Raw genomic sequence first — 57,671 nt, forward strand, 5'->3', positions numbered from 1 at the left:
GCAGTTTGTGAAGTAGTTGATTTTCCTGGCGATGGTAATGAGTTAAAATTTCAAATTGAATTTGACCAAACACATTTACCATTAATCATAAAACAGCTTACACAAATTGAAAGTAAATACACATCGAAAACATAAAATACACAGCTGCTAACAACGGTTTGTCACAATAGCTTATACTCTACTCCGGCTGAAAATCCGCTGGATTTTCAACTCGTAGTTTTCATAAGAACATTTTTCGTAAATTAGCCGCTACTGCGCCAAGCCGCGGAACGTTAGCAAACATATATAACCCGAACTATAAAAATGAGTTTAGTAGAATTTGCATTTAAAATTTATCAAGACATAACTGGAAGCGATAAGTCGTTTTTAAAGAAATTCTATATTTACATTTTAATTATATTTGGTTTGTATGTTGCGGACAATATAATTGGTTTTTCATATTATCAAAGCGTTAGCAGTAAAATAGAGAAAACCAAAGAAATAAATTCTATATTAAAAGATAGTGCAGTTTTATCTAAAAGTGAAATAACTAAACTAAAACTTTTAAGAAGCGATATAATAAATCGCAAAACAATTAAAGATAACGTTTATTCTTTTTTCTCAAACATATCTTTTATTAGTAGTAAAAATCCAATTACTACAAAACCTATTGAAACTAATCCCATAATTGAAAGAAATCCTGATTTACATTTTTATACTTCATCTGCTTCTATTTTATTAATTATGATTATTTTCTTTTTTGCAGGTTTAATAGATAGACAATCTCCTTTACCGCAAAAAATAATAACTATAATTGTTGTTGAACTAATATTATACCCATTTGCTTTTTTATTTTCTAAAGTATTATATTTAATACCAGTTATAAATGAAAAACCGACAATAAACTATGTGTTAAATGTAGTTTTATCATTTTTAATTCCTTATTTACTATACTACATACCAACTAAATTGAATAAAAAATATAAATATTAATACGTTTGCTAACAGCGGTTTAGCAATAGTGCAAATATTTGAGTTACTACGTTTCGCTATCATAAATAAATTTATATTAAATTTGTCTTTACGATGTTTGCACCATCGCTAAGCCACAAAACGTTAGCTGTGATTTTATGACGACAGTGCAAGAAATAAGAAATAAGGTAAAAATGTTCCGACCAACAAGTCAGGATTTAATTCTCTTTGATCCCAATCTGAACGACAATTCAACTCGACTTTTAAAATTCAAAGATGACCAAGATAACAGATATAAAATTTTTGTATTTACGGACACTGTTAAGTTGGAAACACCTTTGACAACTTCTTTGCTTTTCTCCATAAACTATCCTGACAAAGTATGCTTAGCAAAAAAACTGTTGTTTGAAGAAAGTGGAATTGGGAAAATATATACGGACAACTCACAAAACGAACAGATTCAACTTTGCATAAAACTTCTAATGGACAACCTTAAATCATTAAACTTCGAAATAAATGAAGGTTTAACAGTTTATAGAAATTCAATACAACTTACATTGAAGCAAGACAGACAAATGCTAGCAGAAATTGAAGGTTTAAAAAAAATAAAATCAATAGTTGAGTACAATTTTCCCGATGAAACTGGAAAAATTCATTTCTCTGATTTACCAACAGACTTAAGACATATGCTAAAGAAATTTGAGAGTTTAGCTATTTCAGACGACTTTGAAAGAGAAGAGAAAATTCTAACCTTAACAGAAAAGCAACGCATAGATTTCATTGAATCAATTCAGCCAAAGCTTGAAAATATAAATGTATTCCTAGACACTTTTAGTGAAATACAATTATCCGAAGGAGCAATACGACTTCAAAATTTAGCAAAACTATTCATTGAATTGACAAATCAACACCAAAATAAAAACCACAGCTAACAGCAGTTTGGCGCAATAGCTAATTTATTTTCCAATCTAAATTTTTCTTCCCGAAAATGTTTATCTTTAACCGAAAATAATACGTTCGCTGGCGCCGCTACTGTCGCCAAGCTGCGAAACGTTAGCTACAATTACAGAAAAACTGTGCGAATTCAAACCGTAACATCAGAAATGATAAATATATTAGGTATTTTTTTAGTCGTAACAATCATAATTTTTTCATTAATCACATTCATAATTAATAAGAATGATAATGAGATTCAAAATAATAAAATATACAAAATCAGTATATCAAGACATTTCGTAAGATTATGCATGCCGATAAATTGGTTTTTGATTTCTATTTTATTCTTTCCATTAGGCAGTTTAGCAATCGTAATGTTTACTTCGAAGAATTATCTCGTCGGATTTATAGGAATCGTTATCACAACATCTTCAATAATTCTATTTTATTTCTCAATTTTGGCTTTCATGTTACACAAACAATATTCTAAAATAGAAAAAAACAGAGCTATGACTTTTGATAAAGAAAAAAGATCAATAACTATTTTAAATACAAAAAACTCAAATCAAATAATCCTTACCGAAAATAATATTAAAGGTATTCAAATCAATTTATATACTGGAAACCAACGAAAACCTATATCAGAATATGAATATATCAAGTATTTCACAAATGAAAATGATGAAATTATTATAACCAGTTTACAAACAAACATATCGAACTTAGATAGTTTCTTTAAAGGAGTAAAAAGAAATTCAATTTATAGAAAAATAAACTGGATAAAATAGTAACTGTAGCTAACAGCGGTTTTAAGAAATGGCGGGGACAGTGTGTAATTGGAGGAGTTCGTGAAAGCACTTCAGTGCTTTTTTTATCAATTATCTTAAAACCTTTTCGGTATATTTGTATTGGGCAGTGACAAATTTTAGCCACTTCTTAAAGCCTCAAAACGTTATAAGCAAGCCACCCAAAATTGTGGAAATCAATGACCTTAATTTAAATTCTAACTCTAGAACCTATGGGATTTAGCTCACAAAGTTTCAATCATTATTTGATAGCAAAAAAAGCGTTTGAACAATATTCAGAACCAAATGATGCTTTAATTACAATTATGTTTTCCACTATGTTTATTGAAGCTGTATTAAATGATACTATTTGCGGTGAAAATCTAACACACGAATTACTTGTAAAAAATAATATAGATTCAAAAGAATTAGACAGATATAAATTCGACTTTGATATTTATCAAGACCAAATTGCATTTTATTACAAAATAGAAGTCCTTTTCGAGAAAAACGGAAAACAAAATTTCACTAATGATATTGAATATATAGAGTTAAAACATTTGGTTTCGTTAAGAAATTCCATTGCACATTTAAAACCCATTATTAAAGATGAAAATGGATTTCCAAAAAACAAAATTTCAAAATCCGCTCTTAATTATCTGAAACAGAAAAAAATGGTTAACGATCCATATGGTATTGGCGTTGACTGGATTGATCGAATATCAAATAAACAAGTTTCTGAATGGGCGTTAACTGTTACAAAGCAAACTATAGAATATTTATATAATTCTACTTGTTACCCACCATTAGGAATTCCACAACTAGATTTTTACTGCTTAAAGTTGTCCATTGGAAAATATAAAAATATTTGAATTTAATTCAATAACTAAACCTAAGGCCTGCTTATAACAGCGGTTTTGTGAAATGGCGGGGTAAGTGTATAATTGGAGGAGCCAGTGCTTGCACTTCTCTCCTATTTTTCAACTTTTTTCTTTCAAACTTTTCAGTATATTTGTAAGCATCAGTAATAAAATTCCGCCACTTCACAAAGCCGGCTGGACGTTGTGCGTAATGTTACCGACGAATCGAAACAAAAAAATGATAAAGAATATTTTAGAAAATTTAAAGACTGATAAAACTCAAAGAATTGTTTATTCATTTGGATTATTATTATTATTATGGTTATTTGTTTGGAGTGATAATTTTCAATTTATAAATGGTGAAACTTTTGTTATTTACCTTATTCAAATTTTATTACCATTATTTTTTATAACAATACAAATATTTTATAACAATAAAGTTATTTGGAAAATACTCTTTATATATTCAATAATCTATAGTTTATGGATAATAAATAATGTTTTTTCGGATATATCACGTGAAATGAATAGAGATTATGCTCCATATCCAAATTTGTTCGTAGGACAAATTAGAATTTGGATAATTTTAGGCTCAATAATTTTAATTGTGAATTGGATAATTTGGAAAATAAAACCAATAAAAAATACTTTATAAAAATGACAATTAAAAGACTTACAAATAATTGGCTTGAAAAGTATCGCTCTATGTGGGAGAAACAAAGTTTTGAAATAATTATTCATAATTGGTCTGAAGACAGAACTGAAAATAGCATTGAAATTGAAATCCATAAAGGAAATTTAATGTCATCAATCACAATTTGGGAATCTGGAGCTTGTGATTTTTTACAAATCTATAAAGACAAAGATATTAATAGTGATAATAAATACTTTAAAAATGTAATATTAAAAACTGAAAACCAATTGAATTGGGAACTTGATAATTTCTTCTGTAATTATGAAAGTTTAGGAGGAAGTTCAATTGACCCAGTTCATCATTCAGAAAAGTTTATTATATAAAACACTACGCACAACAGCGGTTTAAAAATATGGCTGGTTTCGGGAATTTTTGAAATGGCTCAGTTGTTTAATTTAAAGTTTTGGTTATATTTGTGAAGGCTTGGTGTTGCATTTTCGCCACATTTTCAAGCCGCAGAACGTTACCTGTAATTTTAAAAAAAAATGAGAAGAAAAATTGAATTTACGAAAGAAACAATTTTACCTAATTTAGTTTTCATATTTAGTGTAATTAACATTATAAACAACATATCTAATTTAAATATTTCAATAGTTTTATCCCTAATTGGAATTTGTGGTACAATTCTTTTTTATAATCAAAATAACATTTCTAGTAAATTAATATACATTTGGTTAATTGCTCAAGTAATTATTATTGAACCAATATTTAATTTAAATCAATTAGGTTTTACTTTATCTTTTAGCTTAGGTTTTGGAGATTATAATCTAAGTATCAATTTTCTTCCATTATTGTTTTTAGGCTTGATTAAAGTAATTGAATCGGCAAACTTAATTGGAAAACAAATCAATTTAATGGAATTTAGAGAAAATACAATTTCAGAATTCCTACCAATTAGAGGAATAATTACTCAACGTTTAGATTTTAATGAAAATAAAAATTGGCTACTTATTGATTTAGAAAACCAACTTGAATTTGAGGGAAAAAAAATTGACAAAGTTTTAATAAAAAATAAAGATGCAGAAAAATCAATCAAACTCAAAAAGAAAAATCAGATTGCTCATTTGAGATTAGTTACTGACGAATCTAAACTTTTGTCGAGTGAACTAAGTGAATTTCCATTTATTGACTGGATTCGTTGTGAATAAAAAAACTACAGGTAACAGGCGTTTGGCAAGATTGCGAATTTTGTAGTAAATTCACATTTACATTTCGCAAGAAATTTTATCTTTAACAGAAAATAATCGGTTCCTAAGCTCGCAACCTCGCCAAGCGCCGGAACGTTAACTGCAAGCTTAAAAAATGAAAATTCCAGAAACTTCAAACGACTTCAAAAATGAATTCTATTCTTCAATTGACTTAATTGAAAAAATTGGAGATTTAAGAATAAGACAACTGACTGAAAAACTGAACAAAGTGTCGGAAGAAATTATTGTTATTGGAATAATTGATATTTTTGAAAATACTGAAAGACCAACATCCCAATATACTGACCAAAAATTCGCTGGGAAAATATTAACCAAACTAAAACCTAAAACTGATATTAATTTAAGCGATATTCTAAAATCCACTCTTGGAAATTGGAATAAAAGCGTTGAAGAGTTTCCTTTTTGGCTAAAAGAAAATTACGGAATTGATTTACTCAAAAGCAAACTAACCGAATTTGAAACTCAAAATTTAACCGAAATAGAACGAGACAAACTGAATACAATGAAATGGTGGCTGAAAATATGAAATAGAATAAAAGCCAGCAGTTAACAGCGGTTTGCTTCAATGGCTACTTCTGGATTTTCCTACGGAAAATCCGCTGCTGAATGGAATGTTTTGTTATATTTGTGATGGCTCTGAAAGCAAGCTTCATAACGTTTGGCGTTATATCGACAAGAGCTGATGTTATCATTACATTTATGAGTAACGATAGATATAAACATTCTGATTTAATGGAAATTCCATTTCACGCGTTAACCTACAAATAAAAACTATTTCTTTTTATTCCCTGATAATTAATTTTACACGAAATGAACCAATTTTTCACTTTACTTTGCTTGCTACTTACAACTTCTTTTTATGCTCAAATTAATGAAGGACAAGATTTTTGTGATCCTAATAAAAATGGTGATTTTTTTCCTTTGTCAATAGAGAAAAAAAAGATTCTTTGGGCTGACTATTCCTACTTTGAAACGCAAAATGGAACCAAACAAATTAAAGGAAAAATCTACATTGAATTTTTACAGAATTGGGGAGATAAAACAGATAAACTCTATCTAAGAGAGGAAAATGGTACTATTTATCAATATGAGGAATGTTGTACTATTGAAACCATCCGATATGATATAAATTTCAAAAAAGGACATTCTTGGAAAACTGCTGATGGTAAAAGTACCTATGAAATTATCTCATATAACGGCAAATTAAAAACTCCGTTTTGCGAATATAAAAATCTTTTGGTGATTAAGGCGGAGTTAGATTTTGGTACCTATCATTTTTATTATTTACAAGGACATGGGTATGTAGGAGCGACAACCTCTAAAAACAAACTTATTTCTTGTGTAACACCAGCTTGGTAAGTATTAATTACAGTTGTTTCGATTACCTCAAAAGGTTACAAAAAAAGCCAGAACTTACATTCTGGCTTTTCTGTTTATTAAACTAATTTCTTATTCTAACACAAACGAAACGGATACGTTTGAAATAATCTCAATTTCTCCAATTGCTAAGGTTTCTTGTGGCATTGCACTTCCATCAGCCATTGCCATAGTTTTCATTTCGGCATACACTGGTCGTGGGTAATTAGTAAATGAGTTGTCTGAAATTACTAACGCCTTCCCTACTTTTTGCCCTGCTAAAACCGAAACGTAATCTTCTGCTTTTTGCTTAGCATCTAACATGGCTTTTTTACGCGCTTGACTTTCGTATTCTTTAATTTTAGACGATTTGAATTCTACACCTTGTATCGAATTGATGCCGCTATCTACCAAATCCATCATTAACTTATCGTATTTAGATAAATCTTTTAAATGAATTGAAATGGTTTGATTGGCTACGTAATTGTATTTTTTAGTGTTATAATCATAGTTCTTGTATAAATTCACACGTTGCGTTTGATAATCAGCCGTAGGAATACCACGTTGTTTGATTAACTTTAGTACTTTATCTACGATTTCATCGTTTTTCTTTTTTACTTCGGCTGCTTCTTTTCCAGTGTTTTCTACAGCTACTGTAATTATAGCTTCGTCTGGTGTAACCTTAATTTTTCCTTCTCCTGAAACGCTAATTTGCGGAACTGTTTTTACTTCTTGTGCTTGTACCATACCTGCTGAGAATAATAGTATCATTACTAAATTTTTCATAATCTTAATATTTTAATTATTTATAGTTTTTCAAGTATTGTGCCAAAAAAACAAAATCTTAAAATTTTATAATTTATTCATCTTTTGTAAGAAAAATAAAACTACAATTGGAACTAATAAAGCTCCAACAGTTATTGGCTCAGTTGTAATGAGTTGGGGATATTTTATCAATGTAAAAACATAACCGCCAATTGCACCTCCAAAATGGGCTACGTGACCAATATTATCTCTTTTTGCTTTCATTCCGTAAATAGAGAACAGCAAATAAGCAAATCCGAAGATATAGCCAGGAATAATTCCATACATATATAAATTAGGCTCTAATAAAATAGCACTAAAAATAACTCCTGTAACGGCTCCAGAAGCACCAACTGCTCGGTACGAATACTCGTTTTTATGAAAGTAGAATGTAAGTAAATTGCCTGCAATTAAACTTCCCATATAAATGTACAAAAAATAAAGCGCATTTGTATTATTGATTACATGAGGTGCAAAAAAATACAAGGTAAACATATTGAAAAACAAATGTTGAAAATCGACATGCAAAAAACCAGAACTTAACATACGAATTTGTTCGCCCGATTTAATACTTCCGATATGAAACTCGTACTTTCTAAAAAATGAACTATCATTCATAGCTTTGTAACTAATAAGAACGTTTAGTGCAATTAGAATCAATAAAATAATATTCATGAAATTGTATTTTTTGTAAATTTAGGAATACTTTGGCAAATTTACTTCCAAGTAAAAAAGTATATTTGTAAAAAATTTCGCGAATGCAATTATTAGTTTACATACTTATCTATCCGATATTGTGGATAATATCTATTCTACCTTTCCCTGTTTTTTACTTATTTTCCGATTTTGTTTGCTTTTTAACGTATAACATTATTGGCTACAGAAAAAAAGTAGTACGAGCTAACATTCAATTAGCCTTACCTCATTTATCTGATAAAGAACGACTTACTATTGAAAAGAAATTTTATAGCCATATGTGTGATATGTTTTTAGAAATGATAAAAACCATCACTATTTCGCAAAAAGAAATTGAAAAACGATTTACTTTTAGCAATATGGAGGTGTATTATGAATTGGAAAAAAAGAATAAAAGTATTGCTTTAATGTGCGCGCATTATGCGAGTTACGAATGGGTTGTTTCCATGAATTATCACATCAATTGTAAAGGATTTGGAATTTATAAAAAATTAGCGAATCCGTATTTTGATAAATTAGTAAAACGAATCCGTTCTAAATTTAAAGCCGAATTAATTACTACTAAAGAAACCATTCCAACCATTGCTGAAAATCATAAAAATCAGCTATTAAGCTTATATGGATTTGCAAGTGATCAATCGCCTAAAGCTGTGTCTGCCTACCATTGGGCGCCTTTTATGGGACATGTCGTACCCGTTCATACAGGAGCCGAAATGCTAGCTAAACGTTTTGATATGAATGTGATTTTTCTAAGAACTAAAAAAATAAAAAGAGGCTATTATCAAGCAAGCTTTGAAGTACTTTCAGATGATGTAAAATCGGTTCCTAATTATGAAATTACTGATAAATTCTTGAAGTTAGTAGAAGAACAAATCTATGAAGCTCCAGAATTTTATTTGTGGACGCATAAAAGATGGAAACACTCAAAAGAAAAAGCTCAGTAATAACTGAGCTTTTTCTTTTTATAAATTGAACCAATTATGAACCATTTCTTTGATTTCGCCTTTGGCACTTTTATGAACAAATTCATTGGTTTTCGGATTGTACTCGTAATCCGTTCCCCATTCTTTGTGATTAGCTGCTAGAGCTTTGATGTTTTCGCAAACAAATTCAATCTCTTCTGTTGTAGTCGTTGGGTGAATTGACATACGAATCCATCCTGGTTTTTGTATTAAATCGCCTGAAGAAATTTTACAAACTAAATCGTGCGAAGTTTCTTGATCTACGTGTAATAAAAAGTGTCCGTAAGTTCCAGCACAACTGCATCCACCACGCGTTTGGATTCCGAATTTATCGTTTAGTAATTTCACTCCTAAATTGTAGTGTAAATCATCAATATAAAAAGAAATAACTCCTAACCTATCTTGGTGTTGGTTCGCCAAAATATGTAAATTATCAATATTTCCAAGAGTTTCAAAAATATAATCTACTAACTCGTGTTCTCTATCTAAAATATTCTGAACGCCCATTTTTTCTTTCAACTGAATCGCCAAAGCGGTTTTCATTACTTGCAAGAAACCTGGAGTTCCACCATCTTCTCTATCTTCGATATTATCGATGTATTTGTGCTCGCCCCAAGGGTTTGTCCAACTTACGGTTCCACCACCAGGACAATCTGGAACGTTATTTTTATATAAATCTTTATTAAAAATCAAAACTCCTGAAGTTCCTGGACCACCTAAAAATTTATGAGGCGAAAAGAAAATCGCATCTAAATAACTTTCTGCATCTTCTGGATGCATATTGATATTCACATACGGACCTGAACAAGCGAAATCTACAAAGCAAACACCGTTGTTTTGGTGCATTAACTTTGCCACTTCATGATACGGAGTTCTAATTCCGGTAACGTTTGAACACGACGTAATTGATGCAATTTTAAAACTTCTATCTTTATATTTTTCTAGTAAATTCTTTAATTCATTAATGCATAATAATCCGTTTTCATCGGCTGGAATTACTACAACATCTGCAATGGTTTCTAACCAAGACGTTTGATTCGAATGATGTTCCATGTGCGAAATAAAAACGATTGGTTTCAACTCGTTTGGAATAGCCGTAAACTCTTTTAAATTTTCTGGAATACGAAGTCCTAAAATACGTTGGAATTTATTCACTACACCTGTCATTCCAGTTCCATCGGTAATTAAAATATCCGAATCAGATGCGTTTACATGATGTTTGATAATGTGACGCGCTTCATGATACGCCATTGTCATTGCTGTTCCCGTAACTGAAGTTTCAGTATGCGTATTGGCTACAAAAGGACCAAAATCATTCATTAATTTCTCTTCAATTGGGCGATATAATCTTCCGCTGGCTGTCCAATCGGTGTAAATGATTTTCTTTTCCCCAAAAGGCGATTGAAAACTTTGATTGATTCCAATTATATCTTTTCTGAATTGCTCAAAATAGCATTCTAATTGGGTTTTAGTAGTTGTAGTCGACATTGCGTTGTATTTTATTTATTCTTTCGTTTGTCTTTCGTATAAAACCGTTTCTACCGTTTCAAAATCGGTTGGTTTTCCTTCTGAAACAAAGTATTTTATTAAAACTTGCCCCCATAAATCACCACATGAAAATTCGGCAATAATCCATCTGTGATTTAAAACTTTAGAGGTATTAATTAAAAATGGATTCCCATCAATTGGTTCATAAGGAACAAGCGGATTTCCATTTTTATTTGCATTCAAACTAATTAGATCTTCTTTTACTTTAATAGCAACTTTTTGATAATCTAAGTTATTAGAAAAGAAATACTCTTGTGCATCTTCATCACTTTCCAAAGCAAAATAATTCGCATTTGCTAAAGTAGCGACAGAATCTCTCGAAGTTTTTAAATTCGCTTTTACTTTTAGTACTTCTTTGTCTTTTGCGTCTAATATTTTAGTAGAATTCACATATTGAAAAACATTAAACAATAACGAGAAAATCAAAGCATACAAAATTACGTTCTTCATAAGTATTAAATATTAATTTCTAAATTATCATAAGCTACAAACACATTTTCTGGCAATTTCTTTTGAATTTCTTCATGAAAACCAAACAAATGGCTGATGTGCGTTAAATAAGTTGTTTTTGGACGCACCAAAGATATGAAATGTAAAACTTCTTCTAAATTAAAATGTGTGTTATGTGGTTCTTCTCTTAAACAATTTACTACCAATACTTCACATCCTTTTATTTTTTTAATTTCGGAAGCTTCCATTGTTTTTACATCAGTCAAATACACAAAATCTTGAATTCGGTAACCAAAAACTTGTAACGAACCATGATAAGCATTCACCGGAATAACAACTTCATTATTTACGGTAAATGGCTGGTCATTAATCACTTCATTTTCAGAAACTGAAGGCGCTCCTGGATATTTATTTTCGGTTTGAAAAATATAATCAAATCGTCGTTCTAAATTTTTTAATACGCGTTCATGCGCATAAATGGCAATTGCACCCTGTTTAAAAAAGAACGGACGAATATCGTCTAAACCGGCAGTATGATCGGCATGTTCGTGTGTAAATAACAATCCATCAATTTTAGGACATTTCGAATTTAGCATTTGTTGTCTAAAATCGGGACCACAATCGATAACAATAGAAGCGTCTTCGGTTTCAATCCAAACCGAGACACGTAATCTGTTGTCTTTTTTATCCGTACTCAAGCAAACCGAATGATGACTTCCAATTACTGGAATTCCTTGAGATGTTCCTGTTCCTAAAAAATAAATTTTCAAAGCCTTATCTTTTGCACAAAAATAACAATAATTATGGTAGTTTTTATAAAATGATTAACTTTGCCATTGGAGACTATTTTTTTCCAAGTACCCCAAAATTTATTTTAATGAAAAGCATGGTTACAGATATTAAAGTTCGTGGAGACAGAGAGATAGAGCAAATCCCTTCCATAAAAGATAAAGCATTAAGAATCAATCTTAATGAAAACATCTATGGAACGTTTGCTGAGATTGGAGCAGGACAAGAAACGGTACGTAACTTTTTCAGAGCTGGCGCCTCGTCTGGAACGATTGCAAAAGCAATGTCGGCATACGATAAAGACTTTAGTGACGCCATTTATGGTGTTGAAGAAGATGGTCGTTATGTTACTGAAAGTCGCTTGAAAAAGATGTTGTCGCATGAAATTAATTTGGTAGAACAACGTTTAAGTAGAGATAAACATCCAAATAAATTGTTTTTTAGTTATGCCAATACTGTAGCAACAATTGATTTTGCTAAACAATTTAAAGGACATGGTTGGGTTGGAATCGTTTATCAAGTAGAACCAGATGAAGATTATAATGAAATTATTCTTCACATCCGTTTTAAAGAAAATGATGCCAAATTACAGCAAGAAACACTTGGAACCTTAGGTGTTAACTTAATTTATGGTGCCTTTTACAAATACAACGATCCTAAAAAACTACTTCGCTATTTATACGACCATTTAGATAAAGACCAATTAGAAATTGATACTATTAATTTCTCTGGACCTCGTTTTGCTAATGTAGACAATCGTTTGATGAGTTTACAATTGGTTAAAAACGGCATGACTGATGCCGTAATGTTTGGTCCTGATGGAAAAAACATTCTTCCTGCTGCGGTTTTATACAAGAAAAATATCTTAGCATTAAGAGGAAGTTTTAGACCGGTTACTAAAGTAAATATGGACATGTATGAAGAATCATACAACATGTTCATTAAAGAAAATAAAGTAGCAGAAGAAAATACGTTTGTGGTTTTTGAGATTACGCTTTCGAATTTAAAAGCAGAAGGTGAAATTGACGAACGCGATTTCCTTGACCGTGCGGAATTGCTTTGTAAACTTGGTAAAAATGTAATGATTTCGAACTTCCAAGAGTATTTCAAAGTAGTTGAATATTTCTCTAACTATTCTAAAGCTCGTATGGGATTAGCTATGGGAGTTAACAACTTAATTGAAATCTTCGATGAGAAATATTACCGCCATTTATCGGGTGGAATTTTAGAAGCGTTTGGAAAATTATTCTATCGCGACTTAAAAGTGTATTTATACCCAATGAAAGATGAAAACGGAAACGTAATCACTTCAGAAAACTTAAAAGTACACCCAAGAATGAAAGAATTGTACAAATTCTTCAAATTCAATGGAAAAGTAATCGATATCAAAGATTATGAAGAAAAAAACCTAGATATTTTCTCAAGAAAAATTCTTAAAATGATTTGCAAAGGCGAAACAGGTTGGGAAGAAATGCTTCCAGAAGGAACCGCAGAAATCATTAAGAAAGAAAAACTTTTCTCTTATGCTTGTGAAGTCGACTTTAAAGAAGTAGAGAAAATTAACTAATATCGAAAATCACTCCCAAAAAGAGTGATTTTTCGTTTTACGCTATTATTTTTGCAAAAACAAATCCTATGAACATCCGCCTTTTAACTATTGGGAAAACCGACAATAAATCGTTACAAACCTTGATTGAAGATTACACCAAGCGTTTGTCGTTTTACGTAAAATTTGATTTGGAAATTATTCCCGATATCAAAAACGTAAAGAACTTATCGGAAGCCCAACAAAAAGAAAAAGAAGGCGAATTGATTTTGTCTAAAATCACACCAACTGACCATTTAATTTTATTAGACGAAAACGGAAAAACATTCAGTAGTGTTGGTTTCTCCGACTTTTTACAAAAGAAAATGAATGCCGGAATTAAAACCTTAGTATTCGTCATTGGTGGCCCATACGGATTTAGTGAAACCGTTTACCAAAAAGCACAAGGCAAAGTTTCCTTATCTGAAATGACGTTTTCTCACCAAATGGTGCGCTTATTTGTAATCGAACAAATTTATAGAGGGTTTACGATTTTGAGAAATGAACCGTATCATCATCAATGATAAGTTAAAAGGATAAAGGAAAAGGGTAAAAGGAATTAGTCTTGCCAAGAAAAATATTCTTCCGAGTTCGATATAACTTCTCTTATCGAAATAGTATCAACAATTCTCCAATGTGCTGTATATGTTCCCGCTCCATCGGAAAAGAAACCATATAAAACATATTGATTTCCTTCTTTAATTATTTTAAATTGATGTATTGATAATTCGCCACTGAAATTTGGGTTAAACATTGATGATACATCCAAAATAATCTTATTTTTTCCTATTTCTAGAATCAAATTAGTTAATTGATTTTTAGGCTTATCTACAGGAATATCTGAGCCATACCAAAAAGCATTATCAATTGCACAAATGTATTGAACACCAAAATTGTTATTACAAATTTTTATTTGATGTTCCTTTTTGTTAAAAGTTTTTATTGTCCAATGTAACTTGATGTTATTCTCAAACACAATTATACCTGAATTTTCTTGAGCATTTATTCTCAAACTTGATAATAAAACGAGAAGAAAAACATATCTCATAAAACCAATTTTATTATTTTAAAAACCTACAACTTACACCCGCATTCAGGCAATTTCTTTTCATCATAGACGAACTCAAAAGAAGACAATTGGATTTCGTTATTAGTTGCTTTCCAAGCCAATATTTTATTTTGAATGTATTGGTCATACGTTAATCGATTATCAAAATTCAAATGCAACATGGTAATTTTTCCATCGCTTGTAAAATCGGCAAATTCTTTGATGAAATCGATAAATTCTTCACGAGAAATATCATTTCCGTCAACGGTAATTTTGTTGTCTTTATTGAAATTCACTGTGAAATTGTGGAAGTTTCTATAATGTTCGGCGTGTTTTTTAATAAAAAACTTAGAAAAGTGCTTGCTATACTTGAACTCTACGTCCGTAAAAGGAAAAAAAGCTAAATTCTTAGCCACACTATCCGAATAGGTAAAAACGTTCATTGTTCCCGCTTTTGAGTGCGAACTGCGTTTCTTTTTGTCTTGTAATTCCATTATTTCTGGAATGACTAATTTCAACGGTAAACGTTTGTCTATATTGAAAACCCAATTAGTTGAAGAAATCGAGTTCTTGCGATTCACTTCCACAATTGTGTCTAATTTTTCTTTATCATCTTTATTTTCTTCGGTTTTAAAGAACATGTAAATAGGTGAATGATCTGTCATTTCTTTCATAACCGAAACATTTTCTTGTGGCAACAAAACTTCTTCGTTATTACAAGAAAACAAGCCCATCAAGGCAACAATAGCAACTAATTTCTTCATTATTTATTTTAATTTACTGACTAATTTTATACACTCCACTGCTTCTTTTACGTCATGCACTCGGAGAATTTTAGCTCCTTTTTGTAAAGCAATCGTATTCAAAACCGAAGTTCCGTTCAAAGCTTCTTGTGGTGTTTTTTCTAATACTTTATAAATCATCGATTTTCTTGAAATTCCGGCTAATAATGGCAATTCTAACATCGAAAACAACTCCATTTTATGCAATACTTCGTAATTCTGTTCCAATGTTTTGGCAAAACCAAATCCAGGATCAATGATAATATCCGAAATTCCGAAACTTCTCGCCATTTGAATGCGCTCCGAAAAATAGAAAATCATTTCTTTTACAATGTCGTTGTAATCGGTTAGACTTTGCATCGTTTGAGGATTTCCACGCATATGCATCATGATATACGGTACTTTTAAATCGGCAACGGTTTCCAACATTTTATCATCTAACAAACCTGCTGAAATATCATTCACTATTGCTACTCCATTTTCTACTGAAGCTCTCGCAACATTAGCTCTAAAAGTATCAACCGATAAAATAATCGTAGGAAATGTTTGAACCAATTCTTTAATAATGTGAACCAAACGCTTTATTTCTTCTTCTTCCGAAACAAATTCGGCACTTGGTTTACTCGAATACGCACCAATATCAATAAAATCAGCACCTTCCGACAGCATTTTATCTACTTGATGAATAATCGAATTGATTTCTTTGTGCTTACCACCATCATAAAAGGAATTGGGCGTCACATTCAAAATCCCCATTACTTTTGGAGTTGACAAATCGATTAAATTTCCGTTACAATTAATTGTCATTTAAAGTAGTTTTTCAAATTACAGTTTACGAAATCGTTTTCTTATAAAAACATGAAATTCTTTGTTAAGAATCGGTATTCTTTGTTCTTATTTTTTTACTTTTGAAAAATTTCACACAAATATACACCAAATAATGTCGAATACTTCTCAACAATATGATAAAGTTATAGCGGTTTGTCGCGATTTATTTTCCAAAAAAGCGCACGATTACGGTACTGCATGGCGTATTTTACGTTTGCCATCCTTAACTGATCAAATTTTCATTAAAGCACAAAGAATTCGAAGTTTACAAGAAAACGAAGTTCGTAAAGTGGACGAAGGCGAAGCATCAGAATTCATTGGAATCATCAATTATTGTGCGATGGCTTTGATTCAAATGGAAAAAGGAGTTGCCAATCAACCTGACATATCAGCTGATGAAGCAGTGAAATTGTACGATGAAAAAATCGCAGAAACGAAAGCCTTAATGGAAAACAAAAACCATGATTACGGCGAGGCTTGGCGCGATATGCGAATCAGTTCTTTAACCGATTTAATCATTCAAAAATTACTTCGTGTAAAGCAAATCGAAGACAACAAAGGAAAAACTTTAGTTTCGGAAGGAATTGATGCTAATTACCAAGACATGATCAACTATTCTGTTTTTGCTTTGATTTTAATGGAAAATAAATAACAAGTCGTTAACAGCTTACCTTTTTAGTAAGTTGTATTTTTATAAAAATTATAAAAACATATGAAGAAAGAAAACCTAAGTTGGATTTTACGCCTTATTATTTCTGCCTTATTTATTGTTTCGGCTGTTGCCAAATTATATCCTTCGCCTTATTTTGCAATTTCTACTTTTGAAGTAAAACAATTGTATCCATTAGGTTTTTCAGAAGGTTTTGCGCCTTACTTTTCAAGAATTTTAATTGGAATTGAATTTGCATTGGGAATTTGCATCTTGTTGAAAGATTACTTGAAGAAAATCACTATTCCAGCTACGATTTTATTGTTGGCTGTATTTACGATACACTTGAGTTACACGACTTTTGTGAGTGGAAATGCGGGAAACTGTGGTTGTTTCGGAGAATTAATTCCAATGACGCCAGTTGAGGCGATTATCAAAAATATCATTGCCATTGGATTATTAGTTTGGTTATTCAAATTACTTCCTGCTGATGGAAAATCGAACTTTTGGTTGTTGAAATCGGTTGGATTGGGTTGTGTTTTAGCGCTTTTTATGTTGGCACCTATTCGTCCAGTTGCAGAAGGTATTGAAGAACCAACTTCCGAAATTCAAGAAAATATAGGAGTTATTGTAGATTCAACTTCTTTATTAACCAATGAAGAACCTGCAGCAGCAATTACAATAGATACCGTTAAAAAAGTGGAAGAAAAGAAAACCGAAGACGCTCCTAAAAAAGTAAAATCAGGTTATGAAAAATACTTTCCTGGTATTGATACCGATAAAAAAATTCTATGCTACTTTGTTCCAGGTTGCGACCATTGTATGGATACCGCAAAAGAATTGAACGAAATGCGTAAAAAAGACAAGAACTTTCCTCCTATTTACGTAATTTTCATGAATGAAGAACCAGAGAAAATCCCAACATTCTTTGAATTTGCAGGAACAAAATTCCCATATAAAATGATTGATGTAATTCCGTTTTGGACCGAATTAGGTTCAGGAAGAGATACGCCTGGAGTAAAATATCTTTGGAATGGAAACGAATTCAAATACTACGACGGCATCAACGAAAATAAATTCAATGGAACTGAATTTAAAAAACTAATTAAAAAACCCTATTCAGAATTAAAAAAATAAACTATGAAAAACTTAATCCTTGCAGCAGCATTACTAATTAGCACTTTAGGATGTGCTCAAAAAGAAGAAACAACCTTTAAAAATGAAGGTTTAGAAAACGTAATGGTTACAAAAGAAAACCAACCAATTACGTTTGCTGAGATTTTAAAAAAATATGAAGGAAAAACGATTGTAATCGACGTTTGGGCTTCTTGGTGCTCAGATTGTATTAAAGGAATGCCAAAAGTAAAAGCTTTACAAGAAAAATATCCTGACGCTACTTACCTATTCATATCTATGGATAAAACGTACGAAGCTTGGTTAAAAGGAATTGAAAAATATGAAGTAAAAGGAGAGCATTATTTAACATCAGATGGAATGAAAGGTGTTTTTGGAAAATCAATTAATTTAGATTGGATTCCACGCTATATGATAGTTGACAAAAACGGAAAAATTGTTTTATATAAAGCAATTGAAGCTGATGATGCCAAATTACTTAAAACACTTGAAGGTTTAAGTAAAATCTAAAATTCAAAAAATAAATTCATGAGAAAAAATATCGTTGCCGGAAACTGGAAAATGCATAAAAACCAACAGGAAACTATTGCATTAATCGAAGAAATTATCGCTAAAAAGCCAAATACTTCAACTGAAATTATTGTAGCTCCTACCTTTGTAAACTTAGCTAAAGCAGTTGAAATTACGAATGGAAAAGGAATTACCGTAACAGCTCAAAACATGCACCAAGCAGAAGGTGGCGCTTTTACAGGTGAGATTGCAGCTGGAATGTTGACCGATATTGGTGTAAGCACAGTAATTTTAGGACACAGCGAAAGACGTGCGTATTTTCATGAAACAGATGCTTTGTTAGCTAGTAAAGTAGATACGGCTTTAAAACATGAAATGCGAGTTATTTTTTGTTTTGGTGAAGAGTTGAAAGACCGTCAAAATGACAATCATTTTAATGTGGTGGAATACCAATTACGTGATGGGTTGTTTCATTTAGAAAAGAAAGATTGGGCAAATATTGTATTAGCTTACGAACCCGTTTGGGCGATTGGAACAGGCGAAACTGCTTCTCCAGAACAAGCACAAGAAATGCACAAATTCATCAGAACTTTAGTAGAAAAAGTATACGGATTTGATATTGCAGACAACTTAACCATTTTATACGGAGGAAGTGTTAAACCAGATAATGCCAAAGAAATCTTCTCAAAACCTGATGTAGATGGCGGTTTAATTGGTGGTGCCGCTTTAAAAGCAGATGACTTTTTAGCTATTGTGAATGGGTTTTAGCTGAAAAAGGATAAAAATGAAAACTACAACTGAAAATTTAACTGAAAAAGAATTAAAAAAACTTAGATTAATAATTTTTGTTTTAAGTTGTATTCTTTTTATTATTTCACTTACACAAACAGCTTACATAACAGAACCTGCTGATTCAATAGCTTCACATGCTTTTATTGCTTTTCTTACTGGTTGGTTGAATTTTATGGGACCAGGAATTTCATGGTTTGCAAATCCTTTATTAATTATTTCTTGGATTTTATTGTTAAATAATAAAATCAAGTTCTCATTAATTTCAAGTTTTATATCTGTTTTATTTTGTTTATCATTTTTATTATTTAACAAAATAGCTTTAGACGAAGCGGTAAATTATGGTGAAATTTTAGGGTATGGAACTGGTTATTGGTTTTGGCTTACAAGCTGCATCATAGCATTAATAGGTTCAATACTGATAAATTATAAAGAAAAGAATATAAATTTAGATAATTAATTTCAAATTATTAAAACTCTGAACTCATAAAAAAACTCCGATTTTCATCGGAGTTTTTGTTTTTATTGATTCATCGAAATTAGAAATTCTTCGTTGTTTCGTGTTTTCTTAAATCGATCGTGAATAAAGTCCATAGCTTCTACTGGGTTCATATCGGCTAAATATTTACGCATGATCCACATTCTGTGAATCGTATTTTCGTCTAACAACAAGTCATCACGACGTGTACTTGAAGAAACCAAGTCAATCGCAGGGAAAATACGTTTGTTAGAAATTCTTCTATCCAACTGTAATTCCATGTTACCAGTTCCTTTGAATTCCTCAAAGATAACTTCGTCCATTTTAGAACCTGTTTCAGTTAATGCAGTTGCAATGATACTTAACGAACCACCATTTTCTACATTACGAGCCGCTCCAAAGAAACGTTTTGGTTTTTGTAACGCGTTTGCATCAACTCCACCACTCAATACTTTTCCAGAAGCTGGTTGTACTGTGTTATAAGCTCTTGCTAAACGTGTAATCGAGTCTAATAAAATTACAACATCGTGACCACATTCAACCAAACGTTTTGCTTTTTCTAATACGATATTAGCAATCTTAACGTGTTCTTGTGGCTCTCTATCAAAAGTTGAAGCAATAACTTCACCACGAACGCTACGTTGCATATCGGTTACCTCTTCAGGACGTTCGTCGATAAGTAAAACAATTAGATACACTTCAGGATGATTCGCTGCAATAGCATTCGCAACATCTTTCAATAACATGGTTTTACCAGTTTTTGGTTGTGCTACAATCATACCACGTTGTCCTTTTCCAATAGGTGAAAACAAATCAATAATACGCGTTGAAACCGTACTATTGCGTTCTGCCAAGTTGAATTTTTCTGTTGGGAAAACTGGAGTTAAGTGTTCGAATGAAATTCTATCACGTACGACTTGAGGGTCGTGACCGTTGATTTTTAATACTTTTACTAATGGAAAATACTTTTCTCCTTCTTTCGGAGGACGTACTACTCCTTTTACAGTATCACCCGTTTTTAATCCGAACAAACGAATTTGTGACGTTGACAAATAAATATCATCTGGAGACGCTAAGTAGTTGTAATCTGACGAACGTAAAAATCCGTAACCATCAGGCATCATTTCTAAAACTCCTTCACTTTCAATAATTCCGTCGAACTCAAAATCAGGTTCTCTAAAATTTGGTTTTTTGTTTTGATGCGGATTTTTGTTGGTATTTCCGTTGTTCCCGTTGTTTCCATTATTTCCTTCGGTAGGATTACTTTTTTTGTAATCAGGATGGTTGGGATTATTTTGATTTGCCTTGAAATTAGGGTTTTTAGGCAAATTTTTATCGTTTTGTGGCGTTTCAGTAGCAGTAGCTTCTGTTGTTGGCTTTTCAGCTGTAGGAGTTGCTTCGTTGGCAACTACTTTGTTTGGTAAAGGTTTTTTGTTTTTAAAATCTTTACGAGGTAACTTGTCATTTGGTTTTGGCGAAACTGCTTTGGTTTCAGTAGCTTTTATTTCTTCAACTACTTTTTCTTCTACTATCGGAACAATTTCTTCTGGTAAGTCTTTCAAAGGTTTCGAAAACAAATCTTTTTTGATTTTTGGCGCTTGAATACCTTCTTTTTTAGGAAGCATTCGCGCTCTTTTTTCTTTAGGTTGGTCTGCGGCTACTTCTTTAGGTAATTCAGATTTAATTACTTCTGGTTTAGCTGCTTGTAGGTCTAAAATCTGATATACCAAATCATCTTTTTTAAGTGAACGGTATTTATTGATTTTAGCCACTTTTGCAATCTCTTGCAAATCAGAGAGTTTCATCTCCTTTAATACTTCAATATCAAACATGGATATAAGTTGAATAAAATTGTTGATTGAGTTAAAACAAAAAAAAGATAGATTTTTTTTTGAGGCGTAAGGTGTCGTAGAATGAAGTACTTACGACTAATACTATGCAATAATACGAATAAATTTGGATATAACAATAGTTTTAATTGAAAAGAAATACTATTTTTGCTTTACAAAAGTAGAGAACAATGTTACAAAGAATTCAAACGGTTTATATGGCAATCAGCGCAATAGCTATGGGTGCTTTGCCTTTTGTATTTTCCTTATGGACGACAACAGATAAAAAAGAGGTGTTTTTTACATCTTCATTATTATACATTGTGTTTTTTGTAGTATCGGCTTTATTGGCGGTTTTTAGTATTATCAATTTTAAAAAGAGACAACATCAATTTGTGTTAAACAGATTGAACATGATATTTAACTTTATTTTACTAGGATTTTTTGTGTATCGCTCGCTAAATTTATCCGGAGAAACCATGGTTTCAGAGAAGGGTATTGGGATGTTTCTTCCTGCAATTTCTATCGTTTTATTAGTCTTGGCCAACAAGGCAATAAAAAAGGACGAAGAGCTCGTAAAATCTGTTGATCGATTACGATAAACCTATCATCTTAGTTTATTAGTGCGAAGAAAAAATCCGAAGCGAAAGTTTCGGATTTTTTTGTTTATTCAAACTGAAAACTGCGACTGAATACTACTTCTTACCCAACTCAATCACCTCTAAACTCTGGATTTTATCGCCATCAATTTCAAAGCGCAACATCGTTCGTACTTGGTGAAAACCATATTTTCCACATGCGCCTGGGTTCATGTGTAGTAAATTCAACTTCTTATCAAATTGTACTTTTAAAATGTGAGAATGACCGCAAATAAATAATTTCGGAGGATTTTTTGTGATTTCTGCTCGTATTGCTGGGTTGTATTTATCAGGATAACCGCCAATATGCGTAATCCAAACCTCCACTCCTTCACAGAAAAAACGATTGTTTAATGGAAATTCCATTCGCGCTTTGTCATCATCGATATTGCCATAAACGCCTCGAAGTGGTTTTAGTTTTTTTATGGCATCAGTAACTGCTAAATCGCCAATATCGCCAGCATGCCAAACTTCATCGGCTTGGTTGACATATTTCAAAATGGCATCATCAATGTGACTGTGCGTATCGGATAACAAAAGAATTTTCTTCATAAGACAAAATTAAGTTTTTATTATCACAATTTGAAAGTAACTTTACTTTTGAATTTTGTAAATTTGCAAGCTATTTAAGAAAACGGAACACCCTATTTTGAGATATTTCATAGAATTTGCCTACAACGGAAAAAACTTCCACGGATTTCAGAGTCAGCCTGACGCCGCTTCGGTACAGGAAACTTTGGAGAAGGCGCTTTCTACCCTTTTCAGAGAAACTATCGCTATAGTAGGTGCCGGAAGAACCGATTCAGGCGTACATGCTAAGCAAATGTATGCGCATTTTGAAACCGAATTGGAATTGGATTCCGACTATTGGTCACACAAATTAAATTCGTTTTTACCACCATCAATTGTGGTGTATCGAATTTTTAAAGTGGCGGAAGATGCTCATGCGCGTTTTGATGCCACTTCCAGAACTTACGAATACTACATGCACACTTTTAAAGATGCGTTTATTACCGATGGAAGTTGGTATCATTCTCATCAATTAGATTTGGACAAAATGAATGAAGCGTGTAAAATTTTGTTTGAATACATCGATTTTGAGTGTTTTTCTAAAGTACATACCGATGTGAATACCTTTAATTGTAAAATTTCGGAAGCACATTGGAAACAATCGGGAAATCAACTTATCTTTACCATCACAGCCGATCGATTTTTGCGCAATATGGTAAGAGCGATTGTGGGAACTATGGTAAACATCGGTTTAGGGAAAATTGAAGTGTCCGATTTACGCACTATCATCGAAAGCAAAAACAGAGGAAAAGCCGGATTTTCAGTTCCAGCACATGGTTTATATTTAGTAAATGTTAGCTATCCTTATATTGAGGAAAGAAAATAGATTTTAGAAAATAGAACACAGAATATAGAAAATAGATAAATGAAGCTCATCAAATCCAATTCACTAAAAAAAGTATTGCACTATGCGAAGCCTTACCAAAAAAGGTTCAATTGGGTAATCGTTTGGGCTATCTTACTTTCTATTTTTGCTGCAGCTCGACCGTATTTATTGAAACAAACGGTAGACGAGTACATCAAACCCGAAGACAAACACGGATTACTTTTATACGTAGTTATAATGGCTACGGTACTTTTATTAGAAGTATTAGCGCAGTTTTACTTTACCTATTGGGCGAATTGGCTCGGACAAGACATTATTAAAGACATTCGCGAAAAATTATTCCATCATATTACTTCGTTTAAAATGAAGTATTTTGATAATGAACCTGTTGGAAAATTAGTCACGCGTTCGGTTTCGGATATCGAATCGATTGCTAGTATTTTCAGTCAAGGATTGTTTATGATTGTAAGTGATGTACTGAAAATGATAGTGATTTTAGGTATCATGTTTTTCATGAACTGGAAATTATCATTAATCGTATTAGCCGCAATGCCTGTTTTGATTTATGCTACCGATGTTTTCCAAAAGAAAATGAAAGTCGCTTTTAACGAAGTTAGAAACGAAATTGCGAATCTAAATACTTTCGTTCAGGAGCGTTTAACTGGAATGAAAATCGTGCAATTGTTTAACAGAGAAGCGATTGAATTAGAGAAGTTCAAAGAAATCAATCAGAAACACAATGTGGCTTGGTTGAAAAACATTCTTTACAACTCCATCTTCTTCCCTATTGCGGATATTGTTTCTTCCTTGACTTTAGGAGCAATTGTGTATTACGCCGGAGTTTCCATTATGAATGGAGATACGTTGACTACTGTTGGAGACTTGTTCGCTTACACCATGTTAATCAACATGTTATTTAATCCATTGCGTCAAATTGCGGATAAATTCAACGTGATGCAAATGGGAATTATCGCGGCGGATAGAGTATTCGAAATTTTAGAGAAAGACGAAAACGTTCAAGATAAAGGAACAGTTGAAGCGACTCATTTTAAAGGGTTTATTCAGTTGAAAGACGTTCGTTTTAGCTACATCAAAGATGAAGAAGTTTTAAAAGGCATTAATTTAGAAGTCCAACCTGGTGAAACTATCGCTATTGTGGGAAGTACAGGTGCTGGAAAATCGACCATCATTAATTTATTGAATCGTTTTTACGAAATCAATTCGGGTGAAATTACTATTGACAATCACAACATTAACGAATATACATTAGAAAGTCTTCGCAAGCAAATTGCTATTGTGTTACAAGATGTTTTCTTGTTTGCCGATACCATTTATCACAACATTACCCTTCATAACGAAGCCATTACAAGGGAAGATGTTATCTCTGCGGCTAAGAAAATTGGCGTACACGATTTCATTATGAGTTTACCTGAAGGCTACGATTACAATGTAAAAGAACGCGGCGTGATGCTATCTTCTGGTCAGCGCCAGTTGATTGCCTTTTTGAGAGCGTATGTAAGCAATCCAAGTATTTTGATTTTGGATGAAGCCACCTCATCAATCGACACGCATTCTGAGGAATTAATTCAAAAAGCTACGGAAACCATTACTAAGGATAGAACTTCTATAGTTATTGCACATCGCTTGGCAACTATTGTTAATGCAAGTAAAATTATTGTAATGGACAAAGGTCAAATTGTGGAGCAAGGCACACATCAAGAATTGTTGACAAAAGCAAATGGTTACTACAAAAAACTATATGATTCTCAATTTGCCGTGGAAGTAGAATAGTCATAGTGTTCAGTTTTCAGTGGTTAGTGTTCAGTTTTAGAACGCGGTTAACACAGATTGAACGGATTTTTTACAGACTTTTCTCTGCGTTTCTTTGCGTAAAACTTTGCGAACTTTGCGTTTAAACTTTTAAAATAATTCCTTAAATTCGCAACTTATAAATAAAACTGAAATACTTTTAAAAATGAAATACGATATCATAGTTTTAGGAAGTGGTCCTGGTGGTTATGTAACTGCTATTAGAGCATCACAATTAGGCTTCAAAGTAGCCGTTATCGAAAAAGAAAATTTGGGTGGAATTTGCTTGAATTGGGGTTGTATCCCAACGAAAGCATTATTAAAATCGGCTCAAGTTTTTGATTACCTAAAACATGCTTCAGATTACGGATTAACCGTTAAGGAATTTGACAAAGATTTTTCTGCTGTTGTAAAACGTTCTCGTGATGTAGCAGAAGGAATGAGCAAAGGTGTTCAATTCTTAATGAAGAAAAATAAAATCGACGTTATTGATGGTTTTGGAAAAGTAAAACCAGGTAAAAAAGTAGACGTTACTGCTGCCGACGGAAAAGTAACTGAATATACTGCTGATCATATCATCATCGCAACAGGAGCACGTTCTCGCGAATTACCAAACTTACCTCAAGATGGTAAAAAAGTAATCGGTTACCGCCAAGCGATGACGTTAGCTGAGCAACCAAAGAAAATGATTGTTGTGGGTTCTGGTGCGATTGGAGTTGAGTTTGCTCATTTCTATAACGCAATGGGAACAGAAGTTACAATTGTAGAATTCATGCCAAACGTAGTTCCAGTGGAAGACGAAGACATCTCAAAACAATTTGAGCGTTCGTTAAAAAAAGCAGGAATCAACGTAATGACAAATTCTTCTGTAGAAAGAATTGATACTTCTGGAAACGGAGTGAAAGCATTCGTTAAAACAGCAAAAGGAGAAGAAGTTTTAGAAGCCGATATTTTATTATCAGCAGTTGGAATTAAAACCAACATCGAAAACATCGGATTAGAAGAAACAGGTATTGCTACCGATAGAGATAAAATCTTAGTTAACGCATATTACCAAACTAACGTTCCAGGTTACTACGCTATTGGTGATGTAACGCCAGGACAAGCTTTAGCACACGTTGCTTCTGCTGAAGGTATTTTATGTGTTGAAAAAATTGCAGGTTTACACGTAGAAGCGTTAGACTATGGAAACATTCCAGGTTGTACGTATGCTACTCCAGAAATTGCTTCTGTGGGTATGACGGAAAAACAAGCGAAAGAAAAAGGATACGAAATCAAAGTAGGTAAATTCCCATTCTCAGCTTCAGGAAAAGCAAAAGCTGCTGGAACTCCAGACGGATTTGTAAAAGTAATTTTTGATGCTAAATACGGTGAATGGTTAGGTTGCCACATGATTGGTGCTGGTGTTACCGATATGATTGCAGAAGCAGTTGTAGCCCGTAAATTAGAAACTACAGGACACGAAATCTTAAAAGCAGTTCACCCTCACCCTACTATGAGTGAAGCGGTTATGGAAGCTGTAGCTGAGGCTTACGGTGAAGTGATTCACTTATAAGTAAAAAGTACAAAGATAAAAGTACAAAGTATATAGAAATCCGATTTGTGAAAGCAGGTCGGATTTTTTTGTTTTAGTTTTTGAAAACTTGGAAATGGGTTGTAGGAAAAATTGATTATTTTTGAGAAACTTAAATGTATTGCACCAATCTTGCCAAATAGACAAGATTTGTGTTTAAAACATGCGAGTATATACTAGTTAGCGGTCAGCGTCAGAACAATTCTATAAAAGAGAAACAAATGAATGAAATCAAAATTCCATTGAGTAAAACAAAACTAATTTTTGCATTTATTGGCTCCGTAATCTTCATTCTGCTTGGAAGAGAATTTATTTTAAAACCAGACAAATATGTTTCGCCTATAATGAGAAGTCCTGAATTAATTGCTATAGTCGGATATGCTTCCGTAATCTTTTTTGGCCTTTGTTTAATTTACATTTTCTACAAAGCATTTGACAAAAAGCCTGGATTAATAGTTAATAGAAATGGAATAACAGACAATTCAAATTTTGCAAGTGCAGGATTAATTGAATGGTCTGAGATAATTGGAATTAGAACTCAACAAGTAATGTCAACTAAATTTATTTTAATTGATGTTTCAAATCCAGAAAAGTTTATTCAAAAGAGTTCAAAGTTTAAAGCTTCTATTATGAAAGCCAACTTGAAAATGTACGGAACTCCATTATCAATAACTTCAAACAGCTTGAGATATAACTTTGAGGAAATGGAAAGGTTACTGAAAACAGAATTTGATAAATATAGTAGCACGCCGAACCGCTAACAGCGGTTTGGCTCAATAGCTACAAATCAATAAAATCACGTTCGATTTTCCGCTGGAAAATCATATATTAGCAAGAAATAATCGTTCCACGCAGCCGCTACTGCGCCAAGCGCCGGAACGTTAACATAAACCTGATAACACTGAAATTAAAGAATTACAAAATGACACAACAAATTTTATTTCTTATCGTAGTTTTAATTGGAGCCTATTATGCTCGTAAATACGGAAATAAAGCAAAACGTGACATTGAAAAGTACAATCAGAATAAAGAACAAGATAATATTAAAAAAAACGATAGCTCAGATTTCTAATCCGTGTCCATAAAGTAAAAAACCATCCCATCTTAAACCTCAAGTCGGATGGTTTTTTAATTGGATATATGTAACAAATACATTTTGTTGTGTAACACTATCGGTATAAATTAGGTTCACCTTTGTTTCATAAATAATTCATATAATGAAACAAAAAAACTTTCTAGTAACTATTGCGATAGTTTTAGCTACTTTAATCTCTGGTTGCGCAGAGGATGATTTTCAAGAAACGGCGGGCGTATGCCCATTAGTCATTGATACAAATCCTGATAACGCAGCTACAAATGTTCCTCTTAATCAAGTAATCACGGTTACTTTTAATGAGGAAATGAACCCTTCGACAATCAATTCTTCTTCGTTTATTGTAACTGGCGCTTCAACTATTGCAGGTACTTTAACGTATTCTAGTGTAACGGCTACTTTTACTCCTTCTGTAAATTTAACTCCAAACACAACGTATGTAGTAAGAATTACTACTGCTGTAAAAGACTTAAGAGGAAATGCTTTGCAAGAAGATTACTTGTTTTCATTTAGTACTGGAGCTACTTTACAACCTCTTGTCCTTACAACAAGTCCAACACCTAATGAAACAGGAGTGGTATTAAACAAAGTAGTTAGCGCTACCTTTAATATGCCAATGGATCCAGCTACTATTAATACGTCTACATTTACATTGAAACAAGGTACTACTACCATTATTGGTGTTGTAACGTATTCAGGTAATACAGCCTTATTTACTCCAAATACCAACTTAACTGCTAATGCTGTTTATACTGCAACCATTACTACCGGAGCAAAAAACATGGCTGGCGTTGCTTTAGCATCAAATTACGTTTGGAATTTTACTACAGGAGCTATTGTAGCACCAAGAGTAATTCTAACAGATCCTTTTAATACTGAAACTGGTGTGTTATTAAATAAAATTGTAACAGCAACATTTGATATGGCAATGGATCCTTTAACGATTACTACTTCTACTTTTACCTTAAAACAAGGAACGGATGTAATTTTAGGTTCTGTTAGTTATAGCGGAAACATGGCGTCTTTTACTCCAAACAATCCACTTTTAGCCAATGCAGTATTTACAGCTACTATTACAACAGGTGCGAAAAATGTTGCTGGTGTAGCTATTGCTACTAATTATGTTTGGACATTTACTACTATAAATAGTTCAAATGCGCCCGATTTAGGTTCAGCTTCTCCTTTTGGGGCTTTTGGTGGAAACGCCGGAATAACCAATCAAGGAATAAATACTGTTATCAACGGAAGTATTGCCACTACTGCTGCATCTACTTTAATTACAGGTTTTCATGATGCAACAGCCATTTACACGGAAACACCTTTAAATGTAGGAAATGTAACCGGTGCTATTTTTACAGCGCCACCAATGCCAGGAACAGCTACTTCGTTTGCAATTGCACAACAAGCTTTAGCAGATGCAAATGCAGCTTACTTAAGCATTTCACCAGCGTCTATGCCAGGTGGAATTGATCCTGGAGCAGGAGAACTTGGCGGATTAACGTTAGCGCCTGGTATCTATAAATCAAATAGTGGTACTTTCAATATTTCAAATGGTAACCTAACGCTAGATGCACAAGGTGACCCAAATGCCGTATGGATTTTTCAAACCGCTTCTGGATTAACAGTTGGTATTGCAGGTCCTACCGGAGCTAAAAGTGTTGTCTTAATTAACGGTGCTTTACCTAAAAATGTATTTTGGTACGTAGGAAGTACTGCAACCATAAACGGTGCTGGTGGTGGAACAATGGTTGGAACTATTATTGCCAATTCAGGAGTAACATTTTCAACTGCAGGTAATGCTGTTCAAACGGTTTTAAATGGTAGAGCGTTATCATTAGTTTCATCTGTAACAATGGTAAATACTACCATTAATGTTCCTCAATAATTAAAACTTAAATTATGAAAATAAATTATACAACAGCTATTGAATCTCCTAACGTGAGATTCATGTCACAGCTTCAATTACAAACTTTGTTTGTAGTTACCCTAGTACTTTTAGGTTTTACGAAAGTAAATGCACAAATAGAAGAATACACAAAACCTTCTTGGATGTTTGGTGTAGCAGCAGGCGCAAATTTTAATTTTTATGGTGGCTCTACTTTCATGTTAAATGAAGGTTTTACGCCGCCAACTGCTTTTCACGACGGAAAAGGTATAGGTCTATTTATAGCTCCTAACATTGAATATCATAAACCAGGCACAAGATTGGGATTCATTTTTCAAGCGGGTTATGATAGCCGTCAAGGAAAATTTGACCAAGTAACAACTCCTTGTAATTGTCCTGCCGATTTAAAAACAAAACTAAGCTACATTACCATTGAGCCAAGTTTACGATTAGCTCCTTTTCGATCTAATTTCTACTTATATGGTGGGCCAAGATTTGCTTTCGTTCAAGACAAATCGTTTACTTACGAACAAGGAACAAATCCAGATTTTCCACTTCAAGTGCCAAATCCAGATGTAAAAGGTGATTTTAGCGATGTAAATAAAACCATTATTTCTATGCAAGTAGGAATGGGTTATGATATTCCATTAAATTCAACAACTAGTAAAACACAATTTGTTTTATCTCCGTTTGTTGCTTATCATCCTTACTTTGGACAAAATCCTAGAGATGTTGAAACTTGGAATGTAAGTACTATTAGAGCTGGAGCCGTTTTGAAATTTGGTCAAGGCCATTTAGTTGAAGCAGCAGCTGTAGATGGAAAAGTGGTATTTTCGGCCATCCCTCCTACTAATGTGGAATATGTAAAAGTGGTAAGAGAAGTATTCCCTATCCGTAATTATGTGTTTTTTAATGAAGGTTCAACCGAAATTCCAAACCGCTATGTTTTATTAAACAAAAGTCAGGTGAAAGATTTCAAAGAAGATCAAGTACAATTCAATACACCTAAAAACATGTCGGGTCGTTCAGAACGTCAAATGTTAGTGTATTATAATATTTTGAATATTTTGGGTGACCGAATGGTTAAAAATCCAAGTACCACAGTAACTTTAGTTGGTTCATCAAATAATGGTCGCCAAGAAGGATTAGTAATGGCTCAAAATATCAAAAACTATTTGGTTACTGTTTTTGAAATTAAAGAAAATAGAATTGCTGTAGAAGGTAGAGACAAACCAGAAGTTCCTTCGGAACAAAACGGTGGCACAAAAGAACTTGGATTACTAAGAGAAGGTGACAGAAGAGTTTCTATCGAAAGTAACTCACCTGAATTGTTGATGGAATTCCAAAGCGGTAAAAATGCACCATTAAAACCTGTAGAAATCATAACAGGAAATCAAACTCCTAATAGTGATGTAGTTTTTAATGTTGAAGGCGCTGAAGAAAGCTTGAAATTATGGTCGTTACAGATTAAAGATGAAAAAGGAAAATCTCAAAACTTTGGACCTTATATGGTTGAAAAAGTGAGTATTCCTAGAAAAACAATCATGGGTAACCAACCTGAAGGTGATTATAAAGTAATCATGACCGGAACTACAAAATCGGGTAAAATTATTAGTCAAGAAAGTACTATGCATTTAACGCCTTATGTGGCGCCAGTGGTTCAGGAAAGTATTCGTTTTAGTGTTATTTATGAATTCAACGAATCAAAATCAATCGCTATTTACGACAAGTATTTAACAGATATTGTGGCTCCAAAAATTCCGAAAAATACTACTGTTATCATTACAGGACATACTGATGTTATTGGAGAAGTTGATTACAACAAAGATTTATCTTTAGCTAGAGCTAATGATGTAAAAAGCATCTTAGAAAAAAGTCTTGCAGCCGCTGGAAGAACCGATGTAACGTTTAAAGTTCGTGGTGAAGGTGAAGATGAAAAATTAGCACCATTTGAAAATAAATTTCCAGAAGAACGCTTTTATAACAGAACCGTTATCATTGATATTGTGAAATAAATTTATGAGAATCCGTTTTGTTAAAACAAACGGATTTTTTTCTCTCCAAAAATTATATAAATGAAACATAAAATTATGTAAGTATTTAACTTTCATTAAAATTAGTTTTGCACCTCTTATAAAGGTACCTTTACAAGAATAGCAATTAGTAAAGCGTATCATGCAATTAAGCATCATATTCGCTTAGCAACTAATTCAGGAATTTCATTTATGAAAATACACATTAAGTACATGGTTTCATTGCGCTGCAAAATGGCCGTTAAAGAAGAACTTGACAAATTAAAATTAAAACACACTTCTATAGAACTTGGTGAAGTAAATCTTAAAAAAGACATTACTGGCGATGATAGAGAGTTTCTTCGAAAAGGGCTTATAAAAAAAGGCCTTGAATTAATCGATGATAAAAAATCATTACTAATAGAAAAAACCAAAACGATTATCATTGAATTGATTCATTATTCTGAAGAAAATCCAAAAATCAACTATTCTGACTATATAAGCGAAAAACTAGATTACAATTACAACCATCTTTCTTCGCTATTTTCAGAAGTTACAGGCACAACAATAGTTAACTATATTATAATCAACAAAATAGAAAGAGTAAAAGAATTACTTTTATACGATGAATTAACGCTTACCGAAATTAGTTTGTTAATGGAATACAGCAGTGTAGCACATTTATCGCATCAATTCAAAAAAATTACGGGATTGACGCCAACCTATTTCAAAAAAATAAAACAGTACAAAAAACGAATCATGTTAGAGGAATTATAGCATTTAAATATAATTCTTACAATCCGATTTGAAATTTCAAATCGGATTTTTTTATGGTATATCTTACAAAAATCAGCTTTTATATCATTAAAAATCACTATATTTGATTGTAATTATGATGCTTCATGAAAAAATATTTCGCCAATCTTACTGAAGCTTTACAAAACTTTCTCATCGAAGTAGGAGAACTTTCTTACTTTGCAGGTCGCTTTTTCAAAGAATTTTGGAAACCGCCATACGAATTCAAAGAATTTTTACGCCAGTGTTTTTATATTGGAAATCGCTCCTTGTTATTAGTGAGCGTTACGGGTTTTATCATTGGTTTGGTATTTACCCTACAATCACGTCCTACGTTGCAGGAATTTGGTGCTGTTTCTTGGATGGCTTCAATGGTGAGTGTTTCCATTATTAGAGAAATTGGCCCAATAATTACGGCTTTAATTTGCGCCGGTAGAATTGGCTCAGGAATTGGTGCCGAATTAGGCTCTATGAAAGTAACCGAACAAATTGATGCTATGGAAGTTTCGGGAACCAATCCTTTTAAATATTTAGTGATTACGAGAATTTTAGCGACTACGTTGATGTTACCGTTATTAGTAATCGTAGGTGATTTCATTGCTATTTACGGTTCATTTTTAGTGGAAAACATCAAAGGAAATGTTTCGTTTACATTATATTTCAATCAGGTTTTTAATATTTTAGAATACAGCGATATTGTGCCGGCTACCATCAAAACCTTCTTTTTTGGGTTTGCGATTGGTTTAGTGGGATGTTTTAAAGGCTACAACTGTACAAAAGGAACTTCTGGCGTTGGAAAAGCAGCCAATGCAGCGGTAGTTTATACTTCTATGTTGCTTTTTATTATTGACTTTGTGGCGGTTTTTGTTACTAATATTTTTTACGATTTATAACCATGAAAACAAATACAACTTCAAAAAATGCGATTATTAGTATCAAAGACTTACATAAAAGTTTTGGTACTAACGTAGTTTTGGATGGCTTTCATTTGGATTTGTATGAAGGAGAGAATTTAGTGGTAATGGGGAAATCGGGTTCGGGGAAATCGGTGATGATTAAATGTGTGATTGGCTTAGAACAACCCGATAGTGGTTCGATTTTAGTCATGGATCAAGAAATCAACAACCTAGAACAAGAAGATTTAGATGAATTACGTACTGAAATCGGATTTCTATTTCAAGGAAGCGCTTTGTATGATTCGATGTCGGTTCGAGAAAATTTAGAGTTTCCATTACGTCGTCACACGAAAAAATTTGGTGTAATTGAAGATACCACGCCTTTAGTTATGGAAGCGTTAGAAAGTGTAGGTTTAGCACATGCCATAGATTTAATGCCAAACGAACTTTCGGGCGGTATGAAACGAAGAATTGCCTTAGCCAGAACCTTGATTTTAAAACCTAAAATTATCTTATACGACGAACCCACAACCGGTTTAGATCCTATTACATCGAAAGAAATTGTACTTTTGATGAATTCGGTACAAAAAAAATACAACACCTCTTCTATCATCATTACACATGATGTAGATTGTGCCAAAGTAATTGCCAATCGCATGATTTTGTTAATAGACGGAGTAAATTATATAGAGGGAACGTTTGGCGAATTATCAAGCTCAACCGATCCTAAAGTGCAAGCGTTTTTTAAATAATGTAACAATGGAAAAATCAAATTCACAAAAAATACAACTCGGAATCTTTGTCATTATTGGAACATTAGTTTTCTTAGCCGCGATATATTTTGTTGGCAACAAGCAAAACATGTTCGGAAACACGTCTAAATTAAAAGCTGTTTTTGCTAATGTAAACGGATTACAACCAGGCAACAATGTCCGTTATGCTGGAATTGATATTGGCACCGTAACCGAAATCGAAATGATAAACGACACCACAATTAATATAAACATGTTAATTGACAATAAAATAATGCATCATATTCAAAAAAATGCTGTGGCTACTATTAGTTCGGATGGATTGGTTGGAAATATGATTGTTAACATTATTCCAGGTAAAGGGGTTGCAAAAAAGGTGGAGAATGGAGATGTAATTCAATCTTACAGTCGTATTGGAACCGATGCTATGCTGGAAACATTAAATGAAACCAATAAAAATGCTGCGCTTTTAACAGCCGATTTACTAAAAATAACTAACGAAATCAATCAAGGAAAAGGAACGGTTGGTACATTATTAAAAGATAGTGTTATGTCGAGAGACTTGAAAGAAACGATTCATAATTTGAAAGAAACTTCTTTGGGAACTGTAAAATCGATTGACAATTTAAATCATCTGATACTTTCTTTAAATCAAAAAGACAATGTAATTGGGGTTTTAAATGATAAAGATGTGGCAGTAAAAATGAAAAATATCATCACCAATTTAGAAAAATCAAGTGCCGAAATTGATAAAGTAGTGACCAATTTAAACGCAACCGTTGTAAATATAAAAGACGGAAAGGGTGTGTTGAATTATTTATCGAATGATGAAAATTTAGTCAAAAAAATAGATTCTACTATGATGAATTTAAATGATGCCAGCGGTAAACTTAACGAAAATTTAGAAGCGTTGAAACACAACTTTTTATTTAGAGGTTATTTTAAAAAACAAGCTAAGGAGAAAGCGAAGCAAGGGAAATAGTTATTGAAGTAAAAAACTGTTAGCAATAATTTAATAATAGTCTAATAAAAAAATTTCTTTTCTAACTAGGTTTTTGTCGTTTTCGTATAGCTTCCTTTCAATAATATTTTTCTTTTTATCAAAAGTGTATTTATATTTTTTGGTCAATGTAAGTTTTTCACCTCTAAATACTTCCATTTTTGTAATATTGCCATTTTTATCATATTCAAATTTACTAGTTGAATTAGAACCTTTACTTAAAAAATTAGTTTTGATTATATTTCCTTTTTTATCATAAAATCTAATAAATGATGTTTTTTCGTTCCTTGTAGAATCAATAGTTATTATTTCTTCAGAATTTGCATTGTAATTTTGAAAATACTTTTCAATGCTAATTTTACCAGATGAGTTATGAATATATTTTGTTTCTGACAAATTATTCTTTTTGTCATAAGTCATTATTTTTTCAAATATCAATTTTCCTTCACTGAAGTTTTTATAATTAATTAGATTACTATTTTTATCATATTCATATGTATTTTTACTAAAACTAGTTGAATCATTATTAGTAGAAAATTCCTCGATGATAAATCCATTTTTATTGTATAAAAATTGGGTAGTAATCTTTCCATTCTTATAATAATCAACTTGCTTAATAAGTTTTCCTTTTCTGTCAAAGTGAAAATCTATTTTTGAAGTATCAGGTACTGTTTTATACTCACTAATAGAAAAAAGTTTAGCAATTTTTACTTTTTTAAAATCTTGAAAACTCTCAAAATCTGTATCGCTTTTATGTTTTGAAACCGAGCAAGAAAGGGTTGAAATTATCAAGATCAATAAGAGAATATTTTTCGCCATTTTTTGATAAATTACTTTTAACTATTAAATATATTCACTTTTAATATGATTTCTCCTACGTCGAAATGACAAAATGGATTTACAATTTCTCCTTCACTAAATTCAAAACTAATTCAAATTGTTCTTTTTTACTTAGCGAAGAATTATCAATTTCAATAGCATCATCTGCTTTTACAAGTGGCGAATCTTCTCTGTGTGTATCAATGTAATCGCGTTCTTCTACGTTTTGAAGTACGTCTTCGAAAGTAATGTGTTGTCCTTTTTCTACCAATTCGTCAAAACGGCGTTGTGCTCTGGTTTTCGAACTTGCCGTCATGAATAATTTCAACTCAGCATCAGGAAAAACTACTGTTCCAATGTCTCTTCCATCCATAACAATACCTTTGTCTTTGCCCATGGCTTGTTGTTGCTCGACCAATTTAGCACGCACTTCAGAAATCTCAGCCACTTTACTTACCATACGCGAAACTTCAATTGTTCTAATAGCTGTTTCAATGTTTTCATTATTCAAATACATTTCCGCAAATCCTAAAGCTGGATTAAATTGAAAACGTAAATTGATATTTTGTAATTGAGCAATCAAACCTGTTTTATCTAAATGCGTTTCAGAAACCAAGTTATGTTGCATAGCAAAATACGCCACTGCGCGATACATCGCACCCGTATCTACATAAACATAACCTAATTCTTTTGCCAATTGCTTAGCTAATGTACTTTTTCCTGTTGACGAAAAACCGTCTATTGCTATGGTAATTTTTTTCATATGTTGCCACGAATGAGCGAATTATTTTTTAATGTAAGTCGCTGAATTTTGTGTTTTTAAATTTTTAATAGTGATAAATTCATCCATAAAATACCTATTTCGATACTCTATGATTTCATAAATCGGTTCTTTGTTTAAAAAGATTGTATCATTTTTTACAACCATATCATCGAAAGAAATCATATCTCCAAAATCATATGAATTCTTTTTGTAAATCTTCCAAGTTGTATTATGTAAATCACTCTCGTCAATCTTACAAGACAACATTAAAAAGCAGAAAATTAGGAAAAACAACAATCTCATTTCACTTTTTACTTCTCCTTAATTCAAATCAATCATCAAACCAAACAAACTCGTATTAGCTGCAATGGTATATCTAGAATACGAATAATCGAATTTCACTTTCCCAAAACGCAATCCAAAACCTACTGAAATTCCAGAGAAATTACGTTTATCTACGATTCGTAATTCTTCTCCTCTTCTGAAATTATAACCTAAGCGTACATTAAATCCTTTTTCTGGAAATAATTCGGCTCCTAAAATTACATGTCTCAAAGCGTTATTAAAGAATGATACTTTTTCTTCTTCCGAACCACCATCTAAACTTCCCTGTGCTCTATTTGGATTGGAAAAAGCGATATTCCACTGCTGTAAATTCTCTAAAGTAACGTGCCAACGAATGGGCACATGCAACATCAATTGCGAAATCCCAGCATCAATAGCTAATGGTAATTTTTCATTCGTATCTTGATAAGGCGTAATTTGAAATCCTAAATTTCGAACGGTTAAACCATAATTGATATCGTTATCGTAATCCACATATAAAAAACCTAAATCTACTGCGGCTCCCCAAGAATTATAACTTTCTAATGTGGAAGAAATTAACTTGGCATTGGCTCCTATATACATATCAGTCCAAGGCAAATTATAGGCATAACCTAATGACAAAGCAGCTTCACTACCCGTAAAATCAGAAGTTAAATTTCCTAATTCATCTCTTCCTTCAAAAGTACCATAATTCACATAACTAACTCCCGCGTGAAATGTTTGTAAATGTCGGTCATAAGTGTACGCATAAGCAGCAGTTCCATAAGAAACCTCACCATAATAACTTCCGTAATTTACAGATAAACGATTACCCATCTTTTCATTAATCGTTGCCGGATTATAAAAAGCCTGATTGACGTCATAATCCACTACAGTAACGGTTTTTCCGCCAAGAGCAGCTTGTCTGGGTGATTGTACTAAGTTTAAAAACTGATATACGCTCTTACCTCCTATTTGGCCAAAAGAAGCAGCCGATAGCAGTAATGATAAAAGGAATACGAGTTTTCTTAGCATTTTTTGGTGTTAATCATACTTATAACGTAAGTGCGAAGATAAAATTATATCAGTTAGTAAACAAAAAAAGAACTCCCAATAAATGAAATATTGAGAGTTCTATGAAGTATATTATTAAAATTCGAAGAATTAGTTTTTACTTTCTAAGTTTTTTGCATTTTTTACCTTTTGATTGGTAATAGCAATATCTAAAACTTCGCTCATTTTATCTACGTAATGGAACGTTAAACCTTCGATATAATCAGGTTTAATTTCCTCTATGTCACGTTTATTTTCTTTACATAAAATGATTTCTTTGATATTCGCTCTTTTAGCTGCTAAGATTTTCTCTTTGATGCCGCCAACAGGCAATACTTTTCCTCGAAGCGTAATTTCACCTGTCATGGCAATATTTTTCTTTATTCTTTTTTGTGTGAATGAAGAAACCATTGAGGTTAACATCGCAATTCCGGCACTTGGACCGTCTTTTGGAGTTGCTCCTTCCGGAACGTGAATATGAATGTTGTAATTGTTTAACACATCTGGATTGATTCCCAAAAATTCAGCATTAGCACGAATATATTCCAAAGCAATAGTAACCGATTCTTTCATCACTGTTCCTAAATTACCAGTCATGGTCATCGCTCCTTTTCCTTTTGAAATTAAGGATTCGATAAACAAAATATCGCCACCAACCGATGTCCAAGCTAAACCTGTTACAACTCCTGCCACATCATTATTTTCGTATTTATCGCGCTCCATTCGTGGCGATTTTAATACTTCTAAAATATCAGCATCAGAAACTTTTACGTTATAAGTTTCGTCCATAGCAATTGATTTTGCAGCGTGACGCACCACTTGAGCAATTTTTTTCTCTAAACCACGAACACCCGATTCACGTGTGTAACCTACTACGATTTTTTCCAATTGTTTTTTACCAATTTGCAAATCTTTAGTCGTTAATCCGTGTTCTTTTAATTGCTTAGGCAATAAATGTGTTTTTGCTATTTCAATTTTTTCTTCAATTGTGTAACCTGTCATTTCGATGATTTCCATACGGTCACGAAGTGCTGGTTGAATCGTTGACAAACTATTGGATGTTGCAATGAACATTACTTTTGATAAATCGTAGCCTAATTCCAAGAAATTATCATGGAATTCTTTGTTTTGTTCAGGATCTAAAACTTCTAACAAAGCTGAAGATGGATCACCATTATGACTCGTAGATAATTTATCAATCTCATCTAAAACAAACACTGGATTAGATGTTTTTGCTTTTTTAATGTTTTGAAGAATACGTCCTGGCATCGCACCAATATAGGTTTTTCGGTGACCACGAATTTCTGCTTCATCACGTAAACCACCTAATGACATTCTGATATATTCTCTACCTAATGCTTCGGCAACCGACTTCCCAATTGAAGTTTTACCAACTCCTGGAGGTCCATACAAACATAAAATTGGGGATTTCATATCGTTTCGCAATTTCAAAACCGCTAAATGCTCAATGATACGCTTTTTAACATCTTCTAATCCGTAATGATCTCTATCTAGAATTTTTTGAGCACGTTTTAAATCGAAATTATCTTTAGTAAATTCGTTCCAAGGCAATTCTAAAAACAACTCAATATAATTGCGTTGGATGCCAAAATCAGGCGAATTTGGATTCGTACGTTGTAATTTTGACAATTCTTTTTCGAAATGCTTTGCTGTTTTATCGTCCCATTTTTTCTTTAACCCTTTGGCACGCATTTCTTCAATTTCAGCTTCATACGAAACGCCACCCAATTCTTCTTGAATGGTTTTCATTTGTTGTTGTAAGAAATATTCGCGTTGTTGTTGGTCTAAATCGAAACGAACTTTCGACTGAATATCATTACGAACTTCTAATTTTTGAAGCTCTAAGTTCATGAAACGCAAGGTTTCAAGCGCTCTATCTTTTAAATTTGGAATCGAAAGTAATTTTTGCTTTTCTTCAACTGAAAGGTTCATGTTAGAAGAAACAAAATTGATTAAAAATGGATTACTTTCAATGTTTTTAATAGCAAAAGTAGCTTCAGTTGGAATACTTGGGCTTTCTTTAATAATTTGAATTGCTAATTCCTTAATTGAATCAACAATTGTTTTGAATTCCACGTTTTTATCATCTGGGCGTTCTTCAGCAACCTCTTTAATTTTAGCTCTCAAGTAAGGTTCTTCTTGCGTAAAAGCTTCCACTTCAAAACGTTTTTTACCTTGAAGAATTACAGTTGTATTTCCATCCGGCATTTTTAAAACGCGCATAATTCGAGCTACTGTTCCAATATGATGCACATCACTTGGTGACGGATCTTCTTCGTTTTCATCAATTTGAGCTACCACACCAATGATTTTTCCTTTGGCATTAGCATCATTAATTAACTTTATAGATTTATCTCTTCCAGCAGTTATTGGAATTACAACTCCTGGAAATAAAACAGTATTTCGTAAAGGTAAAATGGCAATATCCTCAGGCAAAGCCTCATTATTCATTTCTTCTTCATCCTCGGGCGTCATCAACGGAATTAATTCCGCATCTGGATCCATTTCCTGAAGTGACAAATTGTCAAGCGCTAGTATTTTTTGATTCGGCATAATAATATTTATGGTCTTTTTGTCAGTAATTAAATATATACTCACTATTCAAAGGTACGCAGAAAAGCGCTATTCTATTGATAATCAAATCATAAAATAAATTTAAATAGCAATTTCAAAAGTAATAGTTCAAGATGTATGCCAATAGCATTATTTTCTTGGCACTCTTAATAAAAGAAGCAATCCCACGATAAAAAATAAGATTAAAAACAAGATAGCATTTTGGATTTTACCGGTTACATCTGCAATATAACCATAGGTAAACATCCCGATTACAATACCGATTTTCTCGGCTACATCGTAAAAACTAAAAAAGGAAGTCGTATCTTTTGTTCCTTCTGGAATAAATTTAGAATAAGTAGAACGTGATAAAGATTGAATTCCTCCCATAACTAATCCTACGAAAGCGGCGGCAATGTAAAAATCATTTGGAGTTACAACGAAATAGGCATAAGTACATATTAAAATCCATGAAAAGTTTAAACCTATTAAAATTGCAATATTTCCATATTTAGCAACTAGTTTTGATGTTAGCCAAGCGCCTAAAACAGCAATCAATTGAATCAATAAAATACTAACAATCAATCCCGTTGTACGCTTACTATCGCTTCCCCATTGCACTTCTTTTTCTCCAAAATAAGCAGCAATAATCATGATAGTTTGCACAGCCATACTATAAACGAAGAAAGCTCCTAAATAACGTCTTAAGGATTTTAATTCCTTTATTTGTTGCCAAACTTTTAGTAATTCTTTAAAGCCATTAAAAACTACGTTTTTATGTAGTTTATTTTCGTTTTTATTATTTGGTAAGTAATAATAAGTGTACTGACTGAAACCTATCCACCAGATTCCAACTAATAAAAAAGAATATTTCATCATTTGAAGTCTTTCTAAATCATTATCCACAGACATAACCATTGCTAAACAAATCAATAACAAAACAACGCTACCTACATATCCTAAACTAAACCCTTTTGCGCTGATTTTATCTTGTTGTTCTTTGTGAGCGATATCGGGTAAATACGAGTTATAAAATACCAAACTTCCCCAAAAACCTATCAATGCAAACAAATACGAAATCAAACTTAAAACAATTTTATCTTCGTCTATATCAAAAAAACATAAAGACATACAAGAAATAGCCCCTACATAGCAGAAAAGTTTTAGAAAAAACTTCTTATTTCCCATATAATCGGCAATTCCTGATAATAAAGGGGAAATGAATGCGATGATTAAAAAACCTAAAGCGGTTACATAACTTATTAAAGCTTCACTTCTTATTGAAAGTCCAAATAAAACAATCTCTTCAATGTTTTTTTGGCGAAACAAAGCACCATAATACAACGGGAAAATAGTAGACGAAATTACCAACGCGTAAACCGAGTTTGCCCAATCATAAAAAGCCCAAGCGTTTAGAAGTTTAGAATCTCCCTTTTGAAGTTTTTGCATAAAATTTGTTTTAAAATAAAAAATCCCGACACTGTCGGGATTCAAATATAATAGTAATTTTTTAATTATTTGAAAGTAACGCCAAACTTAGCAGCCTCTGCTTTAGCCTTTGGAATTAACTCTTTAATTTTAGCAATACGAGTAGCATTACTAGGGTGTGTACTCATGAATTCAGGTGGTGATTGACCTCCAGATTGTGCAGCCATTCTTTCCCAAAATGCTACAGCTGTATCTGGATTATATCCAGCAATTGCCATCAAAGTTAAACCAATCATATCCGCTTCACTTTCATGAGCTCTACTGAATGGTAACATTCCTCCAAATTGAGTAGTAGCACCATATGCTGTCATAGCTATTTGCTGTGTCTCTTGTGATTTACCACCAGTAGCTACCACAACTCCTGCAGCACCCGCTTGTTGTAAAACCCCAGCACTCATTCGTTGTTGACCATGATTAGCTAAAGCATGCGCTACTTCATGTCCCATTACTGTTGCCATTCCTGCATCGTCTTTACAAATTGGCATAATTCCAGTATAAAAAACAATTTTTCCACCTGGCATACACCAAGCATTCACTTCTTTACTATCTACCAATTTATATTCCCAAGCATAACCTTCTAAATAATTGGCATAACCATTTGCATTCAACCAACGTTCTGCAGCTACTTTAATTTTAGAACCTACAGTTTCTACTCTTTTAGCATCACTTGTTCCTGTAATTACTTTATTTTCAGACAAAAACTGATTGTATTGTTGAAAAGCAGATGGTAAAATTTCGCTATTGGGAACTAATGCCAAAGTACTTTTACCAGTAAATGGATTTTTAGCACAAGAAACTACTAGCGCTAAAGCAAAAAGGGCAATAATTTTAAATTTTAAATTCATGATAATTATTTTTTACAAATTTACATCTTTTTTAATTTTCACTTGTTACACAATTACAATTTTCGTGCCTTTTTTAACTATTTTTTATAATCTCTTTTTGAAACCGATTTTATATAAGTTGTACCTTGCATAAAATTTTACAACATGCCCAAGAAGAAACAAAAGCAATCTCAAGTTATAGAAATTCCTAAAGCTATATTGTTTACAGCAAAATTATTGCAAGCGGTTTCTCCCTCGCTTACAACTAAATTTGCAGCCAAACTTTTTACAACACCCATACGACATAAATTACCGAAGCGTGAACTACATATGGAACGCGATAGTATTCAAAAGAGTATTGTTATTCCGGAAATCCAGAAAGAAATTGTGGTTTATGAGTATGGTAAAAGTGATAAAAAAGTACTTTTAGTTCATGGTTGGTCTGGAAGAGGAACACAATTGGTGAAAATTGCTGATGAATTGCTAAAAACGGGTTACATGACCATTAGTTTTGATGCGCCAGCACACGGGAAATCAAAAGGCAATTCGTCAATTATGATTGAATTTATTGCTTCTATTTTAGAAATTGAAAAGCAGTATGGACCGTTTGAATTTGCTATTGGTCATTCACTTGGAGGTATGTCGGTTTTGAATGCTATTAAACAAAATCTTCAAGTTAAAAAAGCAGTAATTATTGGAAGTGGCGATATCATTCAAGATATTATTGATGATTTCATTAGTAAACTACAACTAAAACCTGAATTCGGAATCAAATTAAGAAATCATTTTGAAGCAAAATTTGGTGGAAAAATGGACGATTATTCCGCTTACAAAGCAGCAGAAAAAACCGAAATTCCTGTTTTGATTATTCACGATAAAGATGACAATGATGTTTCTGTAAAAGCTGCTTATAATATTCAAAAACATTTGAAACAATCTGAAATCATGATAACCGAAGGTTTAGGTCATCGTAAGATTTTAGGTGATGAAAATGTAATTCAAAAAGTAAAAGAATTTATTACAAAATAAAAAAAAGTCCTTCGAATGAAGGACTTTTTTTTATTTTAGAAGTTAGGTGATAAATTGTATTTTTTATAGAAGTTATCTAGCGCTTCCAATACTTCATCTTCTGTATCAACTACTTTAATTAAGTTCATGTCTTCTGGATTGGCATTTTTCATTTTGTCAATCATCACAGTTTTAATCCAATCTAATAAACCTGACCAAAATTCGGTTCCTACCAAAATAATAGGGAATTTTCCAATTTTCTTAGTTTGAATCAATGTTACTGCTTCGAATAATTCATCTAATGTTCCAAAACCTCCTGGCATTACCACGAAACCTTGTGAATATTTTACAAACATTACTTTTCTCACGAAGAAGTAATCAAAGTTTAAGTTTTTATCTTTATCGATATACGGATTAAAGTGTTGTTCAAAAGGCAATTCGATATTTAAACCAACCGAAATTCCACCTCCATAATGAGCTCCTTTGTTTCCTGCTTCCATGATTCCAGGACCACCACCCGTAATTACACCATAACCAGCTTTACTGATTTTAAAAGCAATTTTTTCCGCTAATAAATAGTTTTTATCCTCAGGTTTTGTTCTTGCCGAACCAAAAATAGATACACAAGGACCTATTCTTCCCATTGATTCATATCCATTTACAAACTCAGACATGATTTTAAAAATTGCCCAAGAATCGTTTGATCGTATTTCGTTCCAAGTCTTTTGTTTGAATTTTTCTTGAATTCTGTGATCTTCGTTTTCGTATTGATCTGCTGCCATATTCGTTTCGTTTTAATTTTTAAAAAAGCCTGCTAAGATAATTCTTTTTTCAAAAATTGGGCTGTGTAGCTTTTTTTATTTTTTATTATTTCTTCTGGAGTTCCTTTTGCGACAACTTCTCCACCGCCTTTTCCACCTTCGTACCCAATATCAATTACATAATCGGCTAATTTGACAACGTCTAAATTATGCTCGATAATTAATACGGTATTTCCTTTGTCAACCAAGACATTAATTACATCCATCAAAACACGAATGTCTTCAAAATGTAATCCTGTTGTGGGTTCGTCTAAAATATAAAAGGTGTTTCCTGTATCTTTTTTAGATAATTCAGTAGCAAGTTTAATACGTTGCGCTTCTCCTCCAGAAAGTGTTGTACTTTGTTGACCTAAAGTAATATAACCCAATCCAACATCTTGAATCGTTTTGACTTTTCGATAGATTTTCGGAATATTTTCAAAGAATTCTACTGCTTCATCCACAGTCATATTCAATACATCCGAAATTGATTTTCCTTTGTAACGAATTTCCAATGTTTCTCTGTTGAATCGTTTTCCCATACAGGTTTCGCATTCCACATAAACATCAGGTAAGAAGCTCATTTCAATGGTTCTCACACCCGAACCTTCACAAGTTTCACAACGCCCGCCTTTTACGTTAAAACTAAATCTTCCTGGTTTATAACCACGAATCATCGCTTCTGGCGTTTGTGTGTATAAACTTCTAATTTCTGAAAAAACATCGGTGTAAGTCGCTGGATTTGAACGCGGAGTTCTTCCAATCGGACTTTGATCAATGTCAATTACTTTATCAATATGTTCTAAACCTTCAATTTTCTTGTAAGGTTGTGGTTTTTTTACAGCATTGAAAAAATGGGCATTTAAAATAGGATACAATGTTTCATTAATCAATGTTGATTTTCCACTTCCAGAAACACCAGTCACGCAAACTAATTTTCCCAACGGAATTTCAATCGAAACATTTTTTAAATTATTTCCTGTTGCACCTGATAATTTGATGGATTTTCCATTGCCTTCTCTACGTGTTTTTGGCACTTCAATCTTCATTTTACCGTTTAAATATTGTGCGGTAATGGTATCTTCTTGTAATAGTTCTTTCGGTGTTCCTTTACTGATAATTTGTCCACCAAAACGACCTGCTTTCGGACCAATATCAATCACATAATCGGCACGTTCAATCATGTCTTTATCATGTTCAACTACAATTACTGAATTTCCGATATCACGTAAACTTTCTAACGATTTTATCAAGCGTTCGTTGTCTCTTTGGTGCAAACCGATACTTGGTTCATCTAAAATATATAAAACACCAACTAATTGCGAACCAATTTGCGTGGCCAATCGAATACGTTGCGCCTCACCACCAGAAAGCGATTTTGAACTTCGGTTTAGTGATAAATAATTCAAACCAACATCTAACAAAAATTGTAGTCGAGCGGTAATCTCTTTAACAACCTCAACGGCTATAACTTTTTGTTTTTCAGATAAATGATTATCTAAATCGGCAAACCATTCGGATAACTCGGCAATATCCATTTGAACTAATTCGCCGATATTTTTTCCGTTTAATTTGAAATATAAAGATTCTTTTCTCAATCGTGTTCCTTCACATTCTGGACAATCATTTTCGTCCATAAATTCTTTTGCCCAACGCTTAATACTTGCTGAATCGGAATTATCGTATTGATTTTTGATAAAATTTGAAATTCCTTCGAAATCGATTTTATAATCTTTAGTAATTCCCATAACCTTTGACACAACAGAGAATTTTTCGTTTCCTCCATACAAAATCATATCCATTGCTTCCTGAGGAATATCTTCAATAGCATCGGTTATTTTGAAATCATATTTTTGAGCAATTATTTCCAATTGCTTGAAAATCCAAGAACTTTTATATTCTCCCAAAGGTGCAAAACCACCATTTTTAATTGATGATTTCGGATTCGGAATAATTTTCTGTAAATTGATTTCATTCACAGTTCCTAATCCGTTACAACACGGACAAGCTCCTTTTGGAGAATTGAATGAAAAGTTATTTGGTTCAGGATTTGGATATGAAATTCCAGAAGACGGACACATCAAATTACGGCTGTAAAAGCGTACTTCTTGACTTTCTTGTTCAATCACCATCATCACATCATCACCATGGTACATAGCGGTTTTGATACTTTCCGATAAACGTTTGTCGGTATCTTCTTCGGTATCAATTGCCATTCTATCAATAACAATTTCGATATCGTGTGTTTTATAACGATCGACTTTCATGCCAAATTCTAAATCCCGAATTTGACCATTTACACGAACTTTTAAGAAACCTTGCTTGGCAATTTGCTCAAATAATTCGCGATAATGTCCTTTACGAGAACGAACAACTGGAGCTAAAATATTAATGCGTTTTCCATTAAAATCTTCTAAAATCAACTGCTTTATTTGGTCATCCGAATACGAAACCATTTTTTCGCCCGTATTAAAACTGAAAGCATCAGCTCCTCTTGCATACAACAAACGTAAGAAATCGTAAATTTCTGTAATAGTTCCAACAGTTGAACGAGGTGATTTACTTGTTGTTTTTTGCTCAATCGCAATCACAGGTGAAAGTCCGTCGATTTTATCTACATCTGGACGTTCTAATCCACCAAGAAATTGTCGAGCGTAAGCAGAGAACGTTTCGATATATCTTCGTTGTCCTTCAGCATAAATCGTATCAAAAGCCAATGACGATTTTCCGGAACCTGATAAACCAGTAATAACCACTAGTTTTTCACGCGGAATAGATACATCAATATTTTTAAGATTATGGGCTCTAGCACCAATAATTTCGATAGTTTCTTCTGTTGTGTGTTGCATAATTTTTGGCAAAACGCAAAGATACTGATTTTAGTGCGAAAATTTAGGTTGAAGTAAGAATAAGAATTTGTTAAATAAAGACCTTTTATTCAATAATCATGGATTTCAAACGATGTCTATATTTTTCTAAAATTAATTGTTTGTACATAAAACCAAGAAAAATTCCGTTTTTCAGCACTGGTAAAACTTTACATTCAGAAGCATCAAATTTATCCATGATGGTTTCAAGTGTTTCATCATAAAAGATAATTTCTTTGGGTTGTTGCATGATTTCTTCAACAGCTGTATATTTTACTTTGAATTGAGAGAAAACAATTGGTCGAATTTCATCCAAATGAATAAGTCCAAGTAGTTTGTTTTTTTCGTCTAAAACAGGAAAAATATGTTCATCAGATTCTTGAATTTTTTGAACCAATTCCTCTAAACTATTACTCAAAGAAATAGCTTTAAAATCGGTTTGAATAAGTTTAGAAACATCAATAGAATTTAAAATATTGGTATCGCGGTTATCGGTAAAAACTTCGCCTTTATCTGCTAAATTTTTAATATCAAACGAATACGGCTCAAAACGTTTAGAAATGGCAAAACTTACCGAAGACACAATCATTAAAGGAACCATCAAATTATAACCGCCAGTAATTTCAGCAATTAAGAAAATTGCAGTTAACGGCGCATGAAATAATCCACTTAGTATTCCTGCCATTCCAACTAAAGTAAAATTCCCAACAGGAAGTTTTGTAAACCCTATTAAATTAAAAAATGTTGCCACCGAAAATCCCAAATAAGAACCCACAAATAGTGATGGTGCAAAATTACCTCCATTTCCACCGGCTCCTAATGTTAAACTAGTTGCATACACTTTGATTAACATCGTTAAACTAACAAAAATCAACAAAATCCAGGATGAATCTTGAAAGCGTTCAAAAACTGTATTTTGCACTAATTTTCCAGATTGATTGTCGGCTAAAAGTTTAATGCTTTCATATCCTTCTCCAAAAAGTGATGGAAAAAAGAAAATCAAAATCCCTAAAATTCCCGCTCCAAACAATGCTTTGTTAATGTAATTGAACCTTAATCTTGCAAAAAAATGTTCGATTTTTCGGAATGTTCTGGCATAATTTATCGAGACAAATCCGCTTAAAACACCTAATAAAATATAATAAGGTAAATTATGAAAATCAAAAAACTGTACCTTTTTAAAGGAGAATAAAATGGTATCGTTCAAAACTATTGTAGAAATTAAAGCTCCAGTAGCAGCACTAATCATAATTGGAATAAATGCCGTAATACTAATCTCGGCTAAAACTACTTCAATAGCAAATAAAACACCTGCAATTGGTGCGTTAAAAGCAGCTCCAATTCCGGCGGCAACTCCACATGCTAATAACAGCGTTCTATCTTTATAACTTAGTCTATAATTTTGTGCATAATTACTTCCAAAAGCTGCTCCAGTAATTGTAATGGGTGATTCTAAACCTGCGCTTCCGCCCATACCAACGGTAAACGAACTTGTAATTATTTGAGCAAACATTTGCTTTCTAGGCATAATACCTCGCTTTTTAGCAACGGCATACATAATTTGCGAAGTTCCTTTTTCTATAGAACCATCTAACACTTTTTTAATAATAATTACTGTGATGATAATTCCGATGATTGGTAAAGTACTATTACTAAAAGGAAGGTGAAGTATATCATCTAATTTTTGGGACGATTTAAAAACCCAATGCGCAAAAGTTTTCAGAATAATTACCGCCAAAGCAGAAGAAATCCCTACTAAAACACACGATAAATAAATAAACTGACGTGGTGTAAGTAACGATTTCAAAAGAAAAATAAACTGTTCTAAACGTCTAAAATTCTTATGAACTAAGTTTTTAAAAGAAAACGTTTTTTTTCTTGGCATTATTTATGATTTAAATGCGAAATTAAGCTTTAAAATCAGAAGTTAAAAGCTATAGTTTATTTAGTTCGGTAATTTTCTGTTTACACGAAATTATTAATTCTTCAAAAAAAAGAAAAAACTCCGATTCAAATTCGGTATAAAAATCTTGTAATTCCACAATAGCTTCTTGCATATTGGCTCTGTGCTTGGTTTTGTAATCCATCTGAAAAAGTATCATTTCTAGACCAGCAATAGTAGCATAACTCACAAACCAATTTCTTGCAATCATATACGGCATCATTCCCTTAATTCTCTCAGTTAAAATATCGTAATTATCTTGTAATAATTGATAGAAATTGTCGGCATAATCATCTAATTTTTCATCAGAAAACTTGCTCCAGTTTTTTGCTAAAAAGTGATCATACAAAATATCCATAATCACACCCGAATAATGTCCGTATTTTTCGTGCAAACGATGTTTACTTTGCCTATAAATAGGATGCATATCGGTAAAACTATCAATGTGGCGGTGCAATAAAATCCCTTTTTTAATTTCGGAATCGAACTTTTCATAATCGTGACCTTTGATACTATCTGCCAAGAAATTCCCGATTTTTAGCAAATCGTTAGTTCCTGATAAGTAAATATGTGCGAGATAGTTCATTTTTTATGTGTTCTTTTTGTAAATATATAAAAAAATCTTTGCGTCTTTGCGTCTTTGCGAGCTACATCTTTTATATTTGTATTTCAAAATTAAAACTACACATGACATTAATAAAATCAATATCAGGAATTCGTGGCACAATTGGTGGTGCGGTTGGCGACAATTTAACTCCAGTTGATGCTGTAAAATTTGCATCAGCTTACGGTTCGTTTTTAAAAATAAGACACGCTTCAAAAGGTAACGAACGATTAAAGGTAGTTATTGGAAGAGATGCTCGAATTTCGGGACCAATGATTCACAATTTAGTAATGAATACATTAGTTGGACTAGGAATCGATGTAATAGATTTGGGCTTATCCACCACTCCAACAGTTGAAATTGCTGTTCCGCTTGAAAAAGCTGATGGTGGAATTATTTTAACGGCTTCACACAATCCAAAACAATGGAATGCTCTAAAATTATTAAACGAAAAAGGTGAATTTTTAAGTGGAAAAGAAGGCGAGTTAATTTTAGAAATTGCCGAGAACGAAGCTTTTGATTTTTCGGATGTTGATAATTTAGGCGAAGTCATTGAAAACAATGCTTACATGGATATTCACATTGATGAAGTCCTAGAATTACCTTTGGTGGATGCTGATTTGGTAAAAACAAAGAAATTCAAAGTAGTAGTTGATGGTGTGAATTCATCGGGTGGAATTATTATTCCAAATCTACTAGAACAAATGGGAGTTGAAGTAGTAAAATTATACTGTGAACCAAACGGTCATTTTCCACACAATCCTGAACCTTTGAAAGAACATTTGGGTGATATTTGTAAATTGGTTGTAGAAGAAAAAGCGGATTTCGGAATCGTGGTTGACCCAGATGTAGATAGATTAGCTTTTATTTCAAATGATGGTGAAATGTTTGGCGAAGAATATACTTTGGTAGCCGTTGCCGATTACGTTTTATCGAAAACTCCAGGAAATACCGTTTCTAATATGTCGTCTTCTCGTGCTTTGCGCGATATTACTGAAAAACATGGCGGAACCTACCAAGCAAGTGCTGTGGGTGAAGTTAATGTGGTGGAATTAATGAAGAAAAACAACGCTATAATTGGTGGAGAAGGAAATGGAGGAATCATTTATCCAGAATCACACTACGGAAGAGATAGTATGGTAGGTGTGGCTTTATTTTTGACTTATTTAGCGAATCAAGATAAAACCGTTGCTGAAATTAGAGCTTCATATCCGCAATATTACATGAGTAAAAATAAAATTGAACTAACACCTCAAATTGATGTAGACAATGTTTTAGCAACGTTAACTGAAAAATATAAATCGGAAAATATTACCACAATTGACGGAGTAAAAATCGATTTCCCAACAGAATGGGTACATTTGAGAAAATCTAACACTGAACCCATTATTAGAATATATACAGAAGCACCGACACAATCAGAAGCTGATATTTTAGCCGAAAGATTTGTAAAGGAACTAAAAGAAATAGCAGGTATTTAAAAAGAAAAAGGTCAGATTTAAAATCTGACCTTTTTTATTATTTTCCTTTACCTCTACCATTATTGTTTTTGCCTTTTCCAGGATGACCATTCCCTTTTGATTTTGAATTTACAGAAGCATTTCCTTTATTTTTTTTGTATTTGGTTTTATGAGAATAATTATAACGTTGAGGACTATCTCCATAAAAATCCAATTCAACTTGTGTGCTTCTTCCTAAATTAATCCCCACAAAAATTGACGGTACTTTTACACTCACTGCCCATTTTCCATTATTAAAATAAATATAAACACCCTTTTGTATATCGTAATACATATTTTGATTTGGGAAGTAAATATGTCTGGTTTTAGCTCTATAGCCATGTGCTGGAGCCCAAGGTGGTGGTCCTTGTGAAAAAACTTCTGTTGGTATTACCAACATAAATACTAAAATCAATACCCCAAAAAGCGTTGCTATTCTGTTCTTAATCGTTTTCATTATATTAAATTTTAATAGTTACTTACTAGTTATAAACAATAATACTGCCAAAAATCAAGTATAACTAGTAATTTAACTTGTTTTAACATCTTCAACAAAGAAAAAAAATATTACTTAACAATAATCTTTTTGGTAATATACTCGTTACCATTAGTAACTTTTACTAAATACATGCCGGCATTCAAATTTAAATTAAGTTGAATTTCACTCTCAAAATCCTGACTTTGCACTAATTGTCCTGTAATCGTATAAATATCAACTTTTGAAGCACCTTCTAAACCTGAAACAATCAAGTATTCCGAAGCTGGATTTGGATAAACCGCTACTCTATTTTCAATAGGATTTTGGTTTGACAATGTAGAAGACCATGGTTGTCCAAAATTTGCTCCAAAAATGTAATCCGCTAAGTTTGGATGGTCTATGAACGGATTACGATTCATTTGCCAAGTGTAAATATAATTATTACGATTCTTTTCAAAGTCATCTCTTGGGTCAGTTGTATTCCAAGTTAATAATGTTGCTAAATCTCCAATACTATAAGATGGATTTCCGCTACTTAATTCTACTGGATCACCATTAACAACATTCAAAGCATCAAAACGAACTGCCATGTAAAATAGAGCTCTAGCTACATCTCCACGCCAAGAACCTTGAGTTCCCGATGGTCCTGCATAAACAGTTGAAGTGTTTACTGGACCATAATTTTTATTATTTCTAGACGAGTTTTCCTGACCACTAACAGCTCTAATATGATGAGCGTCTGAAACACCATCAACTGTAATAAAAGCACTTGTCGTGGTCCAAAAATTAATTCCATCAGCTGTATCGCCATTAGCTACTTCAAAACCACCTCTTGATTGACAAAAAATATGTTCTCTATTCCATTTCCCTACAATACTACTTGTATTTTGTTGATCTAACTTAGCAAATGGAACTTCAGTATAAATACACCAAACTTGATTATTATTTAATGGATTTCTATCAGAAGTTCGTAAAATTTCCCATATATCTGCATAACTATGTAATCTTACCACTGCTGGATTTGCAATTATATTTTGAACGGCTTGTTTTAAAGCACTACCCGATAATCCTTCTAATGAATCATAATATCCTGCTGGAATAGTTGATGTTACAACATTATATGTAGGATTTAAAGGGGTCCCCCATGGGTCTGTTGCAAAATTAGCATCATTTACCCTAAGCACCATATTGTTGTTATAAGAAACATAACCAACTGGTAAAGGTTGGAAAACAAATTTCATTTCTTCATCACCTTCATCAAATCCATCATTAGAAAGAATAATACCATTTTGTGTAGATGTTTGCCCAACTGGAATCATTACAGTAAGTCCTCCTGAGAAATCTAAATTTGTAAAGTTTCCATTAGCTAATGTAAAATTCATAATTAAATTTTCATTCTGAACAGGTTGACTTGTAGTGAAAGTAATATTAAAACTATCTCCTTCATTAAAACTTGCTTGAGGGAAAGAAACTGTTATGTAATTAATTGGAATTCCAGAGCCATCATTATTAACACCTGGTGTTGGTGATTTTACTTCAAAAGTTCCGTCATTTTTTCTTTGAATAGAATTTACATCGTTCTCTACATAAAATCTAGAAATACCGAGTTGTCCCATCAAATATGTAGGCTGTGTAGTGTTATTTGAGTGAGCAAATGCATCAACTAAATTTGGAACATCAAAAGTTGCTGAATCAACAGGAAAATCAACATCATTTCCTCTGTAAATTGAAGCTACACAAGAAGAATTTTGAATTCCGTTTAGGGGTATAATAAAAAAAGGGGTTGGTGTAACTTGAGAATTTCCAAAATGAATTATCCCATTAATATCAGTTGTTAATCCATCTAAATCAATTGTTCTATAAATTGTGTTGGTAGAAGCTCTGTAAAAAACCAAAACATATCCATCTAATGAAAAATTTGGTAACGCAATTCCATTCGAATCAAAAGATTTTAATTCAATAAATTCTTTAACATCTGCACCCGGTGTATCCGCATCAATTTCATTAATAACAACGGTTTGAGAATAAGAAAACATTCCTAATAAAAGGAATAATAATGTAAGTAATTTTTGGGGCATAAAAACTAATTTTATCAAAAATACGAATATTAAAGTGAAATTACATTTATTTTTTAACAATACTAATTAATTTTAAGTGTTTTTTAAGGCAATTGTACGAGTATTTTTATATTTTGCAGTCTTTAAGCAACTATTTGATTTATTTGTCATCTAACTATAAAACGGATTAATTCATTTTGAAATTTATAACTAAAATAATATTTCTCTTGTTTCCAATTCTGGTTATCTCTCAACATTCTTCTAGAATGACAGTTAGAGTTAACACAGAAGAAAAAACGTTGTTGATTAATCAGATTTTAACCTATAACAATACCAGTAATGATACTTTAAAACATATCATTTTAAACGATTGGAACAATGCTTTTTCTTCAAAATCATCTGCTCTAGCAAAAAAATATTCTGATGAATTCGTGAGAGCCTTTCATTTAGCAACAGAAAAAGAAAGAGGCTACACAGAAATTAAAACTATAGTAGACCACAATTTTCAAGCAATAGATTGGAACCGACCAAAAGGAAAAGTAGATTTAATAAAATTAGAACTGAACCAACCTATTTTACCATGTTCAAAACAAACCTTTACTCTTGTTTATTCGATAAAAATTCCAGATTCAAAATTCACTAAATATGGTTATGATAATGATGGTCGAATTACATTGAAAAATTGGTATTTAAATCCTTCTCGATTTGAGCATAAACAATTTATACAATACAGTAACGAAAATTTAGATGACATACCCAATGCTTTTTCTGATTTTGAAATTGAATTTGAATTACCTACAGATTATAATTTATCTAGTAATCTGGCTGAAATCAATTCATTTGAATTAATAAAAACTAAAAAAGTTGTACTTAACGCAAAAAACAAAACGGAAGCAGTCATTACAATACAACCTACAAACAGCTACCAAATCTATAAAAATGAAATTATTGAAGTAAGTTGTGGCATTGAAGACAATAAAGTAAAAGATATTGATAAAGCTATAATATTTGACAAAGTAAGCCGATTTACAGCTTCAAAATTAGGATTACCACTAACTTCAAAAATCTTAATTTCTCAGGAAGACTATGCACGCCAACCTTTTTATGGATTAAATCAATTACCTAGTTTTTTAAGTCCATTTTCTAATGAATTGATGTTTGAATTAAAATTTTTAAAAACCTATTTAAACAATTATTTAAAAGAGAATCTAAATCTAAATCAAAGACGTGATTATTGGATTTATGACGGAATACAAATGTTTCTTTTGATGCAATATGCAGATGAATATTTTCCTGAATTAAAAATGACAGGAAACGTTGCTCATTTAAAAATTTTAAAATCTTATCATTTTATTAATTTAGATTTCAACCAACAATACAACTATTTGTATATGTTGATGGCACGTAAAAATTTAGACCAACCGCTTAATGAACCTAAAAATCGCTTGATAAAATTCAATGAACAAATTGCTAGTAAATACAGAGCTGGATTGAGTTTGAAATATTTAGACAGCTATTTAGGAAACGATATTGTTCACAGCTCTATTAAAGAATATATTCAAGAAAATCAATATTTTGGAACCAATTCCCGTCAGTTTGAGACTGTTTTAATAAAAAATAGCTCAAAAGATATTAATTGGTTTTTTAGAACCGTAATTGAAAAACGCGATTTAATCGATTATAAATTTGGAAAAGTTACTAAAACCGAAGATTCTATTTCTGTAAACATCATCAATAAAACGAATACAAATGTCCCGATTTCATTATACCAATTAAAGGATAATAAAGTGATTAATAAAATGTGGTTGACAGAAATTAAAACCGATTCCACCATTGTAATTCCTAGATTAGAGGCTGATAAAATCACACTGAATTATAACAATGAAGTTCCTGAATACAACTTAAGAAATAATTGGAAATCATTAAAAGGTTTTTTCTTTAACAATCGCCCTCTTAAATTTATCTTTTTTAAAGATTTAGAAGAACCTTATTACAATCAAATCTTCTATGTTCCAGAAGTAGAATTTAATATTTATGACGGAATTGCTTTGGGAATGCGAATCAATAATAAATCTATTTTAAATAAACCATTTACATTTAGCATAACTCCAATGTATTCAAGCAATACAGGTTCAATTGTTGGTAAATTATCAGCCATTGTAGATGACAATATTCGCGAAAATGGCAAGTTATACAATATTAGATACATGATTGCTGGAAGCCGTTTTCATTACACAAAAGATGCATTTTACACTAATTTTATCCCTATTATTCAATTTAGATTTAGAGATGAAAATTTTAGAGTTAATAAAAATGAATTTATTCAACTAAGACAAGTTTATGTAAACAGAGATAAATCGCCATTAGTAACCGATACGAATACTCAAAACTACAATATTTTCAATGCTAAATATGGAAATTATCAATCGGAAGGAACGAAACATTTTTCTTTACTAAACGATTTACAAATTGCCAGTTCATTTGGAAAAGTTTCAACAGAAATTCATTACCGAAAATTGTTTGAAAACAATCGTCAAATAAGTTTTAGATTTTTCGCAGGAGCATTTATGTACAAAAGTACAAATTCCGACTTTTTTAGCTTTGGATTAGACAGACCTAACGATTATATGTTTGACTATAACTTATTAGGAAGAAGCGAAACTACCGGAATTTTTAGTCAACAATATGTGTATGCAGAAGGTGGATTTAAATCTAAATTTGACACTCGATTTGCTAACCAATGGATGACCACGATTAACGGAACTTTCAATATTTGGAATTGGATTCAAATTTATGGAGATGCAGGAATGCTAAAAAATAAATATGATAGCGCAAAATTTGTATATGATTCTGGTTTCCACTTTAATTTAGTTCCCGATTATTTCGAACTTTTCTTACCTGTTTACTCTTCAAATGGTTTTGAACTTAATTCAAGAAATTATGGTGAAAAAATCCGTTTTGTAGTTACCTTAAGTCCAAAAATATTAGTTTCTCTATTTACCAGAAAATGGTTTTAATAGCTTTTTATCTATTTTTTTAACAATTCAACAATAAAAAATCATTTTTTAA

General features: G+C 32.3%; 57 protein-coding genes (1 of these 57 only partly in view). 34 read left to right on the forward strand and 23 right to left on the reverse strand.

Annotated features, from left to right (window positions below):
- From OJ995_RS09855 to OJ995_RS09905, 11 genes are all read left to right on the forward strand, one after another.
- On the forward strand, positions 1 to 135 hold the 3' portion of the coding sequence (locus OJ995_RS09855) for a WapI family immunity protein (RefSeq protein ID WP_264369258.1). The gene continues 303 nt to the left of window position 1, outside the view; only the last 135 of its 438 coding nucleotides appear in the window; its start codon lies beyond the left edge, outside the window; its stop codon occupies positions 133 to 135.
- 168 nt (positions 136 to 303) lie between these two features.
- Positions 304 to 972 (forward strand): hypothetical protein, encoded by a 669-nt coding sequence (locus OJ995_RS09860; RefSeq protein WP_264369259.1) that lies wholly within the window; start codon positions 304 to 306, stop codon positions 970 to 972.
- A gap of 146 nt (positions 973 to 1,118) precedes the next feature.
- Positions 1,119 to 1,883: a hypothetical protein gene (locus tag OJ995_RS09865; protein WP_264369260.1), complete on the forward strand. Its 765-nt coding sequence runs from the start codon at positions 1,119 to 1,121 to the stop codon at positions 1,881 to 1,883.
- A 171-nt stretch (positions 1,884 to 2,054) separates the two neighbouring features.
- Positions 2,055 to 2,675 (forward strand): PH domain-containing protein, encoded by a 621-nt coding sequence (locus tag OJ995_RS09870; RefSeq protein ID WP_489886097.1) that lies wholly within the window; start codon positions 2,055 to 2,057, stop codon positions 2,673 to 2,675.
- A 230-nt stretch (positions 2,676 to 2,905) separates the two neighbouring features.
- The gene (locus tag OJ995_RS09875; protein WP_264369262.1) at positions 2,906 to 3,544 is read left to right on the forward strand and encodes a hypothetical protein; all 639 of its coding nucleotides are present in this window, start codon (positions 2,906 to 2,908) and stop codon (positions 3,542 to 3,544) included.
- Between the two features lie 226 nt (positions 3,545 to 3,770).
- Positions 3,771 to 4,187 (forward strand): hypothetical protein, encoded by a 417-nt coding sequence (locus OJ995_RS09880; RefSeq protein ID WP_264369263.1) that lies wholly within the window; start codon positions 3,771 to 3,773, stop codon positions 4,185 to 4,187.
- A 2-nt stretch (positions 4,188 to 4,189) separates the two neighbouring features.
- Complete coding sequence (locus tag OJ995_RS09885; RefSeq protein ID WP_264369264.1) at positions 4,190 to 4,549, forward strand: hypothetical protein; 360 nt, start codon at positions 4,190 to 4,192, stop codon at positions 4,547 to 4,549.
- Between the two features lie 162 nt (positions 4,550 to 4,711).
- Positions 4,712 to 5,374, forward strand: coding sequence for a hypothetical protein (locus tag OJ995_RS09890; protein WP_264369265.1), 663 nt, complete (start codon positions 4,712 to 4,714; stop codon positions 5,372 to 5,374).
- A gap of 154 nt (positions 5,375 to 5,528) precedes the next feature.
- Positions 5,529 to 5,960, forward strand: coding sequence for a hypothetical protein (locus OJ995_RS09895; protein WP_264369266.1), 432 nt, complete (start codon positions 5,529 to 5,531; stop codon positions 5,958 to 5,960).
- 80 nt (positions 5,961 to 6,040) lie between these two features.
- Positions 6,041 to 6,202, forward strand: coding sequence for a hypothetical protein (locus tag OJ995_RS09900; RefSeq protein ID WP_264369267.1), 162 nt, complete (start codon positions 6,041 to 6,043; stop codon positions 6,200 to 6,202).
- 42 nt (positions 6,203 to 6,244) lie between these two features.
- Positions 6,245 to 6,793: a hypothetical protein gene (locus OJ995_RS09905; RefSeq protein ID WP_264369268.1), complete on the forward strand. Its 549-nt coding sequence runs from the start codon at positions 6,245 to 6,247 to the stop codon at positions 6,791 to 6,793.
- A 90-nt stretch (positions 6,794 to 6,883) separates the two neighbouring features.
- Here the strand turns inward: OJ995_RS09905 and OJ995_RS09910 are convergent, their stop codons facing one another.
- Positions 6,884 to 7,576: an SIMPL domain-containing protein gene (locus OJ995_RS09910; RefSeq protein WP_133606400.1), complete on the reverse strand. Its 693-nt coding sequence runs from the start codon at positions 7,574 to 7,576 to the stop codon at positions 6,884 to 6,886.
- Positions 7,577 to 7,642: 66 nt separating this feature from the next.
- Complete coding sequence (locus OJ995_RS09915) at positions 7,643 to 8,269, reverse strand: rhomboid family intramembrane serine protease (RefSeq protein ID WP_264369269.1); 627 nt, start codon at positions 8,267 to 8,269, stop codon at positions 7,643 to 7,645.
- Between the two features lie 83 nt (positions 8,270 to 8,352).
- Between OJ995_RS09915 and OJ995_RS09920 the strand changes: the two genes are divergently transcribed.
- On the forward strand, positions 8,353 to 9,234 hold the full coding sequence (locus tag OJ995_RS09920) for a lysophospholipid acyltransferase family protein (protein ID WP_264369270.1): 882 nt from the start codon (positions 8,353 to 8,355) through the stop codon (positions 9,232 to 9,234).
- A gap of 18 nt (positions 9,235 to 9,252) precedes the next feature.
- Here OJ995_RS09920 and OJ995_RS09925 read toward each other — a convergent pair whose 3' ends face one another.
- The 3 genes from OJ995_RS09925 to OJ995_RS09935 are packed head-to-tail and all read right to left on the reverse strand — an operon-like array spanning position 9,253 to position 12,020.
- Complete coding sequence (locus OJ995_RS09925; RefSeq protein WP_133606394.1) at positions 9,253 to 10,740, reverse strand: aminotransferase class V-fold PLP-dependent enzyme; 1,488 nt, start codon at positions 10,738 to 10,740, stop codon at positions 9,253 to 9,255.
- A 15-nt stretch (positions 10,741 to 10,755) separates the two neighbouring features.
- Entirely contained in the window at positions 10,756 to 11,250 is a 495-nt protein-coding gene (locus tag OJ995_RS09930; protein ID WP_133606392.1) for a hydrolase, read from the reverse strand.
- Between the two features lie 5 nt (positions 11,251 to 11,255).
- A complete protein-coding gene (locus OJ995_RS09935) occupies positions 11,256 to 12,020 on the reverse strand; it encodes an MBL fold metallo-hydrolase (RefSeq protein ID WP_264369271.1) in 765 nt (254 codons plus the stop codon).
- Positions 12,021 to 12,136: 116 nt separating this feature from the next.
- On the opposite strand from OJ995_RS09935, the gene OJ995_RS09940 reads away from it, so the two are divergent.
- The gene (locus OJ995_RS09940; protein ID WP_264369350.1) at positions 12,137 to 13,606 is read left to right on the forward strand and encodes a TonB-dependent receptor; all 1,470 of its coding nucleotides are present in this window, start codon (positions 12,137 to 12,139) and stop codon (positions 13,604 to 13,606) included.
- Positions 13,607 to 13,674: 68 nt separating this feature from the next.
- Entirely contained in the window at positions 13,675 to 14,148 is a 474-nt protein-coding gene (gene rlmH, locus OJ995_RS09945; protein ID WP_264369272.1) for a 23S rRNA (pseudouridine(1915)-N(3))-methyltransferase RlmH, read from the forward strand.
- Between the two features lie 35 nt (positions 14,149 to 14,183).
- Here the strand turns inward: rlmH and OJ995_RS09950 are convergent, their stop codons facing one another.
- From OJ995_RS09950 to folP, 3 genes are read right to left on the reverse strand one after another with little or no spacing between them, the layout of a single operon-like run.
- Complete coding sequence (locus tag OJ995_RS09950) at positions 14,184 to 14,672, reverse strand: hypothetical protein (protein ID WP_264369273.1); 489 nt, start codon at positions 14,670 to 14,672, stop codon at positions 14,184 to 14,186.
- Positions 14,673 to 14,698: 26 nt separating this feature from the next.
- Positions 14,699 to 15,436, reverse strand: coding sequence for a hypothetical protein (locus tag OJ995_RS09955; RefSeq protein ID WP_264369274.1), 738 nt, complete (start codon positions 15,434 to 15,436; stop codon positions 14,699 to 14,701).
- A gap of 3 nt (positions 15,437 to 15,439) precedes the next feature.
- Complete coding sequence (gene folP, locus OJ995_RS09960) at positions 15,440 to 16,261, reverse strand: dihydropteroate synthase (RefSeq protein WP_264369275.1); 822 nt, start codon at positions 16,259 to 16,261, stop codon at positions 15,440 to 15,442.
- Between the two features lie 133 nt (positions 16,262 to 16,394).
- Between folP and OJ995_RS09965 the strand changes: the two genes are divergently transcribed.
- Genes OJ995_RS09965 through OJ995_RS09985 form a run of 5 tightly spaced genes read left to right on the forward strand, consistent with a single transcriptional unit; the run spans position 16,395 to position 19,824 of the window.
- A complete protein-coding gene (locus OJ995_RS09965) occupies positions 16,395 to 16,934 on the forward strand; it encodes a DUF1599 domain-containing protein (RefSeq protein ID WP_133606378.1) in 540 nt (179 codons plus the stop codon).
- A 60-nt stretch (positions 16,935 to 16,994) separates the two neighbouring features.
- A complete protein-coding gene (locus OJ995_RS09970; RefSeq protein WP_264369276.1) occupies positions 16,995 to 18,068 on the forward strand; it encodes a MauE/DoxX family redox-associated membrane protein in 1,074 nt (357 codons plus the stop codon).
- A gap of 3 nt (positions 18,069 to 18,071) precedes the next feature.
- Positions 18,072 to 18,575 (forward strand): TlpA disulfide reductase family protein, encoded by a 504-nt coding sequence (locus OJ995_RS09975; protein ID WP_264369277.1) that lies wholly within the window; start codon positions 18,072 to 18,074, stop codon positions 18,573 to 18,575.
- Between the two features lie 18 nt (positions 18,576 to 18,593).
- Positions 18,594 to 19,343 carry a triose-phosphate isomerase gene (gene tpiA / locus OJ995_RS09980; RefSeq protein ID WP_264369278.1) on the forward strand — a complete coding sequence of 250 codons (750 nt, stop codon included), beginning with the start codon at positions 18,594 to 18,596 and terminating at the stop codon, positions 19,341 to 19,343.
- 16 nt (positions 19,344 to 19,359) lie between these two features.
- On the forward strand, positions 19,360 to 19,824 hold the full coding sequence (locus OJ995_RS09985; RefSeq protein ID WP_264369279.1) for a hypothetical protein: 465 nt from the start codon (positions 19,360 to 19,362) through the stop codon (positions 19,822 to 19,824).
- Between the two features lie 62 nt (positions 19,825 to 19,886).
- Here OJ995_RS09985 and rho read toward each other — a convergent pair whose 3' ends face one another.
- Positions 19,887 to 21,674 (reverse strand): transcription termination factor Rho, encoded by a 1,788-nt coding sequence (gene rho, locus OJ995_RS09990; RefSeq protein WP_264369280.1) that lies wholly within the window; start codon positions 21,672 to 21,674, stop codon positions 19,887 to 19,889.
- Between the two features lie 188 nt (positions 21,675 to 21,862).
- On the opposite strand from rho, the gene OJ995_RS09995 reads away from it, so the two are divergent.
- Positions 21,863 to 22,273, forward strand: a complete 411-nt coding sequence (locus OJ995_RS09995) for a DUF4293 domain-containing protein (RefSeq protein ID WP_264369281.1) — start codon at positions 21,863 to 21,865, stop codon at positions 22,271 to 22,273.
- 93 nt (positions 22,274 to 22,366) lie between these two features.
- Here OJ995_RS09995 and OJ995_RS10000 read toward each other — a convergent pair whose 3' ends face one another.
- Positions 22,367 to 22,861 (reverse strand): metallophosphoesterase family protein, encoded by a 495-nt coding sequence (locus tag OJ995_RS10000; RefSeq protein WP_153199447.1) that lies wholly within the window; start codon positions 22,859 to 22,861, stop codon positions 22,367 to 22,369.
- 97 nt (positions 22,862 to 22,958) lie between these two features.
- Between OJ995_RS10000 and truA the strand changes: the two genes are divergently transcribed.
- The 11 genes from truA (at position 22,959) to OJ995_RS10055 (ending at position 35,502) form a co-directional block, all read left to right on the forward strand.
- Positions 22,959 to 23,705 (forward strand): tRNA pseudouridine(38-40) synthase TruA, encoded by a 747-nt coding sequence (truA, locus tag OJ995_RS10005; protein WP_264369282.1) that lies wholly within the window; start codon positions 22,959 to 22,961, stop codon positions 23,703 to 23,705.
- Between the two features lie 39 nt (positions 23,706 to 23,744).
- Positions 23,745 to 25,496: an ABC transporter ATP-binding protein gene (locus OJ995_RS10010; RefSeq protein ID WP_264369283.1), complete on the forward strand. Its 1,752-nt coding sequence runs from the start codon at positions 23,745 to 23,747 to the stop codon at positions 25,494 to 25,496.
- A gap of 184 nt (positions 25,497 to 25,680) precedes the next feature.
- Positions 25,681 to 27,069, forward strand: coding sequence for a dihydrolipoyl dehydrogenase (gene lpdA / locus OJ995_RS10015; RefSeq protein ID WP_133606360.1), 1,389 nt, complete (start codon positions 25,681 to 25,683; stop codon positions 27,067 to 27,069).
- Between the two features lie 239 nt (positions 27,070 to 27,308).
- Positions 27,309 to 27,848 (forward strand): STM3941 family protein, encoded by a 540-nt coding sequence (locus tag OJ995_RS10020; RefSeq protein WP_264369284.1) that lies wholly within the window; start codon positions 27,309 to 27,311, stop codon positions 27,846 to 27,848.
- A gap of 161 nt (positions 27,849 to 28,009) precedes the next feature.
- Positions 28,010 to 28,159, forward strand: coding sequence for a hypothetical protein (locus OJ995_RS10025; protein WP_264369285.1), 150 nt, complete (start codon positions 28,010 to 28,012; stop codon positions 28,157 to 28,159).
- A 145-nt stretch (positions 28,160 to 28,304) separates the two neighbouring features.
- The gene (locus OJ995_RS10030; protein WP_264369286.1) at positions 28,305 to 30,065 is read left to right on the forward strand and encodes an Ig-like domain-containing protein; all 1,761 of its coding nucleotides are present in this window, start codon (positions 28,305 to 28,307) and stop codon (positions 30,063 to 30,065) included.
- Positions 30,066 to 30,079: 14 nt separating this feature from the next.
- Positions 30,080 to 32,080, forward strand: a complete 2,001-nt coding sequence (locus OJ995_RS10035) for an OmpA family protein (RefSeq protein WP_264369287.1) — start codon at positions 30,080 to 30,082, stop codon at positions 32,078 to 32,080.
- A gap of 210 nt (positions 32,081 to 32,290) precedes the next feature.
- Positions 32,291 to 32,854 (forward strand): helix-turn-helix domain-containing protein, encoded by a 564-nt coding sequence (locus OJ995_RS10040; protein ID WP_133606350.1) that lies wholly within the window; start codon positions 32,291 to 32,293, stop codon positions 32,852 to 32,854.
- Between the two features lie 125 nt (positions 32,855 to 32,979).
- Entirely contained in the window at positions 32,980 to 33,765 is a 786-nt protein-coding gene (locus OJ995_RS10045; RefSeq protein ID WP_264369288.1) for an MlaE family ABC transporter permease, read from the forward strand.
- A gap of 2 nt (positions 33,766 to 33,767) precedes the next feature.
- Entirely contained in the window at positions 33,768 to 34,520 is a 753-nt protein-coding gene (locus OJ995_RS10050) for an ABC transporter ATP-binding protein (protein ID WP_264369289.1), read from the forward strand.
- A gap of 7 nt (positions 34,521 to 34,527) precedes the next feature.
- The gene (locus OJ995_RS10055) at positions 34,528 to 35,502 is read left to right on the forward strand and encodes an MlaD family protein (protein ID WP_264369290.1); all 975 of its coding nucleotides are present in this window, start codon (positions 34,528 to 34,530) and stop codon (positions 35,500 to 35,502) included.
- A 30-nt stretch (positions 35,503 to 35,532) separates the two neighbouring features.
- On the opposite strand, the gene OJ995_RS10060 is transcribed toward OJ995_RS10055, so the two are convergent.
- The 7 genes from OJ995_RS10060 to OJ995_RS10090 all read right to left on the reverse strand — a co-directional run bounded on the left by OJ995_RS10060 (position 35,533) and on the right by OJ995_RS10090 (position 43,368).
- Positions 35,533 to 36,339, reverse strand: coding sequence for a hypothetical protein (locus OJ995_RS10060; RefSeq protein WP_264369291.1), 807 nt, complete (start codon positions 36,337 to 36,339; stop codon positions 35,533 to 35,535).
- 79 nt (positions 36,340 to 36,418) lie between these two features.
- Positions 36,419 to 37,102, reverse strand: a complete 684-nt coding sequence (cmk, locus tag OJ995_RS10065; protein WP_264369292.1) for a (d)CMP kinase — start codon at positions 37,100 to 37,102, stop codon at positions 36,419 to 36,421.
- A gap of 21 nt (positions 37,103 to 37,123) precedes the next feature.
- Positions 37,124 to 37,405: a hypothetical protein gene (locus OJ995_RS10070; RefSeq protein ID WP_264369293.1), complete on the reverse strand. Its 282-nt coding sequence runs from the start codon at positions 37,403 to 37,405 to the stop codon at positions 37,124 to 37,126.
- Positions 37,406 to 37,423: 18 nt separating this feature from the next.
- A complete protein-coding gene (gene porQ, locus OJ995_RS10075; protein WP_264369294.1) occupies positions 37,424 to 38,443 on the reverse strand; it encodes a type IX secretion system protein PorQ in 1,020 nt (339 codons plus the stop codon).
- A gap of 129 nt (positions 38,444 to 38,572) precedes the next feature.
- Complete coding sequence (gene lon, locus OJ995_RS10080) at positions 38,573 to 41,035, reverse strand: endopeptidase La (protein ID WP_264369295.1); 2,463 nt, start codon at positions 41,033 to 41,035, stop codon at positions 38,573 to 38,575.
- 150 nt (positions 41,036 to 41,185) lie between these two features.
- Positions 41,186 to 42,484, reverse strand: coding sequence for an MFS transporter (locus OJ995_RS10085; protein WP_264369296.1), 1,299 nt, complete (start codon positions 42,482 to 42,484; stop codon positions 41,186 to 41,188).
- Between the two features lie 65 nt (positions 42,485 to 42,549).
- Positions 42,550 to 43,368, reverse strand: coding sequence for a M48 family metallopeptidase (locus OJ995_RS10090; RefSeq protein WP_264369297.1), 819 nt, complete (start codon positions 43,366 to 43,368; stop codon positions 42,550 to 42,552).
- Between the two features lie 144 nt (positions 43,369 to 43,512).
- Between OJ995_RS10090 and OJ995_RS10095 the strand changes: the two genes are divergently transcribed.
- Complete coding sequence (locus OJ995_RS10095) at positions 43,513 to 44,376, forward strand: alpha/beta hydrolase (RefSeq protein ID WP_264369298.1); 864 nt, start codon at positions 43,513 to 43,515, stop codon at positions 44,374 to 44,376.
- Between the two features lie 35 nt (positions 44,377 to 44,411).
- On the opposite strand, the gene OJ995_RS10100 is transcribed toward OJ995_RS10095, so the two are convergent.
- The 4 genes from OJ995_RS10100 to OJ995_RS10115 all read right to left on the reverse strand — a co-directional run bounded on the left by OJ995_RS10100 (position 44,412) and on the right by OJ995_RS10115 (position 50,550).
- A complete protein-coding gene (locus OJ995_RS10100) occupies positions 44,412 to 45,137 on the reverse strand; it encodes an LOG family protein (protein ID WP_264369299.1) in 726 nt (241 codons plus the stop codon).
- 32 nt (positions 45,138 to 45,169) lie between these two features.
- Positions 45,170 to 48,004 carry an excinuclease ABC subunit UvrA gene (gene uvrA / locus OJ995_RS10105; RefSeq protein WP_264369300.1) on the reverse strand — a complete coding sequence of 945 codons (2,835 nt, stop codon included), beginning with the start codon at positions 48,002 to 48,004 and terminating at the stop codon, positions 45,170 to 45,172.
- A gap of 85 nt (positions 48,005 to 48,089) precedes the next feature.
- Positions 48,090 to 49,907 (reverse strand): chloride channel protein, encoded by a 1,818-nt coding sequence (locus tag OJ995_RS10110; protein ID WP_264369301.1) that lies wholly within the window; start codon positions 49,905 to 49,907, stop codon positions 48,090 to 48,092.
- Positions 49,908 to 49,956: 49 nt separating this feature from the next.
- The gene (locus tag OJ995_RS10115) at positions 49,957 to 50,550 is read right to left on the reverse strand and encodes an acyl carrier protein phosphodiesterase (RefSeq protein WP_264369302.1); all 594 of its coding nucleotides are present in this window, start codon (positions 50,548 to 50,550) and stop codon (positions 49,957 to 49,959) included.
- A gap of 101 nt (positions 50,551 to 50,651) precedes the next feature.
- Here OJ995_RS10115 and glmM point away from each other — a divergent pair, with 101 nt between their 5' ends.
- The gene (glmM, locus tag OJ995_RS10120; RefSeq protein WP_264369303.1) at positions 50,652 to 52,049 is read left to right on the forward strand and encodes a phosphoglucosamine mutase; all 1,398 of its coding nucleotides are present in this window, start codon (positions 50,652 to 50,654) and stop codon (positions 52,047 to 52,049) included.
- A gap of 37 nt (positions 52,050 to 52,086) precedes the next feature.
- On the opposite strand, the gene OJ995_RS10125 is transcribed toward glmM, so the two are convergent.
- Entirely contained in the window at positions 52,087 to 52,524 is a 438-nt protein-coding gene (locus OJ995_RS10125; RefSeq protein ID WP_264369304.1) for a hypothetical protein, read from the reverse strand.
- 110 nt (positions 52,525 to 52,634) lie between these two features.
- Positions 52,635 to 54,623: an endonuclease gene (locus tag OJ995_RS10130; RefSeq protein ID WP_264369305.1), complete on the reverse strand. Its 1,989-nt coding sequence runs from the start codon at positions 54,621 to 54,623 to the stop codon at positions 52,635 to 52,637.
- Positions 54,624 to 54,868: 245 nt separating this feature from the next.
- Here OJ995_RS10130 and OJ995_RS10135 point away from each other — a divergent pair, with 245 nt between their 5' ends.
- Complete coding sequence (locus OJ995_RS10135; protein ID WP_264369306.1) at positions 54,869 to 57,619, forward strand: gluzincin family metallopeptidase; 2,751 nt, start codon at positions 54,869 to 54,871, stop codon at positions 57,617 to 57,619.
- The last annotated feature ends 52 nt before the right edge of the window (positions 57,620 to 57,671 follow it).

Origin of the sequence: Flavobacterium lacisediminis (assembly GCF_025909975.1) — a bacterium.
In the GTDB taxonomy this organism is placed as follows: Bacteria; Bacteroidota; Bacteroidia; order Flavobacteriales; family Flavobacteriaceae; genus Flavobacterium; species Flavobacterium lacisediminis.

Excerpts from the sequence above, each read along its gene's own strand:
- OJ995_RS09995 (WP_264369281.1), top strand. The coding sequence starts at position 21,863 with ATGTTACAAAGAATTCAAACGGTTTATATGGCAATCAGCGCAATAGCT.
- OJ995_RS10090 (WP_264369297.1), bottom strand. The coding sequence starts at position 43,368 with ATGAATTTAAAATTTAAAATTATTGCCCTTTTTGCTTTAGCGCTAGTA.
- OJ995_RS10125 (WP_264369304.1), bottom strand. The coding sequence starts at position 52,524 with ATGAAAACGATTAAGAACAGAATAGCAACGCTTTTTGGGGTATTGATT.
- OJ995_RS10020 (WP_264369284.1), top strand. The coding sequence starts at position 27,309 with ATGAATGAAATCAAAATTCCATTGAGTAAAACAAAACTAATTTTTGCA.
- OJ995_RS09950 (WP_264369273.1), bottom strand. The coding sequence starts at position 14,672 with ATGAGATATGTTTTTCTTCTCGTTTTATTATCAAGTTTGAGAATAAAT.
- OJ995_RS10050 (WP_264369289.1), top strand. The coding sequence starts at position 33,768 with ATGAAAACAAATACAACTTCAAAAAATGCGATTATTAGTATCAAAGAC.
- rho (WP_264369280.1), bottom strand. The coding sequence starts at position 21,674 with ATGTTTGATATTGAAGTATTAAAGGAGATGAAACTCTCTGATTTGCAA.
- OJ995_RS09860 (WP_264369259.1), top strand. The coding sequence starts at position 304 with ATGAGTTTAGTAGAATTTGCATTTAAAATTTATCAAGACATAACTGGA.
- OJ995_RS10100 (WP_264369299.1), bottom strand. The coding sequence starts at position 45,137 with ATGGCAGCAGATCAATACGAAAACGAAGATCACAGAATTCAAGAAAAA.
- OJ995_RS10135 (WP_264369306.1), top strand. The coding sequence starts at position 54,869 with ATGACAGTTAGAGTTAACACAGAAGAAAAAACGTTGTTGATTAATCAG.
- OJ995_RS09880 (WP_264369263.1), top strand. The coding sequence starts at position 3,771 with ATGATAAAGAATATTTTAGAAAATTTAAAGACTGATAAAACTCAAAGA.
- OJ995_RS10070 (WP_264369293.1), bottom strand. The coding sequence starts at position 37,405 with ATGAGATTGTTGTTTTTCCTAATTTTCTGCTTTTTAATGTTGTCTTGT.
- OJ995_RS09915 (WP_264369269.1), bottom strand. The coding sequence starts at position 8,269 with ATGAATATTATTTTATTGATTCTAATTGCACTAAACGTTCTTATTAGT.
- OJ995_RS09955 (WP_264369274.1), bottom strand. The coding sequence starts at position 15,436 with ATGAAGAAATTAGTTGCTATTGTTGCCTTGATGGGCTTGTTTTCTTGT.
- OJ995_RS10045 (WP_264369288.1), top strand. The coding sequence starts at position 32,980 with ATGAAAAAATATTTCGCCAATCTTACTGAAGCTTTACAAAACTTTCTC.
- uvrA (WP_264369300.1), bottom strand. The coding sequence starts at position 48,004 with ATGCAACACACAACAGAAGAAACTATCGAAATTATTGGTGCTAGAGCC.
- OJ995_RS10115 (WP_264369302.1), bottom strand. The coding sequence starts at position 50,550 with ATGAACTATCTCGCACATATTTACTTATCAGGAACTAACGATTTGCTA.
- OJ995_RS09875 (WP_264369262.1), top strand. The coding sequence starts at position 2,906 with ATGGGATTTAGCTCACAAAGTTTCAATCATTATTTGATAGCAAAAAAA.
- lon (WP_264369295.1), bottom strand. The coding sequence starts at position 41,035 with ATGCCGAATCAAAAAATACTAGCGCTTGACAATTTGTCACTTCAGGAA.
- OJ995_RS10060 (WP_264369291.1), bottom strand. The coding sequence starts at position 36,339 with ATGGCGAAAAATATTCTCTTATTGATCTTGATAATTTCAACCCTTTCT.
- lpdA (WP_133606360.1), top strand. The coding sequence starts at position 25,681 with ATGAAATACGATATCATAGTTTTAGGAAGTGGTCCTGGTGGTTATGTA.
- OJ995_RS09930 (WP_133606392.1), bottom strand. The coding sequence starts at position 11,250 with ATGAAGAACGTAATTTTGTATGCTTTGATTTTCTCGTTATTGTTTAAT.
- rlmH (WP_264369272.1), top strand. The coding sequence starts at position 13,675 with ATGAACATCCGCCTTTTAACTATTGGGAAAACCGACAATAAATCGTTA.
- OJ995_RS09900 (WP_264369267.1), top strand. The coding sequence starts at position 6,041 with ATGGAATGTTTTGTTATATTTGTGATGGCTCTGAAAGCAAGCTTCATA.
- OJ995_RS10025 (WP_264369285.1), top strand. The coding sequence starts at position 28,010 with ATGACACAACAAATTTTATTTCTTATCGTAGTTTTAATTGGAGCCTAT.
- cmk (WP_264369292.1), bottom strand. The coding sequence starts at position 37,102 with ATGAAAAAAATTACCATAGCAATAGACGGTTTTTCGTCAACAGGAAAA.
- OJ995_RS09895 (WP_264369266.1), top strand. The coding sequence starts at position 5,529 with ATGAAAATTCCAGAAACTTCAAACGACTTCAAAAATGAATTCTATTCT.
- OJ995_RS09965 (WP_133606378.1), top strand. The coding sequence starts at position 16,395 with ATGTCGAATACTTCTCAACAATATGATAAAGTTATAGCGGTTTGTCGC.
- tpiA (WP_264369278.1), top strand. The coding sequence starts at position 18,594 with ATGAGAAAAAATATCGTTGCCGGAAACTGGAAAATGCATAAAAACCAA.
- OJ995_RS09940 (WP_264369350.1), top strand. The coding sequence starts at position 12,137 with ATGGTTACAGATATTAAAGTTCGTGGAGACAGAGAGATAGAGCAAATC.
- OJ995_RS10040 (WP_133606350.1), top strand. The coding sequence starts at position 32,291 with ATGAAAATACACATTAAGTACATGGTTTCATTGCGCTGCAAAATGGCC.
- OJ995_RS09910 (WP_133606400.1), bottom strand. The coding sequence starts at position 7,576 with ATGAAAAATTTAGTAATGATACTATTATTCTCAGCAGGTATGGTACAA.
- OJ995_RS10130 (WP_264369305.1), bottom strand. The coding sequence starts at position 54,623 with ATGCCCCAAAAATTACTTACATTATTATTCCTTTTATTAGGAATGTTT.
- OJ995_RS09905 (WP_264369268.1), top strand. The coding sequence starts at position 6,245 with ATGAACCAATTTTTCACTTTACTTTGCTTGCTACTTACAACTTCTTTT.
- OJ995_RS09975 (WP_264369277.1), top strand. The coding sequence starts at position 18,072 with ATGAAAAACTTAATCCTTGCAGCAGCATTACTAATTAGCACTTTAGGA.
- glmM (WP_264369303.1), top strand. The coding sequence starts at position 50,652 with ATGACATTAATAAAATCAATATCAGGAATTCGTGGCACAATTGGTGGT.
- OJ995_RS10010 (WP_264369283.1), top strand. The coding sequence starts at position 23,745 with ATGAAGCTCATCAAATCCAATTCACTAAAAAAAGTATTGCACTATGCG.
- OJ995_RS10110 (WP_264369301.1), bottom strand. The coding sequence starts at position 49,907 with ATGCCAAGAAAAAAAACGTTTTCTTTTAAAAACTTAGTTCATAAGAAT.
- OJ995_RS10000 (WP_153199447.1), bottom strand. The coding sequence starts at position 22,861 with ATGAAGAAAATTCTTTTGTTATCCGATACGCACAGTCACATTGATGAT.
- OJ995_RS10055 (WP_264369290.1), top strand. The coding sequence starts at position 34,528 with ATGGAAAAATCAAATTCACAAAAAATACAACTCGGAATCTTTGTCATT.
- folP (WP_264369275.1), bottom strand. The coding sequence starts at position 16,261 with ATGACAATTAATTGTAACGGAAATTTAATCGATTTGTCAACTCCAAAA.
- OJ995_RS09920 (WP_264369270.1), top strand. The coding sequence starts at position 8,353 with ATGCAATTATTAGTTTACATACTTATCTATCCGATATTGTGGATAATA.
- OJ995_RS09870 (WP_489886097.1), top strand. The coding sequence starts at position 2,055 with ATGATAAATATATTAGGTATTTTTTTAGTCGTAACAATCATAATTTTT.
- OJ995_RS10030 (WP_264369286.1), top strand. The coding sequence starts at position 28,305 with ATGAAACAAAAAAACTTTCTAGTAACTATTGCGATAGTTTTAGCTACT.
- OJ995_RS09925 (WP_133606394.1), bottom strand. The coding sequence starts at position 10,740 with ATGTCGACTACAACTACTAAAACCCAATTAGAATGCTATTTTGAGCAA.
- OJ995_RS09890 (WP_264369265.1), top strand. The coding sequence starts at position 4,712 with ATGAGAAGAAAAATTGAATTTACGAAAGAAACAATTTTACCTAATTTA.
- OJ995_RS09885 (WP_264369264.1), top strand. The coding sequence starts at position 4,190 with ATGACAATTAAAAGACTTACAAATAATTGGCTTGAAAAGTATCGCTCT.
- porQ (WP_264369294.1), bottom strand. The coding sequence starts at position 38,443 with ATGCTAAGAAAACTCGTATTCCTTTTATCATTACTGCTATCGGCTGCT.
- OJ995_RS10035 (WP_264369287.1), top strand. The coding sequence starts at position 30,080 with ATGAAAATAAATTATACAACAGCTATTGAATCTCCTAACGTGAGATTC.
- OJ995_RS10095 (WP_264369298.1), top strand. The coding sequence starts at position 43,513 with ATGCCCAAGAAGAAACAAAAGCAATCTCAAGTTATAGAAATTCCTAAA.
- OJ995_RS09985 (WP_264369279.1), top strand. The coding sequence starts at position 19,360 with ATGAAAACTACAACTGAAAATTTAACTGAAAAAGAATTAAAAAAACTT.
- OJ995_RS10085 (WP_264369296.1), bottom strand. The coding sequence starts at position 42,484 with ATGCAAAAACTTCAAAAGGGAGATTCTAAACTTCTAAACGCTTGGGCT.
- OJ995_RS09970 (WP_264369276.1), top strand. The coding sequence starts at position 16,995 with ATGAAGAAAGAAAACCTAAGTTGGATTTTACGCCTTATTATTTCTGCC.